Raw genomic sequence first — 56264 nt, 5'->3', positions numbered from 1 at the left:
CGCGAGCGTATGGCGCCTCCGGCCGGGCTCACCACCCAAACGCTTCAGGTTACGGGCTCGTTGCCGCTCGGGCCGGTCCACTGTTTGGGCCACCCCTGGTACGGATTGCCACGTGGGGTTCCTTCGTCGGCGTCTTCTTCCAATGCGGCCATGCGGGCCTTGTATTCGGCCTGCGGGATCTGCCCGAGGGTCGCAAGACGCTCCAGTTCCACGGCTTGGACGTCATGGGCGATCTTGCGGCTCTGTTCCACTTGCTCTCTGCTGAACTTGACGGCCCTGGCGCGTTCTCTGGAGTGGTTTCGCTGTAACTGCTCGGCGATCATCCGTGCGGTCTGTTGGAAGTAATCGTCATGTCGGCCTGACCACATCTCGCCACCTCTTTTTCCCTTTGGAAGAGTTGAAGGCACAAGGGGTACTGTCGCCGGTTGGGACGAGCACCGCGCTACCGAGGCCGTCGGTAGCGTTGCCGGTGGCGCGCCCCCAGCCTCTCCCCGCAGGCCGCCAGCCCCTCATCGAGTGCTGCCTCGCGAGCGCCGTTCCCTCTCCCTCCTCTGGCACGGCCGTGACTCCCTGGGTCTCTGGCTCTCTGGCAACCGAGGGCCGAGGGCGGTTCCCTGTTCCTCTGGCGGCTTTCATCGGCAGTACTGCGTAAGGAACTGCACAAGAAGACCCTGGATTTGCTCGAAAGGTTCCGTCAGCAACAGGTCATCCAACGGACGACGCGCCAAGGATTCGAGGCCGGGTGCGAATACACAACTCGGCACGGGGTCAGGGGTGGAAGCGACAGCCATATGGCTTCCGACGAGCTCGCCTCGCACTCCCTCCACCAAGATCACCGCACTTCCAGGCACTGCTCAGTCGAGGCAGAACTCGTTGCCCTCGATGTCCTGCATCACGATGCACGAATCGTTGCCGTCATACAGGAGTCGCACGCGTACTGCGCCGAGTGGGAGCAGTCGTGCGCATTCGGCCTCAAGCGCGGCCAGGCGCTCTTCGCCCACGAGTCCGGTGCCGACCCGCACGCAAAGATGCACCCGATTCTTGACGACCTTGCCTTCAGGAACGCGCTGAAAGAACAGTCGCGGGCCCACACCTGAGGGATTACCGCAGGCGAACCATGAACCCTGATCCTCCGGTGACTGGGAACGGTTGAAATCGTCCCACGTGGTGAACCCCTTTGGCGGCGGCGGTACGACGTACCCCAGCACCTCACACCAAAAGCGAGCGACGCGCTCAGGTTCTGCGCAGTCGAAGGTGACTTGGAACTGCTTGACCGATGACATCGGCGCACCGTAGCAGGGCACTCTGCCGCGCATCTCCCAGATTAATCCGCCTTTTGACGGGAGGTGCGCGGCAGCGGGCCGTGGAAGTGTGGAGCCGAGAACTGCACCAGGCATTGCTGCACGTTGCCTGCGGACGGTGGACAGCTTCACGCCTCACGGCGTGCCGTGCTTCGTCGATTCATGAGAGGTGGCCGTGCCGCTGACGGCAGGGGAGTCCCCTGGCACTTGGGCAGTCCGAGCGCAGCCGCAACCTCCGGAACCTCAGGCATCGGCCCCGCTCTCGATAGAGCCGCTTCCCCTCAGCCCCCAGTCGTCGTCAACCATGCTGACGGTCGAGGGCATCCCGGAGTTGGGCTCGGCCCGTGATGTCGAGTGTGGGGGAGATCTTGTGCGGGCCTCGGCTGTGGCGACGACTGGTGTGCGTGTCGTGTCAGAGCGTGGCGGCCAGGTAAGCGTTGCGCGACCGGATGAGCCTGGGCATGTACCGGTTGAGGACGGTCGCGTCGGCGAGCCGGCCGAGGGGGCCCCACGGCGAGGCGAAATCGATGACGTCGGTCATCAGGGTGCCGCCTTGACCGTGCGGTGCGAAGTGGTGAACGTGCCGCCAGTACTGAAAGGGCCCGGCTTCCTGCTCGTCAACGAAGGAGTGCGGCGGGTCCCAGGAGGTGATGCGGGCGGTCAGCCGCCAGATCAGCCCGAAATGGCGGGCTTGGAAGGTGACCGTCTCACCGAGGGCGAGCTTGCCTTGGGTAGTGCCGCCCACCGCGTGTTCTCTCGACGCCGCCATCGACCGCGTGTGAGCCTCAACGTCCAGGCAGGCGTCGAAGACCTGGCGTGGGGGCGCTGCGACCACGGTGGTGATCTCGAAGTGCGACACGTCTCCCTCTCCCTCGCCCCCCGCCCCATCCGGCAATCTTGCCTCACTGTAAACAGTCCGTCGTCGGGCTGCCGCCCGGGGGTGGAGCGGTCCGCTCTGGTCACTCTGCAGGGGCACATCGTCCGGCCCCGAGGCGCGCAACGGGTGTCGAGAGTTCCCCCCTCCCGGCGCTCCGGCCCCACGCCTACGCCCCCTCCCAGACACCACACGATCCGGGCCAAGACCCGCCGCCATGTCCGACACCTCCGTAAACCCTCATAGGCTGGCCTGAACACAGCATCATTACTGGCTCAGCTTGGAGAACATGTGCCGCCGGTCCAGCGCATCACCTCACGCAACGCCCGCTTTCAGCAGTGGGAGTCCCTGCTGAACAACCGCAACAAGCGAACGCGCGTACGTGAGTTCCTGGTGCAGGGTGTTCGCCCCATCTCGATGGCCGTCCGGTACGGCTGGCCCGTCAAGGCTCTGATATACGACGGCAAGCGGACGCTGTCGCAGTGGGCGGAGGACCTGCTGCGGACTGTCGATGCCGAGCGGATCGCCATGGCGCCGGACATGCTGGCGGACCTCGGGGAGAAGAATGAGAACGCGCCCGAGCTCGTCGCCGTCATCGAGATGCCGGCCGACAACTTCGGCCGGTTCGGCGCCGGCGACAACTTCCTGGGTGTCCTGTTCGACCGGCCGACCAGCCCTGGGAACATCGGCAGCATCATCCGTTCAGCGGATGCCTTCGGGGCGCACGGGCTCATCGTGTCGGGACACGCGGCCGATGTGTATGACCCCAAGTCGGTGCGGGCGAGCACCGGTTCGCTGTTCGCCGTGCCTGCGGTACGCGTCCCCTCGCCCGGCGATGTCATGGCCTGGGTCGAGGCGAAGCGGACCGAAGGACAGTCGATCGTCCTGGTCGGCACCGACGAGAAGGGGGACTGTGATGTCTTCGACTTCGACTTCACCCAGCCGGTGTTGCTGCTGATCGGCAACGAGACATCCGGGCTGAGCAGCGCCTGGCGGGGGCTGTGCGACCACACAGTCAGCATTCCGATGACCGGCTCGGCGAGTTCGCTGAACGCCGCGAACGCCGCAACCGCCGTGCTGTACGAGGCTTCCCGGCAGCGGATCGCCGCGAGGAAGCGTCCGGTCTGACCCTGTACGTCAGCACCGACGCGTGCGCCCGACCGAACCGGCCCCGGAGAGGTCCGGTCGGGTCCGCTCACCGCCTCGTTCCTAGGGTCCCGCCCTGCCTGGGGCACCGCGGTGCGTCCCGGCCTCGGTACCGTTCCAGGCGGGGTGCGTCCCGGCCTCGGTACATTCCAGGTGGGGTGCGTTCCCACCGCGATGCGTTCCGGCTGGGTGTGTCCGTCATCCCGAGGCGCGGTTCAACTCCGCCAAACGACACCGAGGTTGAGAATGCCATCCAGCCGTTTCCCACCTGATCGCTTGGGTCAGCGTGAGGTGGAAACGGCTCATCAATTACCGTGCGCGGTGTACGGCGGACACCGCATCTGATCGAGTCTGGAACGGCCGCAGCACTGCCATCCCTGACTCGACTCCGACCTTCGTGGCGAAGTCGAACCGGTCCAGATCCAAACACAATCCCACATCGGCGGGGTGAGCACCGCGGCGTCGCCCGCTGCGCAGGTCGTCCGCGGCCTGGGAGCTGCGGGCACGGTGCAGATGGGGGCCGGGGTCGAAACGATCCCCGGCCAGGAGCCGGTCCAGGTACTCGGCGCAGGCCAGATCCTCCGGCACGGCCGTCCTCGCCGGTGGCCACGAACCTCACCGAGTCGGCGCCGGCATCCGCCAGGGCCCGGGCCGTCGCGCCGTCCACCACGAAACTGGCGCACAGCGCCAATTGCGCCTCGGCAACCGCCAGGGCCCCCACCGTTCCCGCAGTGGTCTTTTGAATCTGGCGCCGACTTCACGGGCACGCGCCTGAGTATCGGGCGAGCCAGCGGGGAGCCCAGTGGCTCGGCGCCTGTGATCTGACCCGGATCTTCAGCGAGTGGGAAAGGGCGGGCTCAGGGGGCGACGAAGTGATACGACCGGCCAACCACGCGGATGCCCTCAGTCGGACCGCCGGCCCAGGCCGAGCCGCACCGCACGCTCCAGCGGCGAATAGGCGCCGTCGGTGCGATCGAGGTCGAGCGGAGCGGCCGCCACCAGCGGAGGCTGCGCCATGAACTTGGGCCGGGTGCCGTGGTGGGGCTGGGCGGCATGGATCAGGAACGGGTGGCACAGATAGACGTCACCGGCCTGCCCGGTGGCGAGCGCCAGCGGGCGGTCGGGGGCGTCGAGCCTGCCCGCTGCGTCCATGGTCTTGCAGAGTTCCATGAAGTCGAGGCCGCGCTCACCCGCCGGGGCGAGGAAGCGCGGGACGTCCAGGTGCGAACCGACCTTGATCCGGGTCGGCCCGTGGTCGGCGTCGACGTCGGAGAACAGGAACAGCATCAGCAGCGCCCGCTCGCGGGAGCGGAGGTTGAGCCAGTAGCCGCTCTCCCCCGCAGGCACGTAGCTGGCATCCATGTGCCACCCGGTGTCGCCCGGGTCGTCCGGGTGCGGGAACCGGATGGGGAACGTGCCGAGCCCTGTACGCGGCAACCATCGTCCCGATCCGACGAGTTGGTCGAATGCGCCGTGCAGACGCGGTGTGGTGGCGGCCCGCTGGAACGGCTCGTCCCCGTAACCCGACAGCCTGACAACTGGCCGGGTCCAGGTGGCGGGATCGTCCGGGTCGCATCCGGTCTCGCGCCACAGGAAAGCGCGGCACTCGTCGGCCAGAGACCGCGGAAAGGCACCTTCAAGATGGACAAAGCCATCGGTCACAAAGCGCTCTACCTGGTCAGTTGTCAGAACATTCTGCATGAGGGAAGTGTCGATCGAAGTCCACCCGCCCGCAAAGGGATTTCGGCGCCCGCGCGAGGGACTGTGCGACGGCACAGCCCAGAGGCACCACGCTTCCGCGGCCACCGATCGTTCAGAAGCGATGGTTCTGGCTGCCAGAAGTGAAGGATCTTGGACTTCTGACGGAGGCCCGGCCACCCTTGAAGCGAGCCCCGACTCCCGGCTCATCGCCTATCAGCGCCGACCCCACGGGTAGCTCATCCGCCCCCAGCCAATGCACCGGAGCCAACCAACATGCGCCTCAGAAATCTCAGACTCGTCCATGGAATCGCCTTGCTGTGCACCGGCCTCCTCGCCGGCGCGTTCGGGTACGGCGCGGCCAATCTCGTTCCCACCTTCAACGCTGTACCGCTGGAGATGCGGCTGTCATTCCACGCCGAACTGATGAAGATGAACGGCATCACCATGCAGGCGGCGATGGGCGCATCGATCCTGAGTTCCCTGACGCTCGCTGTCCTGACAGCGGGCCGCGCCCGACTGCTCGCGGGTACGGCAGGCCTGCTGGCCCTCGCGTCCTTCCTGATAACCCGGTTCGGCAACGTGCCCATCAACGGACGGATCAAGCAGTGGGCGGTCACTGCGGCGCCGGCCGATCACGCGGAGATCCTGGGGCGCTGGGAACTGTTCAACAACGTACGCACACTCACCGCCATCGCAGCCTTTGCTCTCCTGATCGTCCTCGCCGTCAGCGGACTGCGGGCGGCCGTCCATCCTGTGCGTGATCAGGCGGACCGGCCGTAATGACGGCATCGTCGAGGTCTGGTCGACGGCGCGGCGATGCGGCTGAGGGCTGAGCGGCTGCCCCCATCACCAGACGCCCACTCAGCACGAGGGAGATCTGCCCACCTCGTCCAGTGCCTGGCGAGTGACACACGCTCCGCAGGAAGGGCGCGCCGGGCGCCGGAGCCTGGTACTCAGTGGAACCCCCTGCAGAGGGGCCATCCGCCGCTCGGGGGCGAAAGGACGACGTCCGAATTCGTTTGAATCCTTAGGATTGACGGGAACCCATAGAGCTACGCGTGACCACTTTCAGTGCACGCAATACGCGAATTTACGCAACCTTTCAGGCTTTCTCCGTTTGAGTTGGCCAGGTCTCGCGGCGTAGCGTGGGAAACGGTTCAACTGAACAGGGGTCGGACCATCTTTCGGGCTCAAAGGAGGAACACGATGAGCATCCGAAGCATACTTCCCCTCAACGGCGGCTGGGGTCACGACCACGGTGGACGCGGCTACGGACGCGGCTATGGCGGTGGACGCGGTTACGGGCGCGGACGCGGTTACGGACGCGGACGCGGGTTCGACGGCGGACGCGGCTTTGGCGGCGGACGTGGGTTCGGTTTCGGTCGCGGAGGCCGTTACTAGCGACCCTCCCGTCCTAGCAACCCCACGAGCCAACTGCGAGGCTGGTCCCCGTTCTCGGGGGCCGGCTTCATGATTGCGGGGCCAGGCCCATATTCTCCGACGACGTCGGAACGCCCGGTCTCTCAGGATCTACGCGCCGTAATGAGACGTCCGCCCATGCTCGATTGCGATTGACTGCCAAACACAAACGCTGCGTGAGGATATCTCTCCACACGCAGCGCGCTTCCGGCGGCTTCCCGCTAGGTCTATCGAGTATTCTCCTCGCTTCCCGGCATTGCAATACCAGGCGGCGATGCGTTCCCGGATGATGTTTCCCCCTTCGCCTTGGCGAGGGGCCACGTCCCGGGAGAGCTTCACTCTCGTGCGTTGCGTAGCGTGAGAATGTATGTCGCAGTGAGCGCCACGGCACGGTCTTCGTCGTGTGACAGGTCTGCGAGGGCACGTGTCGCCGGGGTGCCCGGGATGTCGGCGAGCGCCTGTGTCAGCCGTCGACGTGCAGGCGATCCGGTGGTGTTCTGGGCGAGGCAGTCGACGAGCCCAGTAGAGATCTGATCCGCCAACGCGGGATCACTCGCCAGCGTGCTCAGTGCATCGGCCGCGTCGGCGTCGTTCCTCTCCTCGACGATCATGTCGAGGAGAGTCGGGATCGCGTCGGCCACTCCACGTGCCCCGAGCGCCAGCGCCGCGCACCTGCGGACCACGATGTCTGGATGCGTGAGGGCGTCCTGCAGCAGTGCGGTCGCCGCACCGTTCGGAAACTTGGCGATGGACTGGACGGCACGTTTCCGCACCTCGGCCGCGGGTGAGCCGAGGCCCTGCGCCAGCAGTGCCAGCCCGTCCCCGCCCGACTGCGCCAGAGCCCAACGAAGGGCTCCGGCGACGTTGGGATCGGACTCGCTCAGCACGGCCTCGACCAATGCCTCCACCGGCACGAGAACTTCCTCGACCGCGGACAGCGCCGCGCGCTGCCGCGCCGTCGCGCTCTTCGAACCCAACGCCTGGAGGAGCGCGACGATTTGGAGGACGTCCTCCCAGCCGGCGGGTGCCGCGGCACCGATCCGACGAAGTCGCGTGAGCAGTTCCGTCTCCGCTGCGATGCGGTCCCGTGTCTGGCGGATGAGGTCGTCGACGAGCTCGCGAGGAGCGAAGTCGGGATCATCGAGGGCGCGCCTGACGTCGCGCAGCGACAGCCCCAATGACCGCAGGCCCTCGATGTGGAAGATTCGCCGGATGTCCTCGTTGGAATACTCGCGATAGCCGGAGTCGGTACGACCCGTTGGCCGGACCAGGCCGAGCGATTCGTAATGCCTCAGCATGCGGGCGCTGACGCCGGACCGTCGCGCGACATCACCGATCAACACTGCCTACCGCCCTCCTTGACCCGCCCCGCCGAGGGCCACGATGCGCTTCGCCTCCTCGACCGCGAACTCGAATCCGGCCTCCGGGTCGCGCCACAGCCGTTCCGTGGCGATTGCATGCGCGCGCACGCTAGGGTCGAGAGCTCTCGTCGCGGCGCCCAGCGCCGGCAACATCGCCTCCCCGAGCACGATCAGCGCTCGGCTGAGGCTCAGCTGCGTCTCGCGTTCGCCACGCCCGAGCTGCGTCGCCAACACTACGGCCAACTCGCGCTCTGCACCTGCGGGTACGAGCACGACCGCTGCCCGCCAGGCACTCCGGGCCACCTCGTCGTCGGTGTCGGACAGCAGCGCCGGCGTGATCGCCGACCACGCTTGCCGATCTCCGATCTTGGACAGCGTGTGTAACGCCTGACTCCGTGCCTGGGCATGTTGCGAGCGGACTGCGTCGAGAAGCGCCGGGACCGTCATCGATGCAGCGTGGCGGGTGAGTGCCCACGTCAGCATCTCGCGCACGTAGAACTCGGGTTCGATCGCGCACCGCTCGATGAGCTTGCCGATGAACCCCGGGTCCGGCGTCGTGCCGACCGCCAGCGCTGCCTGCAGCCGGACCGACGAGCTGTTGTTCTCCAGCCCTTGGAGAACACGCATCGTGTTGATGTCCTCTACCGGCACGTTGATGTCCTCTCTCGGCATGGGCATTTCGCTCGCCTCCTTGGCTGCAGTGAAGGGCTTGTCACTGTGTCAAGGTCAAGCGGAGCCAAGCCGGGAGATGGCCAGGCATCCTCCCGGCAGCCAAGTCCGGAGCTCGTCACGGACCACCTCGCGACATACGTGACCAAGCGCCCCGGCGCCTCTCTCCTCATCTCCTCCCGGGGGCGGCGCCTGAGCTGTCCGGCCGCGACGGTGCGCTCCTCATGAACGACCTTTTCACGCCGCCGAGTTGAGGCTGTGACGCATGGCGTCGAAGGCGCGTCGCACGCAGCGGGGCAGCTCCGCGGGGGTGCACTGGGGCAGCCACTCGTCGAGGGCGCAACGCCAGGTCGCCACGCAGAACTCGATGAGCAGTCGTGCTTCCAGCGTGTCCGGGGCGCCGAGTCGGTGGGTGACCCCGGCCTGGATCTCAGCGCAGTGCCGCAGGGAGTGCCCGTGCAGAGACGGCGATTGGTCGATCAGCTGCAACGTGGCCGCGAACCGGGGGAACCAGTCCTCGTCCATGCGCTCAAGGGTGGTCAGGATCGCGTTCTGGAACGCATCGACCAGGTGCTCGGATTGGTCGGTGTGCCCGGTCGCCTCCCTCTGTTCGCTCTGCTCCATGACCTCCAAGCAGGTGCTCCACAGTTGCTTGACGGCTGTGAGCGTCACGTCCTCCTTGGACCGGTAGTTGCGGAAGAAGGTGCGTCGCGAGACCTCTACCGCTTCGAGGAGCGCATCGAGAGGGGTGTCGTCGAAGCCGCTCTCGGTGAACAGCGACACGGCGGTTTCGGCCAGCGCCTGGCGGGTGCGCAGCTTCTTGCGCTCACGCAACGACGCGGGCTGCGGGGCGGTCGTCATGGGCATCAGCTTACCGCCCGCGCTCTCAGTGAGCATGTGCTTCAATGGCGCAAACGCCACACTGTGGCACTTCACTCACTGTGGCACTTCTGCTTTGAGGAGACGGGCACATGCGAGCACTCGTTATCGACCACAGCGCAGCAACTCACCTGTCGATGACCGAGACATCAGATCCGATACCGGCACCGGACGAGGCCTTGGTGAAGGTCGCGGCGGTTTCGCTCAACCGCGGCGAGGTGAAAGGCGCCACGAGCTCGGAGACTCCGGACGGCACAGTGATCGGCTGGGACGCCGCCGGTGTCGTGGTGAAGGCAGCCGCCGACGGGTCGGGGCCGGCAGAGGGCACGCGCGTCGTCACCCTCGGCGCGGCGGCCGGATGGGCGGAGCTGCGCGCGGTCCCGGCCGCCTTGCTGGGCCAGGTGCCGGACGGCGCCGACCTGGGCGCCATGAGCACGCTCCCGGTGGCCGGGCTGAGCGCGCTGCACGTATTGCGCCGCGCGGGCCAACTCCTCGGCCGCCGAGTGATGATCACCGGCGCATCCGGCGGTGTCGGTCGCTTCGCGATCCAGCTCGCCGCTCGTGCGGGGGCAGAGGTCGTGGCCATCAGCGGGAATCCTGCCCAGGCGGACGGTCTGCGAGCGCTCGGCGCACGCGAGGTGCACACCGATCCGGCCACCGTGGAGCGGCCCGTATTCACGGTGCTGGACAACGTCGGCGGACGACAACTGGTGGACGCCTTCGCCGCTCTGGAGGCGCACGGCACGCTGTTCAGCGTGGGGCGTGCGTCCGAGACCGACGCGGTCCTCCCGCCTGAAGCGCTCCTGGGAACGGAGGGACGGCACGACAGGTCGATCCGCACGTTCTTCCTCTTCGGCGACCCCGCCACCGACTTCTCCGCGGACCTGACGTGGCTCGCCGCTGAGGTCGCCGCAGGCCGCATCGACCCGGGCATCAGCTGGCGCGGCCCGTGGGCCCGTCACGACGAAGCAGTCGAGGCTCTGCTCGGCCGCCGCCTGCACGGCAAAGCGGTGCTGGACGTCAACTGACCTCCATGCATGACATTCCATGCCTGACATTCCGGTGCCTGACATTGCGTGCCTGACATTCCATGCCTGATCTCCGCGCAGTCTTCAGGGCGGGCGCAACAGGGTGCGCGCGGGAGGGCCCAGCGGCCCGTCGGGCTGCGCCGTGAGCCGCTGGGGCCCGCTCAAGGGGCCCCAGCCGGCGAGCCGCACGATCAGGCCCTCGGACGGTGTCCCGCGGTGAGCTGGTCAGGAAGATTCATCTCGTCGCCGCCTCACCGCCCTAACGCCCCACCGCCAACCACGCACGAGCTCGTAACGGCTGTCCCGTTACTTGGAACCGGGTGGGGCCGTCCGTTCGTAGATGGTCCCGCCGGGTAGGTACCAGCCCGCCTTCTTTCGGACGGCCGGGCTCGGGTCCTGGGTGTGGGATGACCCCAAGGCGGTGCGAGCACGGACATCGGTGTGGGCGAACTTGCCGACGAGTTCGGCGGCCATGCTCCGGACGTGTGGGTCGGGGTCGGAAGCCAGATGGCGCAGTGCGGGTTCGAGGACCCGGTCCGGTCCCGGTGCACAAGTGTCGCCCTTGCACCGATCGCAGGCGAGGGCGTGGAAGGCGGCGATTCTGACCCGGCCGTCGGGGTCGTCGGCCATGGCGATGAGTTCGTCCATGGAATCCGTGTCGACGAGGTGGTCGAGGAGGCGACAGCAGCCCTCGCGGACTGCCGGACTCTCGTCGTGCAGGCCGGCACGGATGGCGCTCATCGCGTCCTGGCCGCGCCGCATCAGTACGTGGTAGGCCGTGCCCGCGCGTTGCGGGTCGGCTAAGCAGGAGACCAGGGCTTCGTTTTCGGTGTTGCGGAAACCGAGCATGACCGCAGTCTCAAGCCGTGCCAGGAAGCCTGGCAAAGGGATTTTTGCCTCCGCCGAGGGAGGCGTGCAGCAGACCCGTGAGCGGGCGATGAGCGACGACCCCTTCCTGAGCAGCGAGTTGGCGCTGGTCCAGCAGTCGCACGACCGACGGCATCCCCGACTTTTCCCGCCCCCTCCCGAACACCTCCCTGTCCCCTCCCCGAAGCGACGACGCGGCAGTCCCCACTCCCCAGGACGCCGACGGTGCCTGGCCAGCGATAACGCGGGGGCGCGGACCTCGCAGGTTGGGTCCGTTACAGGACTGTTCGCGGCCGTCAGCCCGTGCGTGCCCGATGGGGTGAAGGGATGGACGTGGGATGGAAGGGCTTGAGAAAACATACGACCGACCGTACTCTCATCTGCATGAAACAACCCGCCTTCACCGAAGCGACCGACCCGTTCTGCCTGGACCAGGCGGATGCCGTGGCATTGCTGACTGGGGCCCCGTGGGGCAGGTATGCCGTGATCGGGGACAGCCTTTCGGCGGGGACCGGCGATCCCACTCCGGGCTACCGGGATCAGGGCTGGTCAGACCGGGTTGCCGGGGTCTTACGGTCTGTCCGGCCCGAGTTGGAATACCTCAATGTCTCGGAGACCGGGGCAACAACCGCCCGGACGCTCGAAAACCACGCAGCCCGCATGATTGAGTTCGCCCCGGACCTGCTCCACGTGCCGTGCGGGGCCAACGACATCGTGCGGCGCAGGCCTGACTTCGCTGAGATAGAGCGAACGCTTCGGCAGATGTACGACCTGGCGAAGGACACCGGCGCCTTGCTGACCACTTTCACGCTCGGCAGGGCGTATGTCGTCCCGGTCTTCCCTGACTGGCCGGAGCGGATTGCCGCGGTCAACGAGATCGTGCGCGGGCTGGCTTCCGAATACGGCGCCGTCGTGGTGGACATGTGGGATCACCCGGTCAACGACCGCGACAACCTGCTCAGCGAGGATCGCATCCACTTCTCGACCTCGGGTCAGGCCGTTATGGCGGCCGAGGTGATCAAGAAGCTGGCCGGCTCCCTGGGACACATCGCGTCGACGTAGTTCTCTCCAGCTCTCCCCAGTTCTCCGCAGTCCTCCCCGGTTCTGACCGCCGCCTGGCGAAACGCGCCGGCCGAACTCTCCGGGTTCATGCGCGGCCGGACCCTGGCGAACGAACCGGACCCTGACGAACAAAGAGGTTCTCTTATCGTGGCAAGTAGTCAGCAATCAGTCAGCCAGCGGGTAGCGGCCGCGAAAACTGACGGCACTCCCGCCATTCCGTGGATGACGATGTCGGTCGTCCTGGCCGCCTTGTTCATGGCGGTCCTCGACTCGTTCATCGTCGTGGTCGCCGACCCCTCGATCGTGGCGGATCTGCACGCCTCGGACAGCGATGTCCAGTGGGTGTTGGCGGGCTATCAACTCAGTTACGCGGTCTTCATCATTACCGCTACTCGTCTGGCTGATCTGTACGGCCGCAAGCGGATATTCCTTCTCGGGGTGGCTCTGTTCACCCTGTCATCAGTCGCTTGCGCGCTGTCCCCGAACGCAGGCAGCCTTATCGCCTCGCGTGTCATCCAGGGTCTGGGAGCCGCCCTGATGGTTCCCCAGGTGTTTGCGTTCGTCACGGTGCTGGTGCCGGCGGCGAGGCGGCACAGCGTATACGGCGTGCTCGGCATCGTCATGGGTATGGCCACCATCGGCGGCCAAGTCATCGGCGGACTGCTGATCGGCGCCAACCTCTTCGACTCCGGCTGGCGCATGGTGTTCTGGGTGAACGTGCCGATCGGAATTGCCCTGTTCCTGCTCGCCCTGCGCCACGTGCCGGAGACAGGCCGAGCCACCAGTCGCAAGCTGGACATGCCCGGCGTGCTGGTGCTCAGCGCGGCCCTCTTCCTTCTGGTGCTCCCGCTGATCCAGGGGCAGGAGGCAGGCTGGCCCGGGTGGGTCTGGGCCTGTTTCGCGGGCAGCGCGGTCGCGTTCGGCTTGTTCGTCGCGATCGAGCGGGGCCTGGAACGGCGGGGCGGGGATCCGTTGGTACCGCTGACGCTGTTCAGGCAGCGCTCGTTCTCGCTCGGGATCATTCTCGTCCTCGCCCTGTACGCGCTGATCTACTCGTACTACCTGGCCTTGTCGGTAACGATGCAGCAAGGCCTCAACATGTCGGCGCTCGGCGCGGGCCTGGTCCAGGCACCGGCAGCCACGGCATTCTTCGTGTTCAGCATGGTGGCGAGCCGGATCGTCCCGAAATACGGACGACGTGTCCTCGAAGTGGGGGCGATCATCCTGGCGATCGGATACCTGGCGACCGGGCTCCTGCTGTTGTCCGGGCCGCGGATCACTCCCCTGCTCGTGATCCCCACTCTCGTTCTGCAGAGCGTCGGTGGCGGGCTGGTCATCACGCCGGCGCTCAACACGGTGCTGAGCCGCGTCAAGCCGGAGTCGGCCGGTGTCGCGTCCGGGGTCTTGTCCACGACCCAGCAGGTGGGCGGGGCGCTGGGTGTTGCCGCTATCGGGGCGGTCTTCTTCAGCTCGTTCCGTCCCGCGGCAGTCGGCAGGGTTGCCGCCGCCGGTCACGCCTTTGCCGTCGCGTCCTTCGGGGTGTTGGTCTTCGCAGTCATAGCAGGCATTGCCGTCTTCCTTCTGCCGAAGCGGCCGGCGGCCCAGGCCTGAGTGCGAGGATCACCAGTCATGGCCAGGGTTGCGGACCACCAGTCATGGCCAGGGTTGCGGTGGAAGCGGTCCCAGCCGTAGCGACGTCCGGGCACGTCAGTTGCCCGGACGTCCGTCTTTGGGAAGGTCCGCGTCTCGGATGGGGATGAGGAACGGCGCAGCCGGCCAAGTGACCTGACGCGACGATGCGGCGGACCCAAGTCCCCCGCATCGTCGCGTCATTGCCGTGTGGGTACCGCGTTATTGCGGGGCGGTCAGCAGGCCCTCGACGATGCGGCGGACCTTGCTCACCGCGCTGTCGTCCCCGAGGCGGAGAGCCGTGTTGGCGGCACACAACACCGCGTCGATCTGGAAGACGGCGAGTTCGACGTCCAGGTCCGCGATCTCGCCGTTGACAATGGCGTGCCGCAGTTCGCCGGCGATGACTTCGAGCCACTCCTGCTGGTCGCGGAAGAGTGCGTCATGGACGGGCCCGGTCTTGCCGTCGAACTCAGCGAGGTTCGCGGCCCGGAAGCATCCGCCCGCGAACAGCGGGGTCGAGGCGTAGACGACCCACTCGTCGAGCAGCGCGCGCAGACGTGCGACGCCGCGCGGCGCGGACCTGGCCGGCCGGACGACGTTGTCGATGAACATCTCGCGGGCGAAGTCGATGACCGCCAGCTGCAGCGCTTCCTTCGTCTTGAAGAGCGTCTGGATGCCTGCCTTGCTGTGCCCGGTGTCCGTGGCCAGACGGCCGAAACTGACCCCTTCGAGACCGTCGAGCGAGGCGATGTCGACCGCCCGCTTCAGTACGGTCTTCCGGGTCCGGGCGCCGCGCAGGAGGCGTTTGTCGGTGACATCTGCGACATCTGCCGTGGCACTACCCATACGGTCGATCGTACCTCAGGTTGTTTCGGACCCGACCGGCCCCGAAGGCTCCGACAGCCCCCGAGGGCTCCGAGGGCTCCAAGGGCTCTGACAAGGAGATCCTCGGCTCGATCGAGGGCGTAGGCCCGGGCGGAGGCAAGGGGACGGTGATCGTCCCGCGCGGCGTCGCGCACAGTCGCCCCGCCCCGCTCCACCAGTGCGCCGTCGCCGAGCCGGTGAGAGCCGCCACGACTGGCGCCCCCTGGACCGCTTCACCGACCCAACGGCACACCGCAAGAGCTGGGCCTGTCGTTCCGGGCCGAGGGTTACCGTGGGCCCGGCCGGTGATCATGGCCACCTGGCTGCGAGGAAGGGCGTTGTTGGACGGCCGATGAGTCGATCTTGGCCCGGAGATGTACACCTCGGGCCTGCCTCTGGCCACGCCGGAGAGTCACCCGGCCGCCCCCCAGGCACTTGGCCGGCGAACCCGTCGGCACGTTCTGGACGTACGTGGGCCGATCACGACATCGACGGCCTGCTGAGCCGGGCCCCGAGCGGGTGCGCGCTCGAAAACCGCTCGTCCGAGGCGCCGTTGGAGGAGCAGCATGAGGCCATGAATCTTTCCGGACCGCCGACGTGTGAGGTCCGCGTCCCTGCCCCGATCGCCGCTCAGGCCGGAGACCGGCCGCTGCGGCCCGTCTGGCAGAACGCGCTGGGCGGCCTGACCTTCCAGATCGGCACCGGCAAGGCCCGACTGTTCGCCAAGTGGGCACCGACCGGCTCCGGACTGGACCTCGCCGCCGAGGTCACGCGCCTGAGCTGGGCTGCCCGCTTCACACCGGTGCCCCGCGTCCTGGACCACGGAGCCGACGAGGACGGGGCCTGGCTCGTCACCCACGGGCTGCCCGGCGAGAGCGCCGTCAGCCCGCGCTGGACGGCCGATCCCGGCACCGCGGTACGGGCCCTGGGGGCAGGACTGCGCGCCCTGCACGAGCAACTGCCGGTGGCCGACTGCCCTTTCAGTTGGTCGGTCGCCCACCGCCTGGAACGCGCCCGGAGCGCCGGACTGGACGTCCCCGCAGATCTGCGGACTCCGCCGATCGACCGCCTCGTCGTATGTCACGGAGACGCCTGCGCGCCGAACACGCTCCTGAGCGAGGACGGTTCCTGGTCCGGTCACGTGGACCTGGGCACGCTCGGCGTCGCGGACCGCTGGGCCGACATCGCCGTCGCCGGCTGGAGCACCGAGTGGAACTACGGCCCGGGATGGGAGCAGACCTTCCTCGACGCCTACGGCATCGCTCCCGACCCGGAACGCACCGACTTCTACCGGAACTTGTGGGACCGCACCTGACTGACCTGGCTCACTTGACCCCGGTGACTCCCGCCGCCACGAGGAGCGCGGGCTGCTGGCGTTGATCACCCGATAAGCATCTGTTGATTGACCTCGCGCATCCTTCGGCAGTCGGTAAAACGGGGGCGGGACGAGGTACATGAGTGCTGGATACACGCGTCACGGTGTCGGTGCACGCCGCCGACCCGCTCAGTCGGGGCGGAGTGGTCAGTCACCTGCAGCACCAGCCCACCGTCGAGATCGTCCGGGACCAGGGCGGCGCGGCGGCCGGGCGGGCGGAGCAGAGGGAACGTGGCAGGGACAGGGAGGGCGAGAAGGAAGGTGCTGGGGAGGCGGTCGGGAATGTGGCGATCATGCCCATCGACCAGTTCGGCGAGAGCGCAGCGACCGAACTGAGACGGCTCGTCCGGGGTGGTGATCAGCGGGTCGTGCTGATTGCCCGGGACCTGCGCGAGCCGGAGCTGATGGCGGTCGTGGAGTACGGCGTACGGGCCATCCTCTGGCGTCATCGGACCACCCCGCAGCGGTTGTTACGGGCGGTGCAGAGCGCGGCGCGCGGTGAGGGGGACCTCCCGCCGGACCTGATCAGCAAGCTGCTCACCCAGGTGGGGCAGCTGCGGCGGTCGGTGGAGACAGCCGCGCCCGCGGGGTTCGTACCGACGCTCGGCATGGCACCGCGCGAGGTCGATGTGCTGCGGCTGGTCGCCGAGGGGCTGGACACCCGGCAGATCTCCCAGAAGCTCGCCTACTCCGAACGCACCGTCAAGAACGTGCTGCATGCGCTGATGACGCGGCTGCAGTGACACAACCGTGCGCACGCTGTCGCGTACGCGCTGCGCGAGGGATACATCTGATGGGGAGCCGGTTGGTGGAGGAAGTTCAGGCGGCGGGTCATCGGGCGGGGGAACGGGATTGATGCACGAAGTCGATGAGGTGCTGCGGTCCGTGCTGCGCGGCGGAGTACTGCCGGACGGCGCCGGGGACGTCGCGTTCGAGGCGCCGACCCGTGACTGGGCGGCGCGGCGCAACGCACCCACGCTCAATGCGTATCTGTACGACATACACGAGGAGGTCGCCCGCCGTGAGCGCGGCGCGATCACGGAGCGGGACGCCGCCGGTGTGGTCGTGCGCAGACATCAGCCGCCGCGTTGGTTCCGGCTGTCCTACCTGGTCACGGCCTGGACCACACGCCCGGAGGACGAGCATCGGCTGCTCTCCGCGACGTTGGGTTGCCTGCTCTCGCACGAGGTCCTGCCGGCGGCCGCGCTGCCGCCCGCGCTCCGCGCGCTGGGGGCGAACCTCCCGCTCACGGTCGCGGTGCCGCCGCCCGAATCCCGCTCGATCGCCGGGCAGCGGCCGCGGCTGAACCGCGACCGCACCCGGTGGATCACCCGGGCGGTGGTGGCGGCGTTGGTCGCGGCCGTCGTGGTCGGGGGCATCATCGGGGGGCCGCCGGCCGCGCGAGCCGTCCAGGACCACTTCGCCGAGCGCGTGCCCGTACCCGCCGCCACCTGGAAGGCATCGCACTCCGGCCCCAAGCACGACGTGAAGCTCGCGTTCGACGGTTACTCCAACACCTGGTGGGGGTCGGGCTATTCGGGCAACTCGGGCGGCCAGTACCTGGAGGCCGGTTTCGGCCAACCCACCGACCTGCTGAACGTTCTGATCACCCCCGGGGCGTCCGCACGCACCCCGCAGGCCACCGACCCGGCCCGGACGCACGAGTTCGACCTGATCGTGACCGACTCGGAGGGCGAGCAGCACGTCTCGCAGCACCGGATCAACGACGGCGGAGCGCAGAAGATCGATGTGGCCGTGCGGAACGCGATGACCGTACGGCTGGTGCTGCACACCGCGTACGGCGCCAGCGACAAGAAGCAAGTGGCCATCGCCGAGCTGGAGTTCTTCACGCGGTCGGCGCGCTAGCCGGCGGGAGCAGAGCAGCCACGAGAATCACCCCGCCCCGGAGCCTGCCACCGGAGCGAAGTGCTCCCGGCGCGCACCCACCGCGCGCCGGGAGCACCCTGCCGAGGCGGGGTCTCCTTGACCAAGGACCCCCCGGTAGAACTCCCTCGCCTGCCGGGCGCCGCCGCCGAAGCTGATATACGGGTGGGTGTGCCCGCTCTGCTCGTCAACGAAGTCATGCCCTGCGATTGAACCGGATCCGCCGCCCGGCCGTATAGAGAAGGGCGGCGGCTCTGATCTCGCAGGTCCTGGCCTGCCGTGCCACCACCGGGCCCCGCACGGAAGGACCTTCGCGTTGTCACTCTCCCCGCGCCTTCATCAGCAGCCGAATGCGGACGCAGCGGCCACCGCGGACGAGGCAGCCACCGCCGAAGAGCCACTCGCGGACGCGGGCCTGCCGCCGGACGCGCCCGCAGAGCAGGTCCCGAACGATGCCGCCACGGGTGATGACATCGCCGATGGCGACACCTGGCGCGACCGTCTCCCGGCCACCGCGCGGATCCTCGCCCACGGCACCACGGCCCTCTCCGCCCTCCTCGTCCTCCTCGCCCTCCTCCTGCCGAGTCAGCTGACTCTCCTGACTCCCGGTCAGTTCCTCCGCATCCCTGTGGAGGCCGTCTTCGGTGCCGCCCTGTTGCTCGTCCTCCCACCTCGGGCGAGGCGCGTGGCGTCCGCTCTCGCCGGGGCCGGTCTCGGGCTGCTGACCGTGCTGAACCTCCTCGACATCGGCTTCAACGAGGCTCTCGGCCGAGGGTTCAATCCGGTGTTCGACTGGCCACTGCTCGGCGATGGCGAATCGTTCCTCCAGGACTCGATCGGCCGGGCGAAGGCGAGCGCTGTCGCGATCGGGGCCCTGGCCCTCGTTCTCACCCTGCTTGTCCTGATGACGCTGGCGGTCGTCCGGCTCGGCAATCTCATGGCCCGACACAGCGCCACCGCGACCCGGACCACTTTGGTGCTCGGGACCCTCTGGGTCGCCTGCACGGTGATCGGCGTGCAGGTGGCCGGCGTGCCGGTGGCCGCAGAAAGCACAGCCGGAGTCCTGCAGAACCGGGCGCAGCAGGTGCGGGCGAGCCTGGCGGACGAGCAGGCGTTCGCAAAGGAGGCCGGCGCCGACGCGTTCCGCGACACCCCGGGCGACCGGCTGCTGACCGGACTGCGCGGCAAGGACGTCATCTTCACGTTCATAGAGAGCTACGGGCGCAGCGCCATCGAAGACCCGTTGATGGCGCCGGGAGTCGACGCAGCCCTCGCGGACGGGACCAAGCGGCTGCGTGCGGCCGGGTACTCCGCCCGCAGCGGCTGGCTCACCTCGTCGACCTATGGCGGGAGCAGCTGGCTGGGCCACTCCACGTTCATGTCGGGCCTGTGGATCGACAACCAGCAGCGCTACCGCACCCTCACCGCCAGCGACCGCCTGACCCTCACCAGCGCCTTCAAACGCACCGGCGCCTGGCGAACGGTCGGCATCATGCCGGGCCTCACCAAGGGCTGGCCGGAGGCGTCCTTGTACGGCCTCGACCGCGTCTATGACTCCCGTGACCTCGGCTACCAGGGTCCAAAATTCAGCTGGTCGACGATGCCCGACCAGTACGCCCTGTCGGCCTTCGAGCGCCTGGAACACGGCAAGCACCGCACCAAGGAGCGGGCCGGGCAGCGAGCCGAGCCACACTCGAAGCCGCTGATGTCCTTCGTCATCCTCACCTCCAGCCACAATCCCTGGGCCCCCCTCCCCAAGATGATCGGCTGGGACGAGATCGGTGACGGCTCGGTCTACAACGCCATCAAAAAGGCCGGGCAAAACCCCGTGGACGTCTGGCAGCACACCGCTCAGATACGCACCGAATACGGCAAGTCCATCCAGTACTCGCTGCACAGTCTCATCGCGTACCTGCAGAAGTACGGCACCAAGGACACCGTCCTGGTCTTCCTCGGCGACCACCAGCCCCTCGCGAAGGTCTCCGGCGACCATGCCGTCCATGACGTCCCGGTCACGCTGGTCGCCCATGACCCGGCAGTGCTGAAGCGCATTTCCGGCTGGCACTGGACGCCCGGCCTCCGGCCCGGCCCGAAGGCACCGGTCTGGCGCATGGACACCTTCCGCAACCGCTTCCTGACCGCTTACGGACCCCAACCCGGCTCCGGCGCGCCCCGGCCCGCCTCATGACCAGGAGGCCGCGGGAATACGACAGGGGCGACGACGAAGCGGTCAGCTGTTCCCGACCGGCTGCGCTTTGCCACGCGGTGCGCTCGATGTGCTCGGTGCGCTCGGTGAGCGGTGTCGTTCCGGTGGTCCCTTGCGCAGGAGGGCGGTCAGGGCGGGTGAGGTGAGCGCCGTGGCGGTCAGGGCCATCAGGACGAGCATGGTGTAGAGCTCGGGACCGATGAGGCGCAGGTCCAAACCGGCGGTCAGCACGATGAGTTCGGTGAGGCCGCGGCAGTTCATCAGGGCACCGAGCGAGAGCGCGCCGCGCCAGTCCGAGCCGCAGGCACGGGCCGCAAGGGCGGTGCCGCCCCATTTGGTGGCGGTCGCCACGAGCAGGATGACACCGCACCACAGCCAGGGGGCCGGGTGCGGTCCGAGGGTGCCGATGTCGATCCGCAGGCCCGTGCTGATGAAGAAGAGCGGGAGGAGGAAGGGGACGGCGAACTGCGACATTCCCTGGGCGACGTGGTGGACGGAGGGGGAATCCCGGGGCGTGGCGGCGCCGAAGAGGAAGGCACCGACGACCGCATGGACGCCGATCCGGTCAGTGGCCAGAGCCGCCAGGCACAGGCAGCAGGTGACGAGTGCGAAGGTGGTGGCGGCTCCGGTGCGCCGCAGGACGCGGGCGAGCAGCGGGCGTACGACGCGGAGCAGGAATGCCGCGAAGGCGACGGTGAGGAGGACCGTGCGCAGGACGGCGCCGAGCGAGGTGTTGCGGGCGAGGGCGGCGACCAGGGCCAGCAACGACCAGGCCAGCACGTCGTCGACGGCGGCGCAGGTCAGGGACAGGGCGCCCAGGCGGGTGCCGGTCAGACCGCGGTCGGCGAGGATGCGCGCCAGGACCGGAAAGGCGGTGATGCTCAGTGCCACCCCCAGGAAGAGGGCGAACGGGAGGCGGTCGGCGGTCCCGGGTGCGTAGGGGCCGTAGAGGGCGAGGGCGAGCAGGGCGCCGCACACCAGCGGGACGGCGAGGCCGGTCAGGGCGACCGTGAGGGCGGTGCGGCGCTCGCCGCGTACCACTTCCGGATCCAGTTCCCGGCCGAGCAGGAACATGAAGCACAGCAGGCCGAGCTGGCCCAGGGAGTCCAGGACGGGGGCGAGGTCGGGTGGGAAGAGCGCGGCCGTCGCCGCCGGGCAGGCGCGGCCGAGCACGGAGGGGCCGAGCAGGATGCCGGCGGCGATCTCGCCGATGACGGGTGGTTGACCCAGGCGCTTGCACACCGCTCCCCCCGCCCAGCATGCGGTGAGCACGAGGGGCAGGGAGAGCAGCAGCGCCGGCAGGATCGGCGGTGCGGTCACAGGCTCAGCATCTCCTGAGGCGCGGTGTGGATGAGCTCCGCGATCCGCTCAGGGGTCAAACCGGCCCAGTGGAACACCTTCTGATTCCACGTCAGCCACGACTCGATGTCCATCTGGGACGGCTGGCCGAGGTCCGAGCTGTAGACGACCCTCGGGAGGAGGGACAGGACGTCGGCGAAGTCGGCCCAGTCCTGATATTCGAGAAGGTAGGTGAGCGCGGTCTGCTCGGTCCACACCTGCTCGGCAGCGGCCACCTCGACGAGGTCCTTGTAGGTCAGGCCGGTCATGGGGTTGGCGGGCTGGTTGAGCATCAGACGGGGCAAGTCCAGCCGCACGGCCTCGTCGACCAGCAGCCGCACCTCGTGTCCGTCGGCGTGGCCGGTGGAGATGACCACCGGCAGATCGCGGGCGGCGCGCAGGAGTTCGCGGACTTCCGGGCGCAGTGTTCCGCGGTCGTCGGTGACGGTCAGCGGGCGCTGGCCGTCGGCGAGGAGCGGGTGGGAGGGGGTACGGGTCAGCCGGCTGCGGTGGCTGCGGCCGGTGACCGTGGGGAGGTGGACGATCAGCCGCAGCCCGCTGTCGTCACCGTGCTGGATGACGGCCTGTTCCACGGCCCGCAGGTCGAACCCGCCCGCCAGGTCGTTGAGGACGATCGAGCCGGAGACCGGCAGCCCCTGCTGGCGGGCCTCCCATGCCTGGGCGGCGGTCGAGCCGAGGTGGTTCTTGAGGACCACCCAGCCACCGTGCTCGGCATAGACCGCGCCGGCGGTGGCGGCGGTGTGGCGGCGCAGATACGCGTCCGGGCCGACGTGGTAGTGGACGTCGATGAACCGCGCGTCCCCCGGGGCCGGTGGCGTGGGCCGCGCGGCGGCCGGTTCCTGTGCGCTGATCGCCTCGGTGGACGGCTCTGCGGCCGGGCCCCGAGCCGGGGTGGTGCCCTCGGCGGACTCAGCGGTCGCCATGCTCGCCCCCGTCCTCCCACGGGCGCGCGTAGCCGAAGCGGGCGCGGGCCTCGTCCAGCCGGCTGCCGCCGAGCGCGGCTTCCCGGATACGGGACTCGGTGCGTTCCACGGCCTCGGCGCGGCGGACGACCTCCTCGACGAGAGCGGCCGGGATGCGCAGCGCGCCGTTGTCGTCGGCGACGATCCAGTCGCCCGGGGCGACGGTGGTACCGGCGATGTCCACCTCGACGCCCGTACGGTCCAGCACCACCCGGTTCTTGCCGCTGACCATGGTCACATCGGTGCTGAACAGCGGGTATCCGGCGGATCGGCTCTCCTTCACATCGCGCACCGAACCGTGCACGACAGTGCCGGAGATGTCGCGGTGCAGGGCGACGGAGCTGAGCAGGGAACCCCAGTTGGTGCAGGTACGGCTGCCGGCGTTGTCCACGACGACGACCGAGCCGGCCGGCACGTCGTCGATGTAGTTGGCGGCGTTGTGAAAGCTGGTGGTGTCGTCGATGGCGCGGTAGCGGACGGTGAAGGCGGGTCCGCAGGCGACGGTGCCGGGGGTGCGCGGCCGGATGCCGGGCAGCACGCACGGCGGGGTGCGCATGCTGTCCATCGCGTCGGAGAGGGCGGCGGTGTCCAGACGGGACAGGCGCTCGCGCAACGCCTCGGTAGGCACCGGGGTATCGGTGGCGGTGGTCATGCGGATTCCTCCGTGAGCGTGCGGCGGCCGGTGAGGTGCCGGGCGAGGGACCAGGCAGCGAACTCGGTGGCGTAAGTGGCGACTTCGGGCCCGCGGTTGGGGACCGTCAGGGTGCTGGTGTGCTCGCCGGACTCGTCCTGGACGGTGCAGGTGAGCGCGAGCGTGCCGGTGTGGGTCGTACGGTCCCCGCCGTCCCAGACGCCGGACAGGGCAACAGCGAGTGCGCCCGAGCCGTCGGCGGTGGTGCGTTCGCGGGCCACTTCGGAGGCGAAGAGGCCCTCGGTGAGCCGGTCGTCGACGGTCAGGACGAGGGCGCGCTCGTCCAGGAGCTCGGCCAGTTCCTGGACCGCGGTGCGGTCCCGGTCGGTGACGATGTGGTCGGCGAGCGCCGCGTCCAGGCGCTTGGCCAGGTCATCGGCGGCTTCGGGCGGGCAGCCGAGCCGGATGTCGACGTAGGGGTAGTGCCAGCGGTAGGCGGGCTTCCCCGGCACTCCGCGCTCGCGTACGAGCGCATCGACCAGGGCTGCCGCGTCCGCCTCGATGATGCCGAGCGTGCGACGGAAGACGGTGGTCACCTCGGGCGGCTCGGGGAGGTGCGGCAGGCCGTCGCGCAGCACGGACTCCAGCATCGGCAGGCATTCGCGGGGCGGGCCGGGGAGCATGATCACGGTGCTGCCCTGGGCCTCGGTGCGGCAGCCCCAGGCGGTCCCGTTGGTGTTCGGCAGCAGGTCGGCTCCCGCGGCGAACAGCGCCTGCCGGCGGTTGTCGTCGTGGATGGCGACGCCGAAGCGGGTGAGGCGCGCCACGACGCCCTGCCATGCCTCCTCCCGGTGCTCCAGCGGGCGTCCCAGCGCGCGGGCCACGGCACTGCGGGTCACGTCGTCGGAGGTGGGGCCGAGTCCGCCCATCACCACGATGACGTCGTCGCGGCCGAGGGAGGGCCGGATGGCGTCGGCGATGGTCGCCTCGTCGTCGCCGATGGTGTGGCGGACGCGGACCGGGATGCCGCGCTCGCCGAGCATCCGGGAGGCGTTGCCCGCGTTGGAGTCCTCCAGGTCACCGCGGAGCAGTTCGTCGCCGATGGTGACGATGGCGGCGGTGGGGGTGTGCGGTACCTCGCGGCAGGCGTCGATGACCGCCTGGGCCGCTTCGGTGGTGGTGGCGGCGCCGCCCAGGTCGTAGGTGACCCGGTCGCGGCGGCGGGTGACATGCCGTACGGCGTCCTGGATGCTGCCGGCCTCGTCCTTGAAGCCGAGGTGCGCCAGCATCAGGCCGATGGTGAGGAACGCCGCGGCGGGGTTGGCGCGTCCGCGTCCGGCCATCGCCGGGGCGCTGCCGTGCACCGGCTCGAAGTAGTTGCCGGCCTCGCCGATGTTGGCGCTGGGCGCCAGGCCCAGTCCGCCCATCACGCCGCCGCCGAGGTCGGAGAGGATGTCGCCGAACATGTTCTCGGCGACGATCACGCCGAAACGCTCCGGGCGGCGCGCCATCCACAGGGCGACCGCGTCGACGTTGAGGACCTCGAAGGGAATCTCCGGGTAGTCGGAGCCGATGGCTTCCAGTCGCTCCAGGACGTAGGAGCTGCTCTGCCGCAGGACGTTGGGCTTGTCGGCGAGGGTGACCCGCTCGTAGCCGTGGCCCCGGGCGGTCTCGAACGCGAAGCGCAGGATGCGGTCCAGGCCGTGCGAGGTCTGCAGCCGGATGCTCGCGGTGGAGCCGGAGCGGCCGCTGCGGCGGACGTTGGGGTGGTCGGCGACCAGCGGCCACATCTCGTCCGGTACGTGGTTCCAGTCCAGGCCGGCGTACAGGCCCTCGGTGTTCTCCCGGACCACGCAGAAGCGGTACGGCGTGCCACCGCCGAGGTAGTTCTCGACCGGCCGCAGGTTGGCGAACAGGTCCAGGCGCTGGCGGAGTTGAATGATCGGCGAGATGTACTGCGGGGTGCCTGCGCGGAGTTCGGGGGCCAGTTCCGCCAGCGCCTCGCGGCGCGGCTTGCTGGTGGTGGCGCCGAGCAGGACGGCGTCGCTGCGGTCGATCAGGTCCCAGGTGCGGTCGGGGACGGGGGTGCCCTCGGCGCGCCAGCACTCCCAGCCGATGGCACCGAATTCCAGGTCGATTGGCAGGCCGAGGGCCTCGATCACCGGCAGTGCGGCGTCCAGGACCTCCGGTCCGATGCCGTCGCCGGGCAGGACTGCGACGGTCTTGCGGTTCATGACTCTTCAGCTCCCAGGAAGCGGGCGACGGCGTCTCGGGTGAGGGCCGGTTGGTCGGCGTGCGGGCGCATTCCGGCCTGCGGGATGCCCACCAGGTGGTGCCGTGGGCGGGGGCCGGTGGCCAGGTGCTTGGCCTGGACGAGCCGCGACTGTTCGCCGTACAGGTGCAGCAGTGGTCCGGGGAAGTCCCGCACGGGCTCCCGGGCGTCGGCGTCGTGCAGCAGCCGCAGTCCGGTGGACAGTCGCCGTCCCGCCGCGGCTTCATCCGGCGCGGGGCCTGGTGTCCGCTGCCGCGGTACGCTCCCGGGCTCCCGGGCCGGGCCGCTGACGACCTCTTCGAGGAGGTGCAGCGCCGTGGACAGGCCGTGGGTGCCGACGGCGGCGGCGATCCGCTCCAGTTCGGTGTTCAGTTCGTCGTCGGCGACGGTGGGGCCGGAGAGCAGCAACACCTTGGAGTGATGGGTCCACTCGTGGGTGAGCAGGGCCTGGACGACGGCGCCGCCCAGGGCGTTGCCGGCCAGCAGGTCGGGGCTGTCGGTGCCGGAGGCGAGGTGGGCCGCCCAGCGGTCCACGAGGGCCTTGAGGTCGTCGCCCTCGCACCGTAAGGAGAGGGTGTCGTAGAGCGTGATCCGGTGGCCCGAGGCAAGCAGCGGCTCCGCGACCTGCCGGAAGAAGGCGCCATGGTCCCAGCGGGGCATGACGGGGGCGAGGACGACCGCATGCCGCGGTGCGTCGGGCTCGCCCAGAACTGCGGCGGCCGGAGCCGGCGCGGCGTCGCGCACCGGCTCCGGATGCGGGGGACGCGACGTCACCGGGCGCCCGCCGAGGTCAGCTCGCGGGCCGCCGAGAAGGCGTCGCCGATCCGGTCCACGGGGAGCTTGGCGCGCTCCTCCACGGAGAGGTCGAAGTGGCCCAGCACCAGGTCGGGCAGCGGCAGGGAGGGCGTGGCCTCCGCGATCTCGGACTCCATGCGGTGGGCGAGGTTGAGGATCCGGCCGAGGTCGTACCCGCCGTCGGCGGGACGGCTGTGCCGGCCGAGGTAGGCCAGCCACTGCTCGGTGACCAGATTGCCCGGGCCCTTGCCCATGCCCAGGACCGAGGAGTCGATCCAGGTGGCGCCCGCGTCCACGGCGGCGATCGCGTTGGCCAGCGCCAGACCGAGGTTGTTGTGGGCGTGCAGACCGATGGCCGCGTCGGTCACCGAGCGGACCAGGGTGACCAGTTGGGAGACCTCGCGCGGCAGCATGCTGCCGTTGGAGTCGGCGAGGTACACGACGTCGGCGCCGGCGTCGCCGGACAGCGCGGCGAGGTCGACGAGTCTTCGCCGGTCGAGCTGGCTGACCCGGGTGATGTTGACGGTGGTGGTGAAGCCGAGGTCAGCGGCCTGGGCGAGCAGGGCAAGCCCCGGCTCGGGCGCACCGGAGGGCAGGCAGAACCGTACGAGGCGGATGCCGGCCTCGTACATGCGCGTCAGGTCCTCGGAGGTGATGTTCTTCGGGTGCAGGATCATGCAGAGGCGATCGGGCGAGACGACCTCGGCGACCGCACGGATGTAGTCGTCCGCACCCACGCCGGTCCGGCCGATGCCGGGCTGCGGTTTGAACGAACCGTTGCGGTAGCCGATCTCGACCCACTCCATGCCGGCCGCGACGCTCTCCCGGGCGTGGTGCAGCGCGTAGTCGAGCGGGAAGTCGAAGTTGTTGCGGTAGCCACCGTCGCGCAGCGTCACATCAAGATTGACGATCATTACCCCTCCATATATGGCGCAGGCAGTCGGCGGGGTGACAGCAGACGTGCGCGTCCGTCGCGACGCGACGGACCGATGAGAATTGCGCACTTTTGTTGAGCGGGACCCCCCAAAGAACCCCGCAACACCCCGTTAGCGGTCTCCACGGGCCGAAAAGGCCACACACTTCATTTCGGTGAAGCACCGCGGTGTGGCGGGAGCCGGGAGTCCGACGCGGCTAAACTTACCGCACGCCTTCAGCCGAACTCTAATGACCGGGTAAAAATTCACCGGGCGGCTTGTACACCCACCCGACAACATCCATTAACCCCCGTCTTTCATTGCGGCCGGCGGCTTTGCCGAAGCTCCCCCGCGACCTTCCGGCGAACCTGCGCACTCGTCGCCGTAAGCACTTCCAGGCGTTCCGGATCTGCGGTTTCTCGCACGGCGAGAAACATGCAGATGGTGAGGGGCTCCCCCTCCAGGGGCAGCAGCGCGATCCGGCGGGAGGAGACGGTATGGGCCGCCGTCGGGTACATCAGCGTCCAGGCGGGCGCACCCGCGCCGATCTCGGCGAGGGTGTCCTGAAGGCCGGTGGAGGACGGGCCGAGGGGCGGCTCGAAGCCCGCCTTGCGGCAGGCGGAGAGGACCGTGTCGAACAGCACGGGGTTGTCGGTGCGGGAGGCCATCCGCAAGGGCAGCCCGGCAAGGTCGGCCAGGTCCAGCACGTCGCGCCGGGCCAGCGGGTGCGAGGCGGGCAGGGCGACCACCAGCGGGTCGTACCAGAGAGTGAGAAGCCGCAGGCCGGGGGCGCTGTCGATACCGCGGATGAAGGCCGCGTCCAGGCGCCCGGCACGCACCTCTTCCAGGCGGGTACGGGCGTCGAGCGTCTGGAACTCGAAGCGGGTGCCGGCGCCGCGGCCGGGCAATGCGTCCAGGAAGTCGTCCAGCCGTCCCCCCAGCGCGGAGCTGATGCCGATGCGGAAGGTGGCCTCGCTCTGCGTGGCCAGCCTCCTGGCCTTTGCGGCGAAGACGTCCAGCGCCTTCAGCAGTTCCCGCCCCTCGGGCAGCAGTGCCCGGCCGACCGGCGTGAGGGTGACGGTGCGACTGGAGCGGTCGAAGAGCTGGGTGTGCAATTCCCGCTCCAGTCGGCGCACCTGCTGACTGACGGCGGGCTGGCCTATGTGCAGCCGCTCGGCCGCCCGGCCGAAATGCAGCTCTTCGGCGACCGCAACGAAGTACTGAATCTGACGCAGTTCCACAGGACCCCCCGATTCCCAGAGCGATCCCATTGTTGAAAGCAAAACAGTTGGTTGCTGGGGATCGCCCGCACGGCGAATCCTCGCATACCGACGAGCGGCGCCACCACCGGATGGGGCCGCTCGTCGGATCGGGCACTACGAAAGGAGTCCGTGGCGTTTTACCCAGACACTTTTCGGACGACTGTTTACTCGGCGGTAGCTCCCTGCAATTCCGCGGCGGGCTGCGCGGCGCTCCGCATTTCACGGCCGGCCCGCTCCTGCCGCCCGGCCAGCGACAGGAACAGTGCAAAGGCCGCGATTCCCACCACTGAAGCACTGAGGACGAACCACCCCAGGGCGAACAGGTCGCCGGCCGGCAGCCGGCTGGAGACGAAGATCCCCAGCGAGGCCGCGAGCAGCTGGAGCGCGCCCATGAGGCCGGAGGCCGAGCCGGCGGTCGCGCGGAAGGTCGTCACCCCCGCGCTCATCGACAGCGGCAGCAGGAAGCCGTTGCCGTACGTCATCACCGGCATGAAGACCAGCACCAGCAGGCCCCAGGGCGCGCCGGCCCCGCTCAGACCCAGCCCCAGCATCATCAGCGCTCCGACGAGGAAGAACCCGTGGCCCGTCCACAGAAGCTGGTTGATGGGCCGCTTGCGCACCAGCGTGCGCGAGGTCAGGTTGCCCGCGACGTAGGCGATCGAGACGGTGATGTAGCAGTAGCTGGTGGTCTCGGTGGCCAGGCCCATCTTCTCGAAGACGAGCGGGGAGGCGGCCAGGTAACCGAAGTAACCGCCGTACGCCACCCCCAGGTTGACGGTGTAGGCCCAGAACAGCGGGCGGGTCAGCAGCTTGGGGTAGCCCTTGAGCGTGGCGCCCAGGTGCTTGCTGCGCCGCTCCGGCGGCAGGCTCTCCGGAATGGAGGTGACCATCACGATCAGCGTCGCCAGTCCGATCAGCGCGGTCACCACGAACGGGGCCCGCCACGAGACATAGGTGGTCAGATATCCGCCGACCAGAGGGGCTATGGACGGGGAGACGCCCACGATCGGCATGACCGTGGCGAACATCCGGGCCGCGTCCTTCTCCTCGTACAGGTCACTGATCACGGCCCGGCCGAGCACCATGCCCGATCCCGCGCCCAGCGCCTGGAGGAGCCGGCCGGCACCGAACACCTCGACCGTGGGTGCCACCGCGCACAGCAGGGACGCCACGACGAACAGTCCGAGACCGGAGACGATGACGCGCTTCCGGCCGTACGCGTCCGAGATCGGCCCGTAGACCGCCTGCGAGACCGCGATGCCGATCATGAAGGCGCTGAACGTCCATTGCACGGACGCGACCGGGGTGCTGAAGGCGTGCGCGGTGGCCGGCACGCCCGGCAGGTTGATGTCGGAGGCGAACAGGCCGCCGGCGTTCAACGAGCACAGGACGGCGAGCAACAGCGCGTAGGGCGTGCGTGTCGAGGCGGTCTTCATGGCAACGGGACAACTTCCTTGGTCGAGGGTGAGCGGCTGAGGACTCACCTGGTGGGGGTCGGTGCCTGGGCGATGTCGGCCCCGGCCAGCCGCCCGAATGTCAGCGCCCGCAGCACCGAAGTGGCCCCCGGATAGCGGCTGTAGTAGAGCCCGGCGGTCTCACCGATGGCGTACAGGCCCTGGACGGGCTCGCCCTGCTCGGTCAGCACGCGCGAGCGGGTGTCGGTGCGCAGCCCGCCGAAGGTGAAGGTGATGGCGCAGTGCACCGGCCAGGCCATGTACGGCCCGGTGTCCAGCTCCACGGCCCAGTTGGACTTCGGTGGCACGAGGCCGACGGTGTGCTTGCCGTCCAACCGTGTCGGATCGAAGGGAGTGGGCCGGCAGGCGTCGTTGTACCGGGCCACGGTCCAGCTCAGCTCGTCGGGCGCGATGTCCAGCGTGCGGGCCAGCTCGTCGATGGTCGGCGCGGTGATCGGGTCCTTGTCCGTGAGCAACGACCGCTCGTGTCCCTCGATCCGCAGCAGCTTGGCGTCGCAGATCAGGTACGCGGACTGCCGGGCCTCCCGCCAGATGCGGTACGCGACGTCCTCGAAGGTGTTGTCGGGGGTGTCCGACCCCTCGTCCAGGAAGCGCCGCCCGTCCGCGTTGACGAGGATCCCGTACGGGTAGGCCATGATGAGCGCCTCGGCCTGGTGGCTGCGCGGGTCGACGGGCTCGCCGTGGAATCGGTCGTACTGGCCGCTGCGGGCGGCTCCCACCGCCACCGCCATCTCGATGCCCTCGCCCTTGTTGTTCTCGCCGCCGGGCGCGATCGGCCGCAACCCGCCGCCGGTGGGCCCCACATGGCGTTCCAGCAGCTCCGGGTTCCCCTGGAATCCGCCGCACGCCAGCACGACCCGCCGGGCCGCGATGTGCCGCAACCTGCCGTCCTCCTGTACGTGTACGCCGTTGACCCCGCCGAAGACGTCGGTGCTCAGCGCCGTGGCGCGGGCCCCGTAGGCGATCGAGCCGCCGAGCCGCTCCAGCGACGTGGCGAGCTTGTCCACCAGGCCGGCGCCGCCGCCGGCCGGCATCAACCGGGGGCCGCGCGCGGTGACGAAGTAGGTCGGCCGGGTCTCGAACTCCACGCCGTGCCGGTCGGCGAGCCAGCGCACGGTGGGCTCCGCGTTCCGGCTCAGCGCCGCGATGTGGTCGGCGTCCGACTGTCCCTCGCTCAGCTCGTGCATCCGGCTCTCGAAGTCCTCCGCCGGCGTGCCGTCGGCGGCGAGCCGGAGGAACGAACCGGTCCAGGTGGTGTTCCCGCCGCGGTTGTAGCGGCTGGACCGCTCCAGGACCAGGACCCGGCTGCCGGGGGCGTTCTCGGCGAAGCTGACCGCGGTCGCCAGGCCGCCCGCGCCACATCCCACCACCAGCAGATCCAGGGGACCCGAGGCAGCGGCTGCGGCGGCGGAAGACGGTACGGCGGTGTCAAGCGCGTCGCTCACGGCGGCTCATCAACTCCTGTTCCTGATGTGGGGGGACCGGCGACCGGACGGCCGGGAGCCGGCGGTGCGGCCGTTCCCGGGCCGGACCGGGGGTGATCCGGCCCGGAAACGGCGCCAGGGAATGGGTCCGTCCGCAGGCCGTGGTTCCTGCGGACGGACCCTGTGGTCAGCGCTTGGCGGCGCGGGCCGCGAGCGTGTCGCCACCGATCGACCAGCTGTCGGTGGCGATCTCCTGCACGGTCACCCACACGCTCTCCGGCTTGCTGCCGGTGGCCTTCACATAGGCGTCGGTCAGCTCACGGACCAGCTCCGCCTTCTGCTCGGCGGTCTTACCAGGGGTCTGCTGCACGTGGATGAGAGGCATGGATGTCTCCGGGGGTCGTGACGGATCTGTTGACGTACGGTCCCTGGGCCGAGGGGCCGGGGAACCGCCGTGCACCCAGTCCAGCACCGGGCCGGTGGCCGTCCAAGACGCAATCCGATCTGGCACCGATCACGAATCGTGATGCCTCCGGGCGGCCGCTCTCCGCTCCGTGCCGGCCCGGCTCACGCGGCTCCTGCTCGCGCGCCGCGCTCGTCCGCTGCGGGACGGAGGACGGCCGCGGGGTCCGGTGGTACCTCGTCCAGTTCCCGCCCCGCGGTCTCCCGGCCCTTCAGCCCGATGGCGACGGTCGCCAAGGCCATCGGCACGGCGGCGCACAGCCCGATGACCCGCATACCGGGGTAGTGCGCCAGCAGCAGTCCGATCAGCGGCGGGGCGAAGAGCCCGCCGGCCTTGCTGCAGGCCGCGGTGAATCCGCTCGCCGCGCCTCGTACGTCGGTCGGGTAGATCTCGGCGGCATACGGGGCCAGCGTGGCCACCGCCCCACTGGTGCCGATGAGCAGCAGGGCGAGGGAAAGGTAGACGGCCGGACCGGTGCCGGCGCGGCCGGTGGCGGCGAGGCACAGAAGGGCCAGCACGGTGACCACGCCGGAGAGGACCATGGTGCGGCGGCTGCTCCATCGGGCATAGAGGTACGCCACCAGGACGGTGCCGGGTATGGCCAGGAGCGAGGAGAGGGGCAGCACCCGGCCGCCGGCGGCCTTGCCCAGAAGCGTGGGCAGGAAGGTCATGAAGCCCCAGTTGACGAGGGACCAGGAGAGCGCATAGCTGCCGACGACGAGGGTCTTGGCGAGCGCCCCGCGCCCGAAGAGAGGCGCCACCGTGCCCTGGCGCCCGGGGAGTTCGGCCGGCGGGCGGTCCCCGTCGGCCAGCACCATCCGGTAGTCGGCCAGGATCCGTTCGGCCTCGGCGACCCGGCCGTAGCGCACCAGGAAGCGCGGGGACTCGGGAATCCACCGGTTCATCACGATGATGGCGACGGCGAACGGGAAGTGCACCAGCCACATGATGCGCCAGCCGAAGACCGGGATCAGGACGGCGGCCAGCGCGCTGGTGAAGAAGTACGCGGCGACCGTGGCCAGGCCCGCCTGGAGCACCATGACGATGCTGCGCTGACGGGCCGGCACCGACTCCGCCATCAGTGCGTACACGATGGGCAGCAGCCCGCCGGCCGCGATCCCCATCACCAGGCACATGAAGAGGTTCCACTCGAAGGTGGGCATCACGGCACACACGGTGGTCGTGATGAACATCAGGGAGGACAGCAGGATGGTGGCCCGGCGGCCGAGGCGGTCGGCGAGCCAACCCCAGACCAGTGAACCGGCGATGGTGCCGGCCAGCGCCACCACCGGCAGCGCGGCCGCCTCGGCAGGGCTGATTCCGTACTCCTCACGCATCCCCGGGATGATGAACGCGAGCGTGGCGGGCTTCATCACGTCGATGACCAGGGCCAGCGAGAGTGCCGCGATCAGCCGTCGGTGGGCCGGGCTGAGCCGGTCGTCGGGGCCGGGCTCCACGCGGTAGCGGCCGGCCGCGGAAGTGCCCTCGTCCGAGGGCCGGTGCCGGACCAGCCCGATGACGGCGGCGACCAGTCCCACCACCAGCAGGACCATGCCGGCGATCATGTCGGGTGAACCGCCCATTCCCATCCCGGCCATGCGGTAGTGCATCGAGCGCATGGCGAAGAACATCGGCAGGTGCAGGCCGACCCCCGCGCAGGAGAGGACCACACCGGTCCAGAACCACCAGGGCCGGGCGATGCCGGCGCTGTTGTTGTCCGTACGAGCCATGATGATCGCCTTTCCGGTCGCCGTCAGCGGCCCGTTGCGGGGGCGGTGGCCCGCAGTGATCCGAGGTGCCGGTGCCACAGGTGGTTCGGGTCGGCCTCGACCTCGCGCAGCACCTCCCGCATCCTGCCGAGCGCCGCCGGTTCCTCGGCGTCGTACACATCGCCCTGGAGCATCTTCAGGACGTCGACGCGGTAGCGCGGGTCCTGGACGAAGGCGGTGAAGAGGATGTTGAGGCGGTAGTAGATGGAGATGAACTCGTGCCAGTTGCGGACGGCCTTGCCCAGCTTGCCCTCGTACCTCGCGAACCGCTGCCGGGCGAAGTCCCCGGCCTTGTGCGCGGCGATGATGTCGCGCGCGGCCAGCCGGGCGCTGTTGAGGGCGACGCTGACGCCGCTGGAGAAGATCGGGTCCACGAAGCGGGCCGCGTCGCCGACCAACAGCCAGCCGTCGCCGCACAGTTCGCGCATCGCGTAGCTGTAGTCGCCCTCTGCCTTGAAGGGGCGGACCCGCCGGGCGGCGCGCAGCGCGCGGCCCAGTTCGGGACGGGTGTCGATGGAGTCCCAGAAGAAGGCTTCCAGGTCGTTCGCGGCGGCTTGCTTGAAGCGGCTCTTCTGGGTGACGACGCCGATGCTGGTGATCGTGTCGGTGATGGGGATCTGCCACACCCAGGTGTCGGTGAGCGGCAGGAAGTGGACGAAGATGTAGTCCGCCCGGTCCTCGGTGCCGCTGACCGCCTGCCGGTCCAGCCCCTCGAACCAGGTGTGGACGGCGTACTGGTCGAAGACCGGGTCGGGCTCCTTGAGCTTCAGCTGCCGTCCGAGGTGGGTACCGCGGCCACTGGCGTCGACGACCATCCGGGCCGACAGCGACGACTCGTTGCCGCCCTCGCGGTAGGTGAGGTGCTTGATGTCGCCGTCCAGGTCGACGCGTTGTACGCGGGCGCCCTGGCGGACCTCTGCGCCCAGCTCGGAGGCATGCTCCAGCAGCAGCTCGTCGAAGCGCCCCCGGTCCACGTGGTACGTGTGGTCCTGGTGGACCCCGGGCTGGTCGCGCTCGCTGAACTGGACGTCCGCCAGCCGGAATCCGCTGTGCAGGCCCTGGAATCCGAGCCGCGGGATCGAGTCGTCCACCGCCGCCGTCCAGGCCGCTCCGAACTTGCGGGGGAAGCCCGCCTTCTCGACCTTCTCCAGAGCGCCTATCTCCGCCAGTACGGGTGTGGTGGCCGGCACCAGGGATTCGCCGACGTGCGGCCGCGGGAAATGCTCGGCTTCGAGTACGACGCAGGACAGACCGGCCTGCGCGAGATAGGACGCCATGGTCGACCCCGCGGGGCCGCCACCGATGATTCCGACGTCGTACAGGAAATCAGACACAGAGAGTCCTTTCACGGGTTGGCCGAAAATTAGCAGCCGGTCACGCCGATGAACAACCAGTACTGAGAATTGATACCGCGCGCCGTCAACGCATCTGAAAACCCGGGGAATCGATCAGGGAACGTGATCGATTCATTGCGAATCGGGTGTGGTTCGGCCCTCTCTCCTGTGGTCAGCTAGCCGGGTCAGAACGGCCCGGCGGTACGAGAGGGTGCAGCGCAATGACCAAGGACGAGGCGGCCGACGTCGTCAGGGACTACCTCCAGAGCCAGGTACTCGGCTCCCGGGAGGAGGAGATCGCGCTGGACGCGCCGCTCCTGGAATGGGGGATTCTCACCTCGCTCACCACCGTCCAGCTCATCGGCCACCTTCAGACGGCCCATGGAATTTCCATTCCGCACGACCAGGTGGTGGGCTCCAACTTTGCGACGATCGACAGCATCGCGACCCTGCTCGCGGAATTGTCGGAAACTCCGGCGCGGATCTGAGGAGGCATCGCATGACCGATTTCGATATCGGAATCATCGGGGGCGGTCCGGGCGGTTCCACGGCCGCTTCCTATTTGGCGCGGGCGGGTCTTTCGGTGGCCGTTTTCGAGGGGGAGACGTTCCCGCGCGAACATGTGGGGGAATCGCTGGTCCCGGCCACCACTCCCGTACTGGCGGAGATCGGCGCGCTGGAGAAGGTCGATGCGGCCGGCTTCCCGAAGAAGTACGGCGCCGCCTGGACCTCACCCGCCGGCGCCCGCGCCAGTGACGCCTTCGACGTCGCCGATCTGGCCTTCGCCGAGGACAAGGACCTCTGGGGAACCCAGAGTTACACCTACCACGTCGACCGCGGCCACTTCGACCAGCTGCTGCTGGAGCACAGCGGCAGTCTCGGCGCCAAGGTCTTCGAGGGCGCCCGCGTCCGCCGGGTGGACTTCGAGGGCGACCATCCGCACATCGTCCACACCTCCGGCGGCGGCGAGCACGAGGCCACCGTACGCATGGTGATCGACGCCAGCGGACGCGGCACCGTCCTGGGCCGCCAGCTGGGCCTCAAGGTCACCGACCCGACCTTCGACCAGTACGCCGTGCACGGCTGGTTCGGCGGCCTGGACCGCGACGCCCTCGCCTCCCGCGACGAGCTCGCCGGCTACCTCTTCGTCCACTTCCTGCCCGCCGAGGACAGCTGGGTGTGGCAGATCCCCATCACCGACACCGTCACCAGCGTCGGCGTGGTCTCCCGCAAGAGCCGGCTGCGGCAAGCCGGCGGCGACCGGGAGCAGTTCTTCTGGGGGGCACTGGAACAACGGCCCGAACTGGCCGCGGCGCTCCGCGCCTGCACCCCTGTCCGCCCGCTGAAGGTGGAGGGCGACTTCAGCTACGCCATGCGGCAGATCACCGGCGACGGCTGGGCGATGGTCGGCGATGCCGCCCGCTTCGTCGACCCGATCTTCGCCAGCGGCGTGGGCATCGCCATGCACGGTGCCCGACTGCTGTGCAAGGACGTGCTCGCCGCCGCCGAGGCCGGGGACTTCCGCCGGCTGAGGTTCGCGGAGTACGAGGCCGCCCAACGCCGCGGGCTGACCAATTGGTACGACTTCATCACCCTCTACTACCGCCTCAACATCCTGTTCACCGCCTTCGTCCAGGACCCCCGCTATCGGCTGGACGTCCTGCGGCTGCTCCAGGGCAACGTCTACAACACCGACCGGCCGCCGGTCCTGGCCGCCATGCGCGAGGTCATCGAGACCGTGGAGAACAACCCGGACCACCTCTGGCATCCGCACCTCGGCTCGCTGCGCGCCCCGGCCGCCGCGCCACTCTTCTGATGCCGGGGGCGAGACCGGAGCGGCCCTGGTCGCGGCCGCTGGCCGGGGACGACCACGCGACCACGACGCTGGTGTGCCTGCCCTATGCCGGCGGCACTCCGCAGACCTACGAGGGGTGGGTCCCGCACCTTCCCGCGGACGTCCGGCTGTTGGCGGTCGACCTGCCCGGCCATGGGCTCCTGCGCGGCGACGAGCCGGTGCACACCGACCTGGCCCACGTCACCGACAAGCTGTGCACCGAACTGCCCGACCCCCGGCGGGCCGGCCGGCTGGTCCTCTTCGGCTACAGCCTGGGCGGCTGCCTGGCCTTCGCCCTCGCCCGCGCCTGGCGCGACCGCTGGGGCACCGCGCCGTACGCCCTGGCCATCGCCGCCTACGACGCGCCCTGGGCCCCGCGCCGGATCCCGTTCTTCGCCGACCTGCCGCCCGAGGAACTCTGGTCGCGCGTCGGTGCGTTCGGCGCGATTCCGCGCCCCCTGCTGGAGCACCACGAGCTGGCACCGCTGCTCGTCCGGGCCCTGCGCGCCGATATCACCATGGCCGAGGGCTACCGGCCCGCCCCCGCCCCGCCGCTGGGCTGCCGGGTATCGGTCTTCGGCTGTGTCCAGGACCCGCTGACCACCCCGGAGGGGCTGGCGGCCTGGTCCGCGCAGGCAGCGCCCGGCACGTACCGCCGACACCTGTACACCGACCCGCCCGGCGGCCACTTCTTCGCGGAGCGTGACCCGGGGCCCGTGATCGCCGCCCTTTTCGCCGACCTCGGCGCCTCCGTCTGAGCCGCCGCCCCCTTTTCCGCCGGACACCCTGAAGGACACCGTGATGGACACCCGCACCCCCACCGCGCTCGTCGCCTCCGACGGCCCCGGTTTCCGCGCCGACGACCTGGTCCGGGCGGCGATGGACTGGCACTTCGGTCCGGACACCGGCTCCCGTTTCTGGCTGGAGAAGGCCCGCACCTTCTCCTTCGACCCGCGCAAGGACGTCACCACGCTCGCCGATCTGGCGCTGCTGCCCGACGTCACCGACGAGATCCGTACGGTCCCGGTCGGCGACCTCGTGCCCAAGGGCCTCGCCGGCGCCGGGCCCATGCGGGTCTTCGAGACCGGAGGCACCACCGGCCGGCCGCGCCGCATCGTCGACTTCCACGAGTTCCGCCGGCAGGCCGGCTGGTGGTCCTCGTTCCTGGACCGTGAGCAGGTCCCGCAGGGCGGCAACTGGTTGCTGATCGCCCCGACCGGCCCGCATGCCGTGGGTCATGTCCTGCGGGAACTGACCTCGCTGCGGTCGGCCGTTCCGCTGCACATCGACCTCGACCCGCGCTGGGTCAAGGAGCTGATGCGCACCGGCCGGACCGAGGAGGCCCAGCACTACATCGAGCACCTGGTCTCCCAGACCATGGACCTGCTGACGACCCAGACCATCGACGTGATGTTCTGCACCCCGCCGCTGCTGGAGGTGCTCGCACAGTCGCCGCGCGCGGTGGAGCTGATCAACCGCAGCGTCCACACCATCTTGTGGAGCGGGGCATCGATGGACCGTGACACCCGGGACATCCTGCGTCATGAGGTCTTCCCCCGGGTGAAGCTGCGCGGTGCGTACGGGAACACCATCACCGGCGTGTCACCGGAGTACGTCCCCACTGCCGCGGACGCGCCGGCGGACGGCTCGTACGACGACGGCAGCGCGGTCTTCGTTCCCTGCTACACCGGCTTCCTCATGGAGATCGTGGACCCCGCCTCCGGCCGGGGAGCCGTGCCGTACGGAGCCCGCGGACGGGTCCTCGCGCACACCCTCACCCGCGAGACCCTGCTCCCCAACAACCTCGAACGGGACCTCGCGACCCGGGTCGCCCCGGTGCCCGGCCATCCGGCCGACGCGGTCGCCGACGTCGCGCCGTACGCCGAGGCCGAGGGCGAGATCATCGAGGGCGTGTACTGAGCATGCCCGCCCCCACCGCTTCGGCGCCGCGCACCATCAACGCCCTTGTGCCGTCGGGAAGTTACGCGCCCCACCGCCGCGAGGCCGTATCCGATGTCGCGGGCCGCCCCTTCGCCGACCTGGCGAGGGTGCCACGGCTGGCCGTGGCCCGCACCATCGAGGAGATGCGCCGGGCCGATGCCCCCTCGGCCGACGGGACACGGAAGGTGATCGCCGCCGCGGGCCGCCTCTTCGCCACCGCCACCCTGGACGGCGAGGGCCCGGAGGACTACTGCCACGCCGTGGCCCGGACGGCCGGACTGCCGCTGGCCACCCCCCGTGCCGCGCTCCGCCTCTTCGCCACCGGCGCCGCGGCCATCGCGGCCGGCGCGGCCGGCCAGCGGCCGACGGCGGTGGCGGCCCGCTACCCGTGGGCGGGCGAGGCCCCCGCCACGGCCCCGGGCGCCGTCTGGACCCGGAGGGGCGACGTCCTCGCCGTCCTCGCACCCGGCAACCACCCCGGGCCGCACCTCGAATGGCTCACCGCCCTCGCCCTCGGCTACCGGGTCGCGGTACGCCCCTCACGCCGCGACCCGTTCACCCCGGCCCGGTTGGTCCACGCCCTGCGCGCGGCCGGCCTGGACCCCGCGCACTGCGCACTCCTCCCCGGCGGCCACGAGGTCGGTGACGCACTGGTGGAGGCGGCCGACCGGTCCGTCGTCTTCGGTGGCGATGACGTCGTACGCCGCTACGGCGCGGACACCTCGGTCTTCGTCCAGGGCCCCGGCCGCTCCAAGATCCTCCTTTCCGAAGGCGCCGACTGGCGCGGCCACTTGGACGTCATCGAGGAGTCCCTCACCTCCGGCGGTGGGCTCGGGTGTGTGAACGCCACCGCACTGCTCGTCGAGGGAGACCCCCGCCCGGTGGCCGAGGCACTGGCAGCCCGGCTCGCCCGGCTCCCGGTCCGGCGACCCGAAGCCCCCGACGCGGTCCTGCCCGTCACCCCGCTCGCCCGCGCCCACGCGCTGCGCGCCCACCTCGCACGGCGGGCGACGGGAACCGAAGCACTGCTCGGAGCGGACGGCCTGGTCGCCGACCTGGGCGACGGCAGCGCCGCGCTACGCCCCGCCCTCCACCTCGTCACCGACCCGCAGGACCCCGTGCTCGGTGCCGAAATGCCGTTCCCCTGCGTATGGGTGGCGCCCTGGAACCGCCGCGACGGCCTCGGACCGCTGCGGCACAGCCTGGCCCTGATGACGCTGACCGACGACGCCGCCCTGGTCGCCGCGGCCGTCAGCGATCCCACCATCCGCAACGTCTTCCTCGGCACCCGCCCCACCAGCACCTACGTACCCGGTCTCCCCCATGACGGCCATCTCGCGGAGTTCCTGATGACCGCGACCACCGTCGTCCCGTAACCGAACCGCCCCGGAACAGCTCAGCCGACGGAGCCGAAAGCTGCGGCCGACCGGCCGAAGTCCACCAAGACCCAGGGAAGGCAGAACGGAACAGCCATGAAGTTCCTCCTCTTCATCACCCCGACCATCCCCGCCACCTTCGAGGAGCGCGAGCGCCTGCGCCCCATCGGCCGCAACAACGAGAAGTACCAGGAGATGCTCACCGAGGTCCGCGAGATCGCCCAGCTCGCGGACGAGGTCGGCTTCGATGTCCTCTCCACCACCGAACACCACTTCCACTCCGAGGGCTTCGAGATCTCCGTCGCCCCACTGCTGCTCTACGCGGACCTCGCCGCCCGCACCGAACGCATCAAGTTCAGCCCGCTCGGCCTCGTACTGCCCTCCTGGGACCCGCTGCGCGTCGCCGAGGAGCTGGCGATGCTGGACCACCTCACCAAGGGGCGCATCTACGGCGGATTCGCCCGCGGCTTCCAGGACCGCTGGCTCAACGTGATGGGGCAGCACACCCGCGTACGCGGCACCCCGATGGACGGCTCGGCGACCGACGATCACAACCGCAGCGTGTACGAGGAGTACATGAAGATCGTCAAGATGGCCTGGACGCAGGAGACGATCGACTACAACGGCCAGTACTACCAGGTGCCCTTCCCTTACGAACAGGGCATCACCCGCTGGCCGGCCCAGGAGTGGACCAAGAAGTACGGCGCCCCCGGCGAGCTGGACGAGAACGGCGTCATCCGCCGTGTCTCGGTCGTCCCGGCCCCCTACCAGCAGCCCCACCCGCCGCTGATGCAGCCGTTCTCCCTCAGTGAGAAGACCATCCGCTACACCGCCCGCGAGAACATCACGCCCTGGATCCTCGGCTCGCGGCCGGAGAAATTCGTCGACCTGTGCCGTGCCTACCAGCAGACCGCCGCCGAGCACGGCCGCGACCTGAAGCTGGGCGAGGGCGTCGGCGCCATGCGCTCCCTGCACTTCGCGGACACGCCGGAGGAGCTGTACGACATCACCGAACGCACCACCTACGCCGCCTTCAACGAGTACCTCGGCGACTTCGGCTTCTGGGAGGCGTTCCGGCTGGCCGACGACGACGAGAAGTACCCCGGCCGGATGCTGCCGAAGAGCGAATGGACCGTACAGCGGATGTTCGACTCGCAGTACGCCCTCGGCGGCACCCCCGAGCAGGTCCGCAGCCAGGTCGCCGAGGTCGCCTCCTGCTACGGCAACGACGGCGAACTGAGCTGGTTCGGCCTGTACGTGGAGCAGGGGCTGATGCCGCTGGAGGAGACGAAGAAGCAGCTGCGGCTCTTCGGCGAGCACGTCATCTCCCACTACCGCTGATCCTCCCGCCTCCCTGAAGGGCCCGCCCATGGACTTCTCCTGGACCGACCACCAGCAGGCCGTGTACGACCGTGTGCTGGCCGGCGCCCGCGCACTCGGCGGCACCGCTTCGCGCACGCCCGCCGCCGTCCGCGACCACTGGCGCGCCGGTGCCGAGCTCGGCCTCACCGGTCTGTCGGTTCCCGAAGAACTGGGCGGGCGCGGGTACGACGCCGTGACCACCGCTCGCGCCGTCGAGGCGGCCGGGCGCGGCTGCCCGGACATGGGCCTGCTGTTCTCCGTTCTGGCCCATCTCTTCGCCACGGTCATGCCGATCGCCGAGCACGGCCACGACGCCCTGCGCGAGGAGCTCGTCCCGCGCCTGGCCGACGGCACCGCGATCGGCGCCAACGCGATCACCGAGGAGGGAGCCGGCTCGGACGTCACCGCCCTGCGCACCACGGCCGAGCGGCACGGCGACCACTACCTCCTCAACGGCACCAAGTCCTTCGTCAGCAACGCCCCCGTCGCCGATCTCCTGCTCGTCTACGCGGTCACCGACCCGGCGTTCGGCTTCCTCGGCGTCACCTGCTTCGCCGTCGACCGCGACACCCCCGGCGTCACCGTCGGTGACCCCTTCGACAAGCCGGCCCTCACCACCTGCCCGGCGGCCGCCGTCACCTTCACCGACACGCCCGTGCCCGCCACCCGCGTCGTCGGACGCCCGGGGCAGGGCGCCGCCCTCTTCCAGTCCTCCATGCGCTGGGAGCGCAGCTGTCTGTTCGCCGCGTACCTGGGACAGATGTCCCGCCTCGTCGAAGAGTCCGTCCAACACGCCGCGACCCGCGAGCAGTTCGGGCAACCCCTCGCCGCCCACCAGGCCGTCTCCCACCGCATCGCGGACATGAAGCTCCGCCTGGAGACCGCCCGGCTCCTGCTCTACCGCACCTGCTGGCTCCTGGACCGCGGCGAGCACACCCCGCTCGACATCGCACTGAGCAAGCTCCACACCGCCGAGAGCGCCATCCAGACCGCCCTGGACGCCACGCAGCTCTTCGGCGGCTCGTCCTTCTCCACCCGTACGGACATCGCGCGCGCCCTGAGCGACGCGCTGCCGGCCCGTACCTTCTCCGGCACCTCCGACATTCAGCGCGAGCTGATCGCCAAGGGGCTCGGCCTGTGACCCGCTCCCCCCTTCTCCACGACCTGGTGACCCGCGCGGCCCGCCGCACCCCCGGCGCACCGGCCGTCGCCGACCCCGTCACCACCCTCACGTACGCCCAACTCGACGTGGCAGCAGACCAGTTGGCGGACGAGCTGCACCGCATCGGAGTCACGGCGGGCGACCGGGTGGCCATCTGGACCGACAAGACCGTCCGGGCCGTCGCCGCCACCCAGGCCGTCCTTCGCCTCGGCGCCGTCTACGTCCCCATCGACCCGCTCAACCCGGCGCACCGCGCCGCGCAGATCATCGAGGACTGCACTCCGGCCGCCGTCCTCACCACTGCGGACCGCGCCCCGGCCGTCACCCGGCCCGGCACCGCACTCCTCCTCGACCACCCGGCCGAACCGCACCACACCCCGGGCGCCACGTCCCGCTGTGCTCCGCGCCCCCGTCTGGCACCCGACTCCCCGGCCTACATCCTCTACACCTCGGGCTCCACCGGCCGCCCCAAAGGCGTCTGCCTCAGCCACCGCAACGCCTTGGCCTTCGTCGACTGGGCCGTCGACACCCTCCACGCCGCCCCGTCCGACCGCTTCGCCAACCACGCCCCCCTCAACTTCGACCTCTCCGTACTGGACCTCTACACCGCCTTCGCCGCCGGCGCCTCGGTCCACCTCATCCCCGCCGACCTCGCCTACGCACCCCGGGCGCTGACCGAGCTGCTCGATCACCGGCAGCTCACCGTCTGGTACTCGGTCCCCTCCGCCCTCCAGCTGATGATGCGCGCCGGCGGCCTCCTGGACCGGCCGCTGCCGCATCTGCGTGCGGTGCTCTTCGCCGGCGAGGTCTTCCCGCCCGACGACCTCCACCGGCTACGCCGGCACTGGCCGGGCAAGCGCTTCCTGAACCTCTACGGCCCCACGGAAACCAACGTCTGCACCGCCTACGAACTCCCGCCACCCGACGCGACGCCCCCGCCGACCCCCACGCCCATCGGCCGCCCCACCTGCGGCAACGACGTCATGATCCTCGCCCCCGACAACGAACTCGCCGTCGCCGGCCCCACCGTCATGCTCGGCTACTGGAACCGGCCACCGCACCAGGGCTGGTACCGCACCGGCGACCGCGTACGCCGCGCCGAGAACGGCGACCTCCTCTACCTCGGCCGCCTCGACGACACCGTGAAGATCCACGGCATCCGGATGCATCTGACCGAGATCGAGGCGGCCCTCTCCTCCCACCCCCATGTCTCGGAGGCCGCGGCCCTGGTCACCCGCTCCGCCCTCGACACCCGGCTGACCGCCTTCATCGTCCCGGCCACCACGACCCCGCCCCCACTGCTCACCCTCAAACGCCACTGCGCCACCCGCCTGCCGCGCGGCATCACCATCGATGCCGTCCACCACCTCCCGGCCCTCCCCCGCAACGCCAACGGCAAGGTCGACCGGCAGCAACTACGCCGCGACAGCGACCCGGGCGCCGACGCTCCCTGACCGGCCGGCCTCCCCGCGCGCTCCCGGCCATGGACGGACGTCTTCCCCGGCCGCCTGCCCGCCGGGAGCCAACGCTGACCTGACGATGCCGGACCGGCGGGACGCCTGGGGTGGTGGTGACGGGGAGCCGTTCGTGGAACTCACCGACCGGATGCCGCCGCGGGGAAGGTGGCCGTGAACTCGGTGTGACCGGGGCGACTGGTCAGGGAGACCGCTCCGTGGTGGGCGGTGACGACGGCCTCCACGATGGCGAGTCCCAGGCCGGTGCCGCCGGCCGCCCGGGAGCGGCTGTGGTCGACGCGGACGAAGCGGCCGAAGACCTCCGGCTGGATCTCCTCGGGCACGCCGGGGCCGTCGTCCAGGACCGTCAGCCGGACGTCGTGGTCGTCGGCGGCGAGTCGCACCGTCACGGCGGTCCCGGGCGGGGTGTGGGTCCGGGCGTTGGCGAGCAGATTGCTGACGACCTGGTGCAGGCGGTGTTGGTCACCGGTCATGGTCACGGCCGTCTCGGGGAGGTCGAGCAGCCACCGGTGACGGGGGCCGGCCGCCCGCGCGTCGTCGACCGCGTCGAGCACGAGCCGGGTCAGATCCACCGGTGTGCGTTCCAGCGCACGGCCGGCGTCGAGGCGGGCGAGCAGCAGGAGGTCGTCCACCAGCCGGCTCATGCGCTCCGACTCGGCCTGGATGCGCTCCAGGGAACGCCGGATCTCGCCGGGTACCGGCCCCTGGTGCCGGAGGGCGAGTTCCGCATGGCCCCGGACATTCGCCACCGGAGTCCGCAGCTCATGACTGGCGTCGGCGGCGAAGTGCCGCAGCCTGTTCTCGCTGGCGTGGCGGCGCTCCAGTGCGTTGCCGACGTGGCCGAGCATCCGGTTGAGGGCGGTACCGACCTGCCCGACCTCGGTGCGCGGGTCGGCCACCGGCACCGGATCCGGCATCGCCACCTCTCCGCTGGCCAGCGGCAGCTCGGCGACCCGGGCGGCCGTGGTGGTGACGCGCCGCAGGGGGCGCAGCGACAGCCGTACCCACAGGGCGCCCAGGACGCCCGTGACCACGAGCGCCCCGCCGAACACCGCGGCCTCCACCGCCTCCAACCGGTGCACGGTCTCCTCGACGGGGTGCAGCGGCAGGCCCGTGACCAGGACGTCGCCGTCGTCGCCGGATACCGCGTTGACGCGGTACCGCCCCAGCGCGGCCAGTCGGACGCTGTGTCCGGAACCGTCGGTGGGCAGAGCCGCCAACGCACGGCGGTCCTCGGCGGACAGCGGCACCGCGGCATCCGTCTGGTCCCGTACGACGGCCGCCTGGGTGGGTGTGCCGCGCAGCAGCCGGGCGCCGAAGGTGCCGTCGGACTGGCCGCGGGTGTCCGGCCGGTTGTCGGCGTCCGGCCGGGCCTCGTGCTCCAGGCTCACCGCGAACCGGCCCGCGGAGGCGGAGAGTTGCTGGTCCAGGCGGCTGACCAGGAACCCTTCGAGCGCGACGACCGTGGTGATGCCGACCGCCAGGCAGGCCAGCGCCAGCAGGGCGACCAGACCGGCCGTGAGCTGGCTGCGCAGGGTGCGGGGACCGATCCGCGTCACGGGGACTCCGGCTTGAGGACGTATCCGACACCGCGGACGGTGTGGATCATCGGGGTCCGGCCGACGTCGATCTTCTTGCGCAGATAGCTGATGTAGAGCTCGACGACGTGGGACCGGCCGCCGAAGTCGTAGGACCAGACGCGGTCCAGGATCTGCGCCTTGGACAGTACCCGCCGTGGATTGCGCATCAGGAAGCGGAGCAGCTCGAACTCGGTGCGGGACAGTTCGACGAGCTGGCCGGCGCGGAGGACCTCCCGCGCCTCCTCGTCCATCACGAGGTCGCCGACGACCAGCCGGTCGCCGTCCGGCTCACGGGCCATCCCGGCCCGGCGCAGCAGACCGCGCAGCCGCGCCAGCACCTCTTCCAGGCTGAACGGCTTGGTCACGTAGTCGTCGCCGCCCGCGGTGATCCCGGCGATCCGGTCCTCGACGGCGTCACGTGCGGTGAGGAAGAGGACACAGACCGTCTGCAGCTCGCGGCGCAGCAGGTGCAGCACCTGCAGGCCGTCGATGTCGGGCAGCATCCAGTCCAGGACGACGGCGTGCGGGCGGAAGGTCCGTGCCACGGCGAGCGCGGAGGCGCCGTCGGCCGCGCTGCGGACCTCCCAGCCCTCGCCGGCCAGGGCGCCGGAGAGCACCTCGGTGAGGTCCGGCTCGTCGTCGATCACGAGGACCCGTACCGGCGAGCCGTCGGCGCTGTGCAGCGGGGCGGGGGTGCGGTGCATGTGCATGGTGCCTCCAGCATCCCCCGCCCGGTGGCCGGCGGAGGTATGAGCCGGCTCTGAGTTTCCTGTGAATCAGGCGGCGGGTGCGCCGCTCAGAGGGTCTTCAGAGGTTGCGCTGCGACGCTGGCGCCGACCACGGAAGGGAAGCCTCCATGAGCACCGTCTCCGCCACCCGCCGGACCATCACCGGCAGCACCCCGCCGCGGTGGCCGCCGTCCCTGGCCCCCCTGCTCGCGCACGGCGTGATCTGGGCGGGGGCGGCCGGTGTGCTGGCCCTGTGGTGGACCGGTACGCCGTCGGTCGTGGGTCCGGCGGGCTGGCTGACCGGCGCCGGCCGGATCACCGGGCTGCTGGCCGGATACGCCTGCGCGGTACTGGTCGCGCTGATGGCCCGCGTGCCGCTGCTCGACCACAGTCTGGGCACCGACCGCCTGGCCCGCTGGCACGCGGCGGGCGGCCGCTACACCGTCTCACTGGTGCTCGCGCACATCCTCCTGATCATCTGGGGTTACACCCTCACCACCAGGAGCGGTGTCCTGCACGAGGCGACCACCCTCGTCCTCGACTACCCGGACATGCTCAAGGCCACCGCGGGCTTCCTGCTGCTGGTGGGCACCGGTGTCGTCTCCGCGCGGTTCGCCCGCCGCCGGATGAGCTACGAGGCCTGGCACTACCTCCACTTCGCCACCTACCTGGCGATCTTCCTCGCCTTCGGTCATCAACTCTCCAACGGCGCCGACTTCGTGGGGCGACGGCCCGCCCAGCTCGCCTGGTACGCCATGTATGCGCTGGTGGCAGCGCTGATCGCCGGGTACCGCTTTATCGCTCCGATCCGCCGTGCCCGGCGCCACCGCCTGCGGGTCACCGAGGTCCGCCCGGAGGCACCGGGCGTGGTCTCGGTGCACCTCACCGGCGAACGGTTGGACGAACTCGGCGCCCGGCCGGGCCAGTTCTTCCGCTGGCGCTTCCTGGCACCGGGCCTGTGGTGGACCGCCAACCCCTACTCCCTCTCCGCACCGCCGCTCCCCCATCACCTGCGCATCACCGTGAAGGAGGCCGGCGGCCACAGCGCGGCCCTGGCCCGGCTGCGGCCCGGCACCCGGGTGTGGGCCGAGGGCCCGTACGGCGCCTTCACCGCGGCGCGGCAGCGCGCATCCAAGGTGCTGCTGCTCGCGGGCGGCGTGGGCATCACCCCGCTGCGGGCCCTCTTCGAAACCCTCCCCGATGAGGTCACGCTGGTCTACCGGGCGCGGCGCCCCGAGGACCTCGCGCTGCGCACCGAGCTCGATGCGATCGCCGCGGCCCGCGGTGCGGCCGTCCACTATTTCGTCGACGAACCCGCCGTGTACTCCGCGCCGTTGACGGCCCGCGCACTGAGTCGCCTGGTGCCGGACCTGGCCGCGCACGAGGTGTATCTGTGCGGTCCGCCCGGCATGACCACCGCGGCCCGGCGGGCGCTGCGCGGTGCCGGCATACCCCGACGCCACATCCACCACGAGTCGTTCGAGTTCTGAGGAGTCCGCCGTGCGCCGAGCCGTTCTGACCACAGCGTCGACCAGCGCACTGGTCGTCCTCCTGCTCTCCCTCAAACCCCACCAGCCCGCCGACCTGACCGGCGACCCGGCCCGGACCGGTGCCGCACCGGCCCCGACACCCTCCGGGCCCGCCTCCCGGGGCAGCCGTCCGGCCGACGGCACCTACACCGGCGCCTCGATCAGTACCCGCTACGGCATCGTGCAGGTCATGGCCACCGTCAAGGCCGGCCGGCTGACAGCGGTCAAGGTGCTGCGCGCCCCGTCCGAGAACGGCCGCGACCGTGAGATCGCCGCCTACGCCCTGCCGCGTCTGTCGCAGGAGGCACTGAGCGCGCACAGCGCCCACATCGACGCGGTGTCCGGCGCCAGTTACACCAGTGCGGGATACATCCGGTCCCTGCAGAGCGCACTGGACCGGGCCGGTGTCTGAGTTCCGGCGCGGTCTGCACCATGTCGAGCGGGCGATGGGCACGGTGTTCTCCTTCGACATCCGCGACGCCCGCACCCCCGCCATCGAGGCCGCCCTGCGCGACGCCGTCGCCTGGCTCCACCACGTCGACGAGGTCTTCTCGACCTACCGCTCCGACAGCGCCATCAGCCGGCTCGCCCGCGGCGAGATCGGACTCGACGACTGCCCCGCGGAGGTACCCGAGGTCCTCGACCTGTGCGAGCAGGTGGGAGCCGCCACCCACGGCTGGTTCAGCGCCACCCCGGACGGCACTCTCGACCCGTCCGGACTGGTCAAGGGCTGGGCGGTCGAACGCGCCGGTCAGCTCCTGCGGGCGGCCGGCGCCCGGCACACCTGCGTCAACGGCGGCGGAGACCTCCAACTCAGCGGTGAGGCGGCGCCCGGCTGGCGCATCGGGATCGCCCATCCGCTGCGTCCGGGGGAATTGTGCGCCGTCGTCACCGGCCGCGACCTGGCCGTCGCCACCTCCGGCAGCGCCGAGCGCGGCCCCCACATCCTGAACCCGCACACCGGCACCCCCGCGGCCGGCCCCGCATCCATCACGGTGGTAGGCCCCGACCTGACCACGACCGACGCCTACGCCACCGCAGCGTTCGCGATGGGCACGGGGGCGCAGACCTGGCTGGAGGGGCTCGACGGCTACGAGGGCCTCGCAATAACGGGTGACGGCGAAGCCTGGCACACCCCGGGCTTCCCGGGGACCCCGTGCGCCGTTTAACGGGCCTTTCCGGTGCCGGCGCGCAGGTCGCCTTCTCGTCTTACGCCGTCAGGACACGGCGGGCCGCGCGATCAACGCGCCCCTGCGAGCAAGTGGTTGACGGCCTCGACCACCGCGTCCGCCCGTTCCTCGTGCAGCCACCCGTGGCCCGCGTCGTCGAGGACCCGCTGTTCACCGCGCGGGGACTCCGCGGCGACTTCGGCGTGCAGGGCGCGCTTGTTCTCGTTGATCTCGCGGAGCAGCTCCGCGGGCCACAGATGGGCCTGGGTGGCGTCGTGCCCCATGGCTGTGAGCACCATCAGCGGCACGTCGGGGGTGGCCGGGGCGTCCCGGAACTCGGCGGCGACCTTGTCGTAGAGGTTCTGGTTCTCGCGCGAGGCGGTCCGCCAAGTGGCGAGGTGGCGCGCGACCAGGGGCTTGCGTACCCACTCCGGCCATGCGGCGAAGTGCTGGGCCATCTGAGCTCGGGACTCCTCGAATTGTTCCGGCGTGGGCTCCACCGACTCCTGGTTTCCCATCTGCTCCAGCATCTCGTTGAGCTTCTCCCGTGCCTGCCGGGGAGCGCGGGTCACCATGTCCTCGTGGAAGGGGTCGAGCAGGAGCAGGCCGGCCACCTCGCCGGGGAAGCGCCTGGCGTAGTGGCGCGCGTAGGCCCCGCCCAGGGAGTGGCCGATCAGCAGGTAGGGGCCGGGAACGTCGGCGGCGTGGAGCAGTTCCTGTAGTTCGTCGGTCACTTCGCCGGCGGTACGGGGCAGTTCGGCGGGGTAGCTCCAGCCGTTGCCCCCGCGGTCGTAGAGCACGCTCATGGTCAGCTCGGCGACCCGGTTGTGGATGTTCAGGTAGTCCAGGCTCATCAGCCCAACTCCCGCGAGGAACACCGCCGTTGGGCCGCCGGTGCCGGAACGGTGCAGCATCAGGCGGCGACCGCCACCGATGTCGTGCAGACGCCCGAGGGGAGGCGATGTGTCAGTCATGGTCCGCTCCTACGCGATGCCGGTGCCCATACCGGCGCTGGGGCCGATGCCGGGTTGCGCCGTCGTGGGGCTCGCACGGCACTCCGTTCTCAGGTTTGAGAACAGTATCAGTCGTGAGACCATAACCGCATGGACACGGTCGACCTCCTCCTGCACCCCGTGCGACTGCGCGTCGTGCATGCCATGTCCGGCGGCCGGACGCTGACCACCTCGGAGTTGTGCGCGCTGCTGCCGGACGTGTCGAAGGCCACCGTGTACCGGCACGTGGGCGTACTGGTGGACAACGGCCTGCTGGAGATCGCGGGCGAGCAGCGGGTGCGCGGCACCGTCGAGCGCCGCTATCGGCTGCGGCGGGAGCGGGCCGCGATCGACGCCGACACCGCCGCTTCGGTTACGGTCGAGGACCATCGGCAGGTGTTCGCCGTGGCGATGGCGACCCTGCTGTCCGAGTTCAACGCTTACCTCGACCGGCCCGGCGCCGCACCCGCCGCAGACTTGGTGGGCTACCGCCAGCACGCGATGTGGCTCAGTCGGGACGAACTCGCCGAAATGATCGGCGAAATGCGCGACGTTCTGGTGCGCCGGATCACCAACGAGCCCTCACCCCAGCGCACCCGCTACCTGGTCAGCCCGATCATGTTCCCCTCAGAGGAATCGCCCACAGCCGGCGACGAGGAATAGGGGCGGTCTGCCCTCGGTCGGCGATCGGTGATGCGGCGACCGTGATGCGGCGATCGTGCTCGGCGCGTCAGCTCGCAGCGAGATGGCCGGAACTTGCCCGTCGGCCGACGCGTCGTGACTGGTGTGACCAACAACGAAACCGGCCCGGCCGCCCACCCCGAGGCCAGCGGGAGCGGGAACACCCGCAACACCGCCAGCACCGCCAGCACCGCCAGCACCGCCAGCGACACCATCGTCGATGACATCCAACAGCTCGCCGTGGCCTGGGAGAAGCTCCATTTCGAGTATGAGGACTTCCACGACGGCGCCCACGACCGGCTGGTCCTGGATGCCGCGGCGAAGCTGGGCGCCGATCCCGGCGGGCCGCTTGCCTATGTGTGGATCTTCGGGCTGGTGCTGGCCCTGCCGCATCTGTCCTGGGTGCCCGGCGACGGGGTCAAGGAGGCTGCGCTCCAGGCACTCAGGGCCGCCGAGCCGGTCCTGTCGGCACAGGACTGCGCGCACGACTCCCATCCGTACGACGTCCACGACGACGAAGAGGACGAGGAGTTGGCCGGGTGGCTGGTGGACCTCGTCGACGAGACGCAGGAGTGGTACGAGGACCGCCCGCGCGATGAGTGGCGCTGCCCGCGCAACGCCGCCGGGTTCGCGCGCATCGCCCTGCATGTCCTCGACCCCGGCTCGGTCTCGGACATTCCGGCACGGCTCCCACCCGAGGCCCACGCCACCATCGACACCCTGTCGGCGCTCCTGGAGGGCTATCCAAAAACCGATGTCTACGACGAGATCGAGGAGCAGGCCCGGGCCCTGCGTTCCGTCGAGGACCCGGACGACCGGGCCGGGCGGATCATGGTGGTCAGGGCGGTGGGCTGGTACGCCATTTCCGGCATGGTGCGCCGCAAGGACCTCCTCGACGAGCTGATCGAGGCGCTGGAGGAGGCGCTGAGCCATTACCCCGTCGAGCCCTGTGGACACGCCTGGGACGCGCACCCCCTCCTGCCTCAATTCGCACCGGAGGCCGCCAGGCTCGGCATCGAACTCAGCTACGCCGGCGGCCGCGTCCGCCACGAACGCCAACGCACGGAGCACGGGGACGACGGCGCACCGTTGGAACTGCTGCTGTGTCCCGCCTTCATCGCCGGGCTCGGGCAGGAGTCCCTGACGCAGCTGCGCACCGGCCGCGACCGTCTCTTCGCGCCGCGCGACGTCGCGCACCTGGACGCGGAATACCTGGCCGCCGACGGCCGACTGCAGATCGAGAAGATCGCCGAGCGGGTGGAGTACACGTCCCGGAACGAGCAGTACGCCGACGATCTGAGCCTGTGGGCGGCTCGGCGCTTCGAGCAGGCCGCCACCGCGCGCGAGCGTGCCGTACTGCTGCTCACGGCGCACCAGACCCTGCAGATCGCCTATCCCGACCCGGCGCGGGCCGTGGCCGAGGACGTGCTGCGGGTGCTGCGTACCGTCGCCACCGCGCCGCGCCCGGCCCGGTGCGCCCACGACGACGACCATCCACAGCTGCGGTACTCCCACTTCCGGCACGCCATGGCGCACTTCTACGCCCCTGAGGACTTCCCCACCCCCGAACGAGCGGAGCAGGCGCGCAGCGAGGCGGCATGGACCTGTCCGCGGTTCTTCGGCGAGGTCGCCGAGGCGGCGGTGCGGAAACTGGAAGTCCTGGTCGCGTAAGACGTCGTTCTGCTGGATCCGCGTGCGCAGTGCGGGCCAGGCAGCGGACGACGGTCTTGTCGTCACGGGTGACAAGACCGCCTTGCCGTCGCGGGGCGGGCGGCAAGGCCGCGCCGGTGGCCGCACGGTCGCCTGCTGCCTGATTCCCCGCGTCAGATCAACTCAAGGGACCGCTCAATGGGCCGCTCAATGGGCCGCTCAATGGGCGCTCACTGGGCGCTCACTGGGCCGCTCACTGGGCCAGGGCTCTTGGAAGTCGTCAGAGGTCGTCAGAAGTCGCCAGTCGTCGTCAGTCGTCGTCCGGATAGCGCCAGTTGATGGAAGCTGTGGCAGCCGGCGCGAGTGCCTGGATCCGTTCGCGGAAGGCGGCTTCGAAGTGTGGACGCCATGTATGGAAGCGACTGATGCCGATCGGGTAGTCGGTCTCGCCGGAGATCCAGTGCCGTCCGCCCTCCACGCTCCACCCGAGGCCGACCTCGTGCTCCTGCAGGCCTTCCGTACGGATCAGTTCGACGAGTCCGCTCAGGACGGACTTGGTCTGCGCCTCGTCGGCCAGCCCGTGCACCTCGAAGTCGAGCATGATGTTGACACCCATGAAGCCATGCTAGGCGGACGCGTTCGTGCGGAACCGCGGATCGGCCCTGCTCCGACGTGGCCAGGGGGACAGCCAAGGCGGGCGGGTGATGACTGGGATGGGGATACGGGTCAGTCGCGGCGACCGGCGTTGTCGGCGGTGAGGCGGGCCTCGAAGCCGTCGAGGAGGGCCTGGAGGCCGAACGCGAAGGTGTCGTCGGGCGCTGCGGCGTACTCCGTGGCGGCCGTGGTGTTGAGGCGTTCGCGCAGCCGTGGGAATTGCCTGGCGGTCTCGGTGGCGCGGGTCACGGCGTCGGCCATCAGTTGCTCGGCGTCCGCTCCGTTCTTGCTCAGCCGGCGGTTCAGTGAGACCTGCGCGGCAGGGCCGAGCGTGCTGCCGAGCACGAAGGTGAGGACGGTGGCGGCCGCCCGGTCCGCGTCGGCGGCGGCGAAACCCGCCTTCTCGTAGATGCCCAGGCTGAGGTCGTTGTGCCGGGCCTGACCGGGGCCGTGCAGGAGGTGGCTGCCGAATGCCTGGCCGAGCCACGGGTGCCGGGTGAGCATCGCGTGCATGCCGGTGGCGTGGGCGGTCGCGGCCGTGCGCCAGTCGGTGGTGTCGAGATCGGGCAGCTCGACCTCGCGCCAGATCGCGTCGCTGGCGAGCCGTACCAACTCGTCCTTGGTCTTGATGTGCCAGTAAACGGCCGTGGCGGCCGAGCCGAGCCGTTTCGCCAGGCTCCGCATGTTGAGGCCGTCCAGCCCCTCTTCGTCGAGCAGCTCGATGGCCTCACGGACGATCCGGTCTGCGGTCAGGGTGTCTCGCGGCATGACCGCCATGCTACTTGAACTTAGTTAAGCCAGCCCCCATCCGGCCTTGCACTTTGTTCAAGTGAGCCCTACGCTCCTTCTCGTACTTAGTTCAAGTGCCCGAAGGGGGAGCCATGTTGCAGAACAAGCTGTCGGAGTTCGTCACCACACAGGCCACGGAGCTCGGCGTTCCTGGCGTCGCCGTCGGGGTGCTCCTGGACGGTCAGGAGATCTACGCCTCGCACGGCGTCACGAGCCTCGCCGACCCGTCGCCGGTCGACGAGAAGACGCTCTTCCACCTGGCGTCGGTGTCCAAGACCTTCACGGCGACCGCGTTGATGCGCCTGGTCGCCGAGGGGAAGGTGGACCTGGACGCGCCGGTGCGGCGCTATGTGCCCGAGCTGAAGCTGGCCGACGAGCAGGCCGCGGCGCAGATCACCGTCCTGAACCTGCTCAACCACACCGCGGGCCTGGACTGGAACCTGATCGACGACGGCGAGGGCGACCGCTCCCTGGCCGGCCTCGTGGCCAAGCTGTCCGAACTGCCGCTGATCGCACGGCCCGGGGCCCGCGCGTCATACAGTCAGGCCGGATACAACCTGGCCGGGCGGGTCGTCGAGAAGGTCACGGGCCTGCCTTTCGAGCAGGCCATGGCCTCACTCGTCCTGGAGCCGGTGGGCCTGTCGGACACCGTGTACGGACTGGCGGAGGTGATGGTCCGCAAGTTCGCCGTGGGCTACAACCGGGGCGACGACGGCGAACTGCGCGCCGCCCGGCCCTGGGGAGCGTTCAGGGAGGGCGCGCGCGGCGACAACCCCGGCGGCGGCCTCGCCTCCTCGGTGAGCGACCTGCTGCGCTGGGCGCGGTTCCAACTGGGCGACGGAGAAGGCGTGTTGCCCGTTGCGGAGCTGCACCGCATGCGGGAGCAGACGGTCGCGCTGCGCGCCAGTACCCTCGGCGACGGCTTCGGCATCTGCTGGTTCCTGCACGACCTGGACGGCCTCCAGGGCATCGGCCACGGCGGCTCGGGCAACGGCCAGTTCGCCGAACTGCTCATCGTGCCCGAACGCAACTTCGCGGTGGTCTCCCTCGCCAACGTCGGCCCCGACGGCTACCCCTTCAACCAGTCCGTCGTGCGGTGGGCGCTGGAGCACTGCCTCGGCGTCGTCGAGAAGACGGCGGAGCCGCTCCCCTACGACGCAGAAAAGGCCCAACAGGTCGTCGGCCGCTACGACATCGACGCCATGAACCTCGACCTCGCCACCGACGGCACCCGCCTCACCCTGGCGGTCGGCATCAAGCCGGAGATCCGCGAGGCATCGGACGAGGAGATGCCCCCGGACTACCCGGCCGCGGCCATCGGCTTCCTCCCCGGCGACGGCGACGAGTACCTCGTCACCGAAGGCGGCCTCAAGGGCCAGCGCGGCTACTTCTCCCGCGACGCCGACGGCACCATCACCGGCATCGACCTCGCCGGCCGGCTCTTCAACCGCATCCCGGGAGCATCAGCATCCTGACCCCACGGAGGCGCCAGGAAGGCGCTTCTCTAGGAAGGCACGCCGGCCAGCCACGAAGCGCCCGTATCACCCGGTCCGCAGGTGAGCCCCCGCCACCACGGGGGCGCACGCGGATCAGGCGGTGCGGGCGGCCTTGAGGGGAGCTGTGGTGTCGACGACGCGGCGGGCCTGGTGGCGGGCCGCCTGCAGGGTGACCTCGCCGGGCGGGCCGTCGGCGGTCACGTGGGAAGTGCCGTAGGGGTTGCCTGACTGGAACGGGATGGGGTCGGTGTAGCCGGGGAGCCCGGCGCGGGCGCGACCACGGCCCGGCGCGCCGATGTCGTCAGAGCCTTCAAGCAGGCATGGGAGGCCAAGGACATCGACGCTCTCATCGGCTTGTTGGCCCCCGACGCCACGGCGACCGGTGACGGCGGCGGACTCGTCACCGCGGCGCTCCACCCCGTCGAAGGCGCCGAGCAGGTCGCACGCTTCTTCGCCGACCGGCCGGGGGCGGCGCCCGGCATGAGGCTCGTGGAACGTACGGTCAACGGGCAGCCGGGGCCGGTGGCTGAACGGGACGGCGTCACCGTATCGGTGATGGCGTTCGACGTCACCGGCGACCGGATCCACCACATCTGGGCCGTACTCAACCCCGAGAAGCTCCGTGCCTGGGCGACGGGCTCGCGGACGCTGTAACTCAGCCCAACTGCCTGGCTTCCCCCAGGGGTTCGGCCGGCCTCGTCCCCGTGCCCCGGCCCGCCGCCGTTGTCGTCAGCCGCGTCCGGTGAACTGCTGCCCGACCCCGAGTCGGCGCAGGTCGGTGAGGACCTTCGGGTCCTGGGCGTCGAGCCAGTCGCAGAGCTGGCGGAAGGAGACCAGCCGGACGTCCTTGCGCTTTTCGTCGGCGATGTGCTTGAGCGCTTCCTCGACGGCGTCCATGTAGATGCCGCCGTTCCACTG

General features: G+C 70.0%; 48 protein-coding genes and 5 pseudogenes. 24 read left to right on the top strand and 29 right to left on the bottom strand.

The window, feature by feature from the left end:
- Nucleotides 1-44 precede the first annotated feature (44 nt).
- The 3 genes from AB0E02_RS03900 to AB0E02_RS03890 form a co-directional block, all read right to left on the bottom strand.
- Nucleotides 45-323 (bottom strand): hypothetical protein, encoded by a 279-nt coding sequence (locus tag AB0E02_RS03900; protein ID WP_362135682.1) that lies wholly within the window; start codon nucleotides 321-323, stop codon nucleotides 45-47.
- 531 nt (nucleotides 324-854) lie between these two features.
- Nucleotides 855-1283, bottom strand: a complete 429-nt coding sequence (locus AB0E02_RS03895) for a VOC family protein (RefSeq protein WP_362135680.1) — start codon at nucleotides 1281-1283, stop codon at nucleotides 855-857.
- A gap of 430 nt (nucleotides 1284-1713) precedes the next feature.
- On the bottom strand, nucleotides 1714-2160 hold the full coding sequence (locus tag AB0E02_RS03890) for an SRPBCC family protein (RefSeq protein ID WP_362135678.1): 447 nt from the start codon (nucleotides 2158-2160) through the stop codon (nucleotides 1714-1716).
- 306 nt (nucleotides 2161-2466) lie between these two features.
- On the opposite strand from AB0E02_RS03890, the gene AB0E02_RS03885 reads away from it, so the two are divergent.
- The gene (locus tag AB0E02_RS03885) at nucleotides 2467-3303 is read left to right on the top strand and encodes an RNA methyltransferase (protein WP_362135676.1); all 837 of its coding nucleotides are present in this window, start codon (nucleotides 2467-2469) and stop codon (nucleotides 3301-3303) included.
- 327 nt (nucleotides 3304-3630) lie between these two features.
- Here AB0E02_RS03885 and AB0E02_RS03880 read toward each other — a convergent pair.
- Together AB0E02_RS03880 and AB0E02_RS03875 are read right to left on the bottom strand one after the other, a co-directional pair.
- Nucleotides 3631-4066, bottom strand: a pseudogene (locus AB0E02_RS03880) (2-phosphosulfolactate phosphatase); the annotation flags it as partial.
- 158 nt (nucleotides 4067-4224) lie between these two features.
- The gene (locus AB0E02_RS03875; protein WP_362135674.1) at nucleotides 4225-5022 is read right to left on the bottom strand and encodes a phytanoyl-CoA dioxygenase family protein; all 798 of its coding nucleotides are present in this window, start codon (nucleotides 5020-5022) and stop codon (nucleotides 4225-4227) included.
- A 312-nt stretch (nucleotides 5023-5334) separates the two neighbouring features.
- Here AB0E02_RS03875 and AB0E02_RS03870 point away from each other — a divergent pair, with 312 nt between their 5' ends.
- Nucleotides 5335-5802, top strand: a complete 468-nt coding sequence (locus tag AB0E02_RS03870; RefSeq protein ID WP_362135672.1) for a DUF1772 domain-containing protein — start codon at nucleotides 5335-5337, stop codon at nucleotides 5800-5802.
- Nucleotides 5803-6776: 974 nt separating this feature from the next.
- Here the strand turns inward: AB0E02_RS03870 and AB0E02_RS03865 are convergent.
- The 3 genes from AB0E02_RS03865 to AB0E02_RS03855 all read right to left on the bottom strand — a co-directional run bounded on the left by AB0E02_RS03865 (nucleotide 6777) and on the right by AB0E02_RS03855 (nucleotide 9332).
- The gene (locus tag AB0E02_RS03865; RefSeq protein ID WP_362135670.1) at nucleotides 6777-7784 is read right to left on the bottom strand and encodes a MerR family transcriptional regulator; all 1008 of its coding nucleotides are present in this window, start codon (nucleotides 7782-7784) and stop codon (nucleotides 6777-6779) included.
- 3 nt (nucleotides 7785-7787) lie between these two features.
- The gene (locus tag AB0E02_RS03860; protein ID WP_362135668.1) at nucleotides 7788-8480 is read right to left on the bottom strand and encodes a HEAT repeat domain-containing protein; all 693 of its coding nucleotides are present in this window, start codon (nucleotides 8478-8480) and stop codon (nucleotides 7788-7790) included.
- A gap of 228 nt (nucleotides 8481-8708) precedes the next feature.
- A complete protein-coding gene (locus AB0E02_RS03855) occupies nucleotides 8709-9332 on the bottom strand; it encodes a TetR family transcriptional regulator (protein WP_362135666.1) in 624 nt (207 codons plus the stop codon).
- A gap of 110 nt (nucleotides 9333-9442) precedes the next feature.
- On the opposite strand from AB0E02_RS03855, the gene AB0E02_RS03850 reads away from it, so the two are divergent.
- A complete protein-coding gene (locus tag AB0E02_RS03850; RefSeq protein ID WP_362135664.1) occupies nucleotides 9443-10378 on the top strand; it encodes a zinc-binding dehydrogenase in 936 nt (311 codons plus the stop codon).
- A gap of 306 nt (nucleotides 10379-10684) precedes the next feature.
- Here AB0E02_RS03850 and AB0E02_RS03845 read toward each other — a convergent pair whose 3' ends face one another.
- Nucleotides 10685-11227: a HEAT repeat domain-containing protein gene (locus AB0E02_RS03845; RefSeq protein ID WP_362135662.1), complete on the bottom strand. Its 543-nt coding sequence runs from the start codon at nucleotides 11225-11227 to the stop codon at nucleotides 10685-10687.
- 402 nt (nucleotides 11228-11629) lie between these two features.
- On the opposite strand from AB0E02_RS03845, the gene AB0E02_RS03840 reads away from it, so the two are divergent.
- Together AB0E02_RS03840 and AB0E02_RS03835 are read left to right on the top strand one after the other, a co-directional pair.
- Nucleotides 11630-12307 carry an SGNH/GDSL hydrolase family protein gene (locus tag AB0E02_RS03840; RefSeq protein ID WP_362135660.1) on the top strand — a complete coding sequence of 226 codons (678 nt, stop codon included), beginning with the start codon at nucleotides 11630-11632 and terminating at the stop codon, nucleotides 12305-12307.
- An 87-nt stretch (nucleotides 12308-12394) separates the two neighbouring features.
- Complete coding sequence (locus tag AB0E02_RS03835) at nucleotides 12395-13918, top strand: MFS transporter (RefSeq protein ID WP_362135658.1); 1524 nt, start codon at nucleotides 12395-12397, stop codon at nucleotides 13916-13918.
- Nucleotides 13919-14158: 240 nt separating this feature from the next.
- Here the strand turns inward: AB0E02_RS03835 and AB0E02_RS03830 are convergent, their stop codons facing one another.
- Nucleotides 14159-14785 (bottom strand): TetR/AcrR family transcriptional regulator, encoded by a 627-nt coding sequence (locus AB0E02_RS03830; RefSeq protein WP_362135656.1) that lies wholly within the window; start codon nucleotides 14783-14785, stop codon nucleotides 14159-14161.
- 592 nt (nucleotides 14786-15377) lie between these two features.
- Here AB0E02_RS03830 and AB0E02_RS03825 point away from each other — a divergent pair.
- The 4 genes and pseudogenes from AB0E02_RS03825 to AB0E02_RS03810 all read left to right on the top strand — a co-directional run bounded on the left by AB0E02_RS03825 (nucleotide 15378) and on the right by AB0E02_RS03810 (nucleotide 20250).
- Nucleotides 15378-16118 carry an aminoglycoside 3'-phosphotransferase gene (locus AB0E02_RS03825; RefSeq protein WP_362135654.1) on the top strand — a complete coding sequence of 247 codons (741 nt, stop codon included), beginning with the start codon at nucleotides 15378-15380 and terminating at the stop codon, nucleotides 16116-16118.
- A gap of 143 nt (nucleotides 16119-16261) precedes the next feature.
- Nucleotides 16262-16921, top strand: a complete 660-nt coding sequence (locus tag AB0E02_RS03820; RefSeq protein ID WP_362135652.1) for a LuxR C-terminal-related transcriptional regulator — start codon at nucleotides 16262-16264, stop codon at nucleotides 16919-16921.
- A gap of 109 nt (nucleotides 16922-17030) precedes the next feature.
- Nucleotides 17031-17465 (top strand): annotated as a pseudogene (locus AB0E02_RS03815) (DUF4255 domain-containing protein); the annotation flags it as partial.
- Between the two features lie 913 nt (nucleotides 17466-18378).
- Nucleotides 18379-20250: a sulfatase gene (locus tag AB0E02_RS03810; RefSeq protein ID WP_362135650.1), complete on the top strand. Its 1872-nt coding sequence runs from the start codon at nucleotides 18379-18381 to the stop codon at nucleotides 20248-20250.
- Nucleotides 20251-20292: 42 nt separating this feature from the next.
- Here the strand turns inward: AB0E02_RS03810 and AB0E02_RS03805 are convergent, their stop codons facing one another.
- The 12 genes from AB0E02_RS03805 to AB0E02_RS03750 form a co-directional block, all read right to left on the bottom strand.
- The gene (locus AB0E02_RS03805) at nucleotides 20293-21588 is read right to left on the bottom strand and encodes a cation:proton antiporter (RefSeq protein ID WP_362135648.1); all 1296 of its coding nucleotides are present in this window, start codon (nucleotides 21586-21588) and stop codon (nucleotides 20293-20295) included.
- Nucleotides 21585-22550: a DUF6282 family protein gene (locus tag AB0E02_RS03800; RefSeq protein WP_362135646.1), complete on the bottom strand. Its 966-nt coding sequence runs from the start codon at nucleotides 22548-22550 to the stop codon at nucleotides 21585-21587. The genes AB0E02_RS03805 and AB0E02_RS03800 overlap by 4 nt, the downstream gene beginning before the upstream one ends.
- The gene (locus AB0E02_RS03795) at nucleotides 22537-23241 is read right to left on the bottom strand and encodes an RraA family protein (RefSeq protein WP_362135644.1); all 705 of its coding nucleotides are present in this window, start codon (nucleotides 23239-23241) and stop codon (nucleotides 22537-22539) included. Before AB0E02_RS03795 ends, AB0E02_RS03800 begins: the two co-directional genes overlap by 14 nt.
- Nucleotides 23238-25454, bottom strand: a complete 2217-nt coding sequence (locus AB0E02_RS03790; RefSeq protein ID WP_362135642.1) for an isocitrate/isopropylmalate family dehydrogenase — start codon at nucleotides 25452-25454, stop codon at nucleotides 23238-23240. The genes AB0E02_RS03795 and AB0E02_RS03790 overlap by 4 nt, the downstream gene beginning before the upstream one ends.
- On the bottom strand, nucleotides 25451-26266 hold the full coding sequence (locus tag AB0E02_RS03785) for an alpha/beta hydrolase (protein ID WP_362135640.1): 816 nt from the start codon (nucleotides 26264-26266) through the stop codon (nucleotides 25451-25453). Before AB0E02_RS03785 ends, AB0E02_RS03790 begins: the two co-directional genes overlap by 4 nt.
- A complete protein-coding gene (locus tag AB0E02_RS03780) occupies nucleotides 26263-27201 on the bottom strand; it encodes a hypothetical protein (RefSeq protein ID WP_362135638.1) in 939 nt (312 codons plus the stop codon). Before AB0E02_RS03780 ends, AB0E02_RS03785 begins: the two co-directional genes overlap by 4 nt.
- Before the next feature lie 317 nt (nucleotides 27202-27518).
- The gene (locus tag AB0E02_RS03775) at nucleotides 27519-28442 is read right to left on the bottom strand and encodes a LysR family transcriptional regulator (RefSeq protein WP_362135636.1); all 924 of its coding nucleotides are present in this window, start codon (nucleotides 28440-28442) and stop codon (nucleotides 27519-27521) included.
- A gap of 185 nt (nucleotides 28443-28627) precedes the next feature.
- Complete coding sequence (locus AB0E02_RS03770; RefSeq protein WP_362135634.1) at nucleotides 28628-29899, bottom strand: multidrug effflux MFS transporter; 1272 nt, start codon at nucleotides 29897-29899, stop codon at nucleotides 28628-28630.
- 44 nt (nucleotides 29900-29943) lie between these two features.
- Nucleotides 29944-31383 carry an FAD-binding protein gene (locus tag AB0E02_RS03765; protein WP_362135632.1) on the bottom strand — a complete coding sequence of 480 codons (1440 nt, stop codon included), beginning with the start codon at nucleotides 31381-31383 and terminating at the stop codon, nucleotides 29944-29946.
- Nucleotides 31384-31549: 166 nt separating this feature from the next.
- Nucleotides 31550-31747, bottom strand: a complete 198-nt coding sequence (locus AB0E02_RS03760) for a 4-oxalocrotonate tautomerase family protein (protein WP_030413313.1) — start codon at nucleotides 31745-31747, stop codon at nucleotides 31550-31552.
- Nucleotides 31748-31929: 182 nt separating this feature from the next.
- Nucleotides 31930-33555, bottom strand: a complete 1626-nt coding sequence (locus tag AB0E02_RS03755) for an MFS transporter (RefSeq protein WP_362135629.1) — start codon at nucleotides 33553-33555, stop codon at nucleotides 31930-31932.
- Between the two features lie 23 nt (nucleotides 33556-33578).
- Nucleotides 33579-34928 carry an NAD(P)/FAD-dependent oxidoreductase gene (locus AB0E02_RS03750; RefSeq protein WP_362135627.1) on the bottom strand — a complete coding sequence of 450 codons (1350 nt, stop codon included), beginning with the start codon at nucleotides 34926-34928 and terminating at the stop codon, nucleotides 33579-33581.
- A 221-nt stretch (nucleotides 34929-35149) separates the two neighbouring features.
- On the opposite strand from AB0E02_RS03750, the gene AB0E02_RS03745 reads away from it, so the two are divergent.
- The 8 genes from AB0E02_RS03745 to AB0E02_RS03710 all read left to right on the top strand — a co-directional run bounded on the left by AB0E02_RS03745 (nucleotide 35150) and on the right by AB0E02_RS03710 (nucleotide 44057).
- The gene (locus AB0E02_RS03745; protein ID WP_362135624.1) at nucleotides 35150-35416 is read left to right on the top strand and encodes a phosphopantetheine-binding protein; all 267 of its coding nucleotides are present in this window, start codon (nucleotides 35150-35152) and stop codon (nucleotides 35414-35416) included.
- Nucleotides 35417-35427: 11 nt separating this feature from the next.
- The gene (locus AB0E02_RS03740) at nucleotides 35428-36744 is read left to right on the top strand and encodes an NAD(P)/FAD-dependent oxidoreductase (RefSeq protein WP_362135622.1); all 1317 of its coding nucleotides are present in this window, start codon (nucleotides 35428-35430) and stop codon (nucleotides 36742-36744) included.
- Nucleotides 36744-37520 carry an alpha/beta fold hydrolase gene (locus tag AB0E02_RS03735; protein WP_362135620.1) on the top strand — a complete coding sequence of 259 codons (777 nt, stop codon included), beginning with the start codon at nucleotides 36744-36746 and terminating at the stop codon, nucleotides 37518-37520. The genes AB0E02_RS03740 and AB0E02_RS03735 overlap by 1 nt, the downstream gene beginning before the upstream one ends.
- A 43-nt stretch (nucleotides 37521-37563) precedes the next feature.
- Nucleotides 37564-38682 (top strand): phenazine biosynthesis protein, encoded by a 1119-nt coding sequence (locus tag AB0E02_RS03730; RefSeq protein ID WP_362135618.1) that lies wholly within the window; start codon nucleotides 37564-37566, stop codon nucleotides 38680-38682.
- Nucleotides 38683-38684: 2 nt separating this feature from the next.
- Complete coding sequence (locus AB0E02_RS03725) at nucleotides 38685-40079, top strand: aldehyde dehydrogenase family protein (protein ID WP_362135616.1); 1395 nt, start codon at nucleotides 38685-38687, stop codon at nucleotides 40077-40079.
- Between the two features lie 96 nt (nucleotides 40080-40175).
- Nucleotides 40176-41420: an LLM class flavin-dependent oxidoreductase gene (locus tag AB0E02_RS03720; protein ID WP_362135614.1), complete on the top strand. Its 1245-nt coding sequence runs from the start codon at nucleotides 40176-40178 to the stop codon at nucleotides 41418-41420.
- 28 nt (nucleotides 41421-41448) lie between these two features.
- On the top strand, nucleotides 41449-42582 hold the full coding sequence (locus AB0E02_RS03715) for an acyl-CoA dehydrogenase family protein (protein ID WP_362135612.1): 1134 nt from the start codon (nucleotides 41449-41451) through the stop codon (nucleotides 42580-42582).
- On the top strand, nucleotides 42579-44057 hold the full coding sequence (locus AB0E02_RS03710) for an amino acid adenylation domain-containing protein (RefSeq protein ID WP_362135610.1): 1479 nt from the start codon (nucleotides 42579-42581) through the stop codon (nucleotides 44055-44057). The genes AB0E02_RS03715 and AB0E02_RS03710 overlap by 4 nt, the downstream gene beginning before the upstream one ends.
- A gap of 140 nt (nucleotides 44058-44197) precedes the next feature.
- Here AB0E02_RS03710 and AB0E02_RS03705 read toward each other — a convergent pair whose 3' ends face one another.
- Both AB0E02_RS03705 and AB0E02_RS03700 read right to left on the bottom strand, forming a co-directional pair.
- Entirely contained in the window at nucleotides 44198-45637 is a 1440-nt protein-coding gene (locus AB0E02_RS03705) for a HAMP domain-containing sensor histidine kinase (protein ID WP_362135607.1), read from the bottom strand.
- Entirely contained in the window at nucleotides 45634-46368 is a 735-nt protein-coding gene (locus tag AB0E02_RS03700; protein WP_362135605.1) for a response regulator transcription factor, read from the bottom strand. The genes AB0E02_RS03705 and AB0E02_RS03700 overlap by 4 nt, the downstream gene beginning before the upstream one ends.
- Before the next feature lie 146 nt (nucleotides 46369-46514).
- Between AB0E02_RS03700 and AB0E02_RS03695 the strand changes: the two genes are divergently transcribed.
- Genes AB0E02_RS03695 through AB0E02_RS03685 form a run of 3 tightly spaced genes read left to right on the top strand, consistent with a single transcriptional unit; the run spans nucleotide 46515 to nucleotide 49084 of the window.
- On the top strand, nucleotides 46515-47876 hold the full coding sequence (locus AB0E02_RS03695) for a ferredoxin reductase family protein (RefSeq protein ID WP_362135602.1): 1362 nt from the start codon (nucleotides 46515-46517) through the stop codon (nucleotides 47874-47876).
- Between the two features lie 10 nt (nucleotides 47877-47886).
- Nucleotides 47887-48327 carry an FMN-binding protein gene (locus AB0E02_RS03690; protein WP_362135600.1) on the top strand — a complete coding sequence of 147 codons (441 nt, stop codon included), beginning with the start codon at nucleotides 47887-47889 and terminating at the stop codon, nucleotides 48325-48327.
- Nucleotides 48320-49084, top strand: a complete 765-nt coding sequence (locus tag AB0E02_RS03685; protein ID WP_362135598.1) for an FAD:protein FMN transferase — start codon at nucleotides 48320-48322, stop codon at nucleotides 49082-49084. Before AB0E02_RS03690 ends, AB0E02_RS03685 begins: the two co-directional genes overlap by 8 nt.
- A 71-nt stretch (nucleotides 49085-49155) precedes the next feature.
- On the opposite strand, the gene AB0E02_RS03680 is transcribed toward AB0E02_RS03685, so the two are convergent.
- The gene (locus AB0E02_RS03680; RefSeq protein ID WP_362135596.1) at nucleotides 49156-50058 is read right to left on the bottom strand and encodes an alpha/beta hydrolase; all 903 of its coding nucleotides are present in this window, start codon (nucleotides 50056-50058) and stop codon (nucleotides 49156-49158) included.
- 129 nt (nucleotides 50059-50187) lie between these two features.
- Here AB0E02_RS03680 and AB0E02_RS03675 point away from each other — a divergent pair, with 129 nt between their 5' ends.
- Together AB0E02_RS03675 and AB0E02_RS03670 are read left to right on the top strand one after the other, a co-directional pair.
- Nucleotides 50188-50739 carry a helix-turn-helix domain-containing protein gene (locus tag AB0E02_RS03675; RefSeq protein WP_362135594.1) on the top strand — a complete coding sequence of 184 codons (552 nt, stop codon included), beginning with the start codon at nucleotides 50188-50190 and terminating at the stop codon, nucleotides 50737-50739.
- A gap of 123 nt (nucleotides 50740-50862) precedes the next feature.
- A complete protein-coding gene (locus tag AB0E02_RS03670; RefSeq protein WP_362135592.1) occupies nucleotides 50863-52428 on the top strand; it encodes a hypothetical protein in 1566 nt (521 codons plus the stop codon).
- A 289-nt stretch (nucleotides 52429-52717) separates the two neighbouring features.
- Here AB0E02_RS03670 and AB0E02_RS03665 read toward each other — a convergent pair whose 3' ends face one another.
- Nucleotides 52718-53023: a hypothetical protein gene (locus AB0E02_RS03665; RefSeq protein ID WP_362135590.1), complete on the bottom strand. Its 306-nt coding sequence runs from the start codon at nucleotides 53021-53023 to the stop codon at nucleotides 52718-52720.
- A gap of 110 nt (nucleotides 53024-53133) precedes the next feature.
- On the bottom strand, nucleotides 53134-53829 hold the full coding sequence (locus tag AB0E02_RS03660) for a TetR/AcrR family transcriptional regulator (protein WP_362135588.1): 696 nt from the start codon (nucleotides 53827-53829) through the stop codon (nucleotides 53134-53136).
- Between the two features lie 113 nt (nucleotides 53830-53942).
- Here AB0E02_RS03660 and AB0E02_RS03655 point away from each other — a divergent pair, with 113 nt between their 5' ends.
- Nucleotides 53943-55325, top strand: a complete 1383-nt coding sequence (locus AB0E02_RS03655) for a serine hydrolase domain-containing protein (protein WP_362135586.1) — start codon at nucleotides 53943-53945, stop codon at nucleotides 55323-55325.
- A 114-nt stretch (nucleotides 55326-55439) separates the two neighbouring features.
- On the opposite strand, the pseudogene AB0E02_RS03650 reads toward AB0E02_RS03655, so the two are convergent.
- Nucleotides 55440-55604: pseudogene (locus tag AB0E02_RS03650) on the bottom strand (NAD(P)H dehydrogenase); the annotation flags it as partial.
- Between the two features lie 24 nt (nucleotides 55605-55628).
- Between AB0E02_RS03650 and AB0E02_RS03645 the strand changes: the two are divergent.
- A pseudogene (locus tag AB0E02_RS03645) lies at nucleotides 55629-56000 on the top strand (nuclear transport factor 2 family protein); the annotation flags it as partial.
- Between the two features lie 75 nt (nucleotides 56001-56075).
- Here the strand turns inward: AB0E02_RS03645 and AB0E02_RS03640 are convergent.
- A pseudogene (locus tag AB0E02_RS03640) lies at nucleotides 56076-56264 on the bottom strand (hypothetical protein); the annotation flags it as partial.

Source organism: Streptomyces sp. NPDC048196 (genome assembly GCF_040652715.1).
Taxonomy (GTDB): Bacteria; Actinomycetota; Actinomycetes; order Streptomycetales; family Streptomycetaceae; genus Streptomyces; species Streptomyces siderophoricus.
The sequence above is the reverse complement of the archived record's forward strand: the minus strand, read 5'-3'. Positions and strand labels throughout refer to the sequence as shown.

What these genes read in the sequence shown, in the direction of transcription:
- AB0E02_RS03900 (WP_362135682.1), bottom strand. Translation starts at nt 323, where the DNA reads ATGATCGCCGAGCAGTTACAGCGAAACCACTCCAGAGAACGCGCCAGG.
- AB0E02_RS03695 (WP_362135602.1), top strand. Translation starts at nt 46,515, where the DNA reads ATGAGCACCGTCTCCGCCACCCGCCGGACCATCACCGGCAGCACCCCG.
- AB0E02_RS03680 (WP_362135596.1), bottom strand. Translation starts at nt 50,058, where the DNA reads ATGACTGACACATCGCCTCCCCTCGGGCGTCTGCACGACATCGGTGGC.
- AB0E02_RS03725 (WP_362135616.1), top strand. Translation starts at nt 38,685, where the DNA reads ATGCCCGCCCCCACCGCTTCGGCGCCGCGCACCATCAACGCCCTTGTG.
- AB0E02_RS03780 (WP_362135638.1), bottom strand. Translation starts at nt 27,201, where the DNA reads ATGATCGTCAATCTTGATGTGACGCTGCGCGACGGTGGCTACCGCAAC.
- AB0E02_RS03850 (WP_362135664.1), top strand. Translation starts at nt 9,443, where the DNA reads ATGCGAGCACTCGTTATCGACCACAGCGCAGCAACTCACCTGTCGATG.
- AB0E02_RS03770 (WP_362135634.1), bottom strand. Translation starts at nt 29,899, where the DNA reads ATGAAGACCGCCTCGACACGCACGCCCTACGCGCTGTTGCTCGCCGTC.
- AB0E02_RS03675 (WP_362135594.1), top strand. Translation starts at nt 50,188, where the DNA reads ATGGACACGGTCGACCTCCTCCTGCACCCCGTGCGACTGCGCGTCGTG.
- AB0E02_RS03855 (WP_362135666.1), bottom strand. Translation starts at nt 9,332, where the DNA reads ATGACGACCGCCCCGCAGCCCGCGTCGTTGCGTGAGCGCAAGAAGCTG.
- AB0E02_RS03720 (WP_362135614.1), top strand. Translation starts at nt 40,176, where the DNA reads ATGAAGTTCCTCCTCTTCATCACCCCGACCATCCCCGCCACCTTCGAG.
- AB0E02_RS03655 (WP_362135586.1), top strand. Translation starts at nt 53,943, where the DNA reads ATGTTGCAGAACAAGCTGTCGGAGTTCGTCACCACACAGGCCACGGAG.
- AB0E02_RS03835 (WP_362135658.1), top strand. Translation starts at nt 12,395, where the DNA reads ATGCGCGGCCGGACCCTGGCGAACGAACCGGACCCTGACGAACAAAGA.
- AB0E02_RS03795 (WP_362135644.1), bottom strand. Translation starts at nt 23,241, where the DNA reads ATGACCACCGCCACCGATACCCCGGTGCCTACCGAGGCGTTGCGCGAG.
- AB0E02_RS03800 (WP_362135646.1), bottom strand. Translation starts at nt 22,550, where the DNA reads ATGGCGACCGCTGAGTCCGCCGAGGGCACCACCCCGGCTCGGGGCCCG.
- AB0E02_RS03745 (WP_362135624.1), top strand. Translation starts at nt 35,150, where the DNA reads ATGACCAAGGACGAGGCGGCCGACGTCGTCAGGGACTACCTCCAGAGC.
- AB0E02_RS03760 (WP_030413313.1), bottom strand. Translation starts at nt 31,747, where the DNA reads ATGCCTCTCATCCACGTGCAGCAGACCCCTGGTAAGACCGCCGAGCAG.
- AB0E02_RS03825 (WP_362135654.1), top strand. Translation starts at nt 15,378, where the DNA reads ATGAATCTTTCCGGACCGCCGACGTGTGAGGTCCGCGTCCCTGCCCCG.
- AB0E02_RS03715 (WP_362135612.1), top strand. Translation starts at nt 41,449, where the DNA reads ATGGACTTCTCCTGGACCGACCACCAGCAGGCCGTGTACGACCGTGTG.
- AB0E02_RS03730 (WP_362135618.1), top strand. Translation starts at nt 37,564, where the DNA reads ATGGACACCCGCACCCCCACCGCGCTCGTCGCCTCCGACGGCCCCGGT.
- AB0E02_RS03875 (WP_362135674.1), bottom strand. Translation starts at nt 5,022, where the DNA reads ATGCAGAATGTTCTGACAACTGACCAGGTAGAGCGCTTTGTGACCGAT.
- AB0E02_RS03845 (WP_362135662.1), bottom strand. Translation starts at nt 11,227, where the DNA reads ATGCTCGGTTTCCGCAACACCGAAAACGAAGCCCTGGTCTCCTGCTTA.
- AB0E02_RS03830 (WP_362135656.1), bottom strand. Translation starts at nt 14,785, where the DNA reads ATGGGTAGTGCCACGGCAGATGTCGCAGATGTCACCGACAAACGCCTC.
- AB0E02_RS03840 (WP_362135660.1), top strand. Translation starts at nt 11,630, where the DNA reads ATGAAACAACCCGCCTTCACCGAAGCGACCGACCCGTTCTGCCTGGAC.
- AB0E02_RS03860 (WP_362135668.1), bottom strand. Translation starts at nt 8,480, where the DNA reads ATGCCCATGCCGAGAGAGGACATCAACGTGCCGGTAGAGGACATCAAC.
- AB0E02_RS03755 (WP_362135629.1), bottom strand. Translation starts at nt 33,555, where the DNA reads ATGGCTCGTACGGACAACAACAGCGCCGGCATCGCCCGGCCCTGGTGG.
- AB0E02_RS03660 (WP_362135588.1), bottom strand. Translation starts at nt 53,829, where the DNA reads ATGCCGCGAGACACCCTGACCGCAGACCGGATCGTCCGTGAGGCCATC.
- AB0E02_RS03735 (WP_362135620.1), top strand. Translation starts at nt 36,744, where the DNA reads ATGCCGGGGGCGAGACCGGAGCGGCCCTGGTCGCGGCCGCTGGCCGGG.
- AB0E02_RS03790 (WP_362135642.1), bottom strand. Translation starts at nt 25,454, where the DNA reads ATGAACCGCAAGACCGTCGCAGTCCTGCCCGGCGACGGCATCGGACCG.
- AB0E02_RS03700 (WP_362135605.1), bottom strand. Translation starts at nt 46,368, where the DNA reads ATGCACATGCACCGCACCCCCGCCCCGCTGCACAGCGCCGACGGCTCG.
- AB0E02_RS03665 (WP_362135590.1), bottom strand. Translation starts at nt 53,023, where the DNA reads ATGGGTGTCAACATCATGCTCGACTTCGAGGTGCACGGGCTGGCCGAC.
- AB0E02_RS03895 (WP_362135680.1), bottom strand. Translation starts at nt 1,283, where the DNA reads ATGTCATCGGTCAAGCAGTTCCAAGTCACCTTCGACTGCGCAGAACCT.
- AB0E02_RS03740 (WP_362135622.1), top strand. Translation starts at nt 35,428, where the DNA reads ATGACCGATTTCGATATCGGAATCATCGGGGGCGGTCCGGGCGGTTCC.